We start from the raw sequence: 56,478 nt of genomic DNA on the forward strand, positions 1-56,478 counted from the left end.
GCGCAGGCCTTGAGTATTGCGCTGAACCTGTGGGAGCGGGTTTACCCGCGAAGAGGCCTGCAAGGCCAATGCAAATCTACAGGCCGTGATTGTGCACCTTGCGCCGCCGCCACACGCGCAGCCGCTGTTCCAGCTGCAGCGGGCTGTCCAGCTGCTGGCGCCGGGCCTGGCTGAACAGGATCAGCGCCAGTTCGGCGGTTACCTGGGCATCGGCGCTGGCATGATGGCGCTCTTCCACCTGCAGGCCAAAGCGCGCCACCCAGTCATCCAGCCCGGCCTCGCGCAGCACCGTGTCGGGGTTGAGCATCGGCGCCAGTTCGGCTACATCCAGGAACGGTGACTGCAAGCGATAGCCCAGGCTTTCTTTCAACGCCCGTGCCAGCATGCGCTGGTCGAATGGCGCGTGAAACGCCAACACCGGGCTGTCGCCTATGAAATCGAGCAAATCCAGCAAGGCCTCGGCCGGGTCGCAACCCGCGGCCAGGGCGCTGGGGCCCAGGCCGTGGATCAGCACGCTGGCGTTGGTTTTCAGCGTTGGCCGGTGCAGGGTGCGCTCGAACTGCTGGGCAAAGTCAATGGCGCCGTCCGCGATGGCTACCGCGCCGATCGACAGCACCTGGTCCCGGTTGGGGTTGAGCCCGCTGGTTTCCAGGTCCAGCACCACCCAGCGCTGTTCGCGCAAGCTGCACACACTCAGCGGCGCGGCCTTTGGCAGTCGGGCCAGGCGCTGACGCGTGGCGTGGTCCAGTTCGGGTGCGCTGGGGCGCAGCCAGGCGAACAGGCTCATAGCTGGTACCGCAAGGCCAGGCTGCTTTGCAGGCGCTGGGCCTGGCGCAGGGACTCACGCAGGATGCGCCGGTCCAGGTGGTTGAGGCTGTCCGGGTCGAGCCGGTTGGAGTACGGCAGGTTGTCGCGGGTCTGGCGCTGGTGCTGCTGCATGCGGGTCTGCTGGATGAAGTGGTAGGCCTCTTCATAGGCGGCGCCGTCAAGCGGCTCGATCACGCCCTTGGCCACCAGCTGACGCAGGCGTTCCAGGGTATTGCAGGCGCCGATGCCATTGGCCAGGGCCAGCAGCCGGGCACCATCGACGAAGGGTGTCAGGCCCTGGACCTTGAGGTCGAGGGTAGCGGCCTTGTCGTTGCCCTGGCGGGTCAGTACGAAGTCGCGAAGGCGGCCTATAGGTGGGCGTTGGCGCAGGGCGTTGTCGGCCATCATGCGCTGGAAGATCCGGTTGTCGGCCACTTGCTCAAGCAGGCCCTGGCGCAGCTGCTCGCAACCTTGCTCGTCGCCCCACACCACGCGCAGGTCGAAGTAGATGCTCGAACCCAGCAGGTTCTCTGGGCTGGCTTCACGGACAAAACCGGCAAAACGCCGTGCCCACTCGCTGCGCGACAGGCACAGCTCGGGGTTGCCGGCCATGACATTGCCTTTGCACAAGGTAAAGCCGCACTGGGCCAGGCAGTGGTTGATGTATTGCGCCAGCGGCAGCAGGCGAGCGCGGATGGCGTCGGCCTCGGCGCTGTCGGCGGCCTCGAAGAGGATGCCGTTGTCCTGGTCGGTGTGCAGGGTCTGCTCGCGTCGCCCTTCGCTGCCAAAGCACAGCCAGCTGAACGGCACGCCTGGGTCGCCACGTTCGGCCAGCGCCAGCTCGATCACCCGGCACACGGTGTGGTCGTTGAGCAAGGTGATGATCTGGGTGATCTGCGTGGACGACGCGCCGTGGGCCAGCATGCGTTCGACCAACTGGCTGATCTCGCCGCGCAGCGAGACCAGGGTATCCAGCCGTGGCGCATGGCGGATGGTGCGCGCCAGGTGCACCAGGTCGACCCGTTGCAGGGAGAACAGGTCGCGCTCGGAAACCACCCCGCACAGGCGGTGGTTTTCCACCAGGCACACGTGGGCGATATGCCGCTCGGTCATGGCCATGGCTGCATCGAATGCGCTGGCCTGGGGGCTGAGGTAGAACGGATTGGCGGTCATGTGCCGCTCGATCGGTGCACCCAGGTCGGCATCTTCGGCAGCCACCACCTGGCGCAGGTCACGCAGGGTGAAGATACCAGTGGGGTAGCGCTGTGGGTCGACTACCACGATGCTGCCTACCTGTTGCTCGTGCATCAGCCGCACGGCGTCACGCAGCGGGGTCTCGGGGCTGCACACCACCGGGTGGCGCATGGCCAGCTCGCCCAAGGGGGTGTTCAGCGAATACTGGGTGCCGAGGGTTTCCACCGCGCGCTGGCGAACCTGCTGGTTGACCTGGTCGAGCAGGCTGCTGACCCCGCGCAGGGCAAAATCCCGAAACACTTCAGACATCGAGAACACGCGGATGAACGCCGCCTTGTTCAACTGCAGGCAGAAGGTGTCTTCACCGGCCAGGTGCTCGGTGCGGGTGGCCCGCTCGCCCAGCAGGGCGGCCAGCGGGAAGCATTCGCCGCTGGTGATTTCGAAGGTGGTCTCAACACCGGGTTTGACCAGGTGCTGGCGCTCCCCGACCACGCGGCCTTGCTTGACGATGTAGAAATGCTCAACCGGGCCATCGGCGGGTTTGACGATGCTTTCGCCACTGGCATAGAAGCGCAGCTGGCATTGCTCGACCAGAAAGGCCAAGTGGCTGTGCTCCATCTGGTTGAACGGCGGAAAACGCTGCAGGAACTGCAGCGTGCCCTGGATGTTCTGCAGCACTGCCGTCCTGCCCGCCTGGCTGTAGGCGTCCTTTTTGCTCATGAAACTGACCGTATCGCTATGCCGAACTATATATATCTATATATAGGTGCCGGCCATGTTGTTCTCTGCCTCCATGGTCGGCTTGCGGCGGGGTGGTGCCCATTGGACGTAAGTCTATGAGCGCCCCTGTCAAAAGGCCCGACGAAAGGCGAACCGGGTTGCGCAAGTTCCACGGTCCTAATGCTGAAGCGGAATTTTCTTGACGAGATGACCATGCCTGAGCAACACGACATCCTGAGCGACGCCGAGCGTGAGGCACTGGCCGTGGTGAGCAAAAGCGCGCCTGTGGCACTTAAACCATTGGTGCTGGTGGTGGATGACAACGCGGTGAACCGTGAGGCGCTGATCCTGTACCTGAAAAGCCGGGGCATCGACTGCGTGGGTGCGGATGGCGCCGAAGAGGCCAGGTTGTACCTGCATTACCAGCAACGGATCGGTTTGATGATCACCGATTTACGCATGCAGCCCGAGGATGGCCTGGACATGATCCGCAAGATTCGCGAGTCGGAGCGGGCGGCGTTGTCGATCATCGTGGTGTCGGGTGACACCGATGTGAAAGAGGCGGTGGACGCGATGCACCTGGGGGTGGTGGATTTCCTGCTCAAGCCGGTGGACCTGGGCAAGCTCCTGGAGCTGGTGAAGAAAGAATTGAAGATCGAGTGAGGCGGACAGGGGCTGCTTTGCAGCCCATTCGCGACACAAGGCCGCTCCTACAAATTCACCGCAAGATTTGATATTTGCGATATCCCTGTAGGAGCGGCCTTGTGTCGCGATCGGGCCGCAAAGCGGCCCCCGTACGCAGGTGTAACTTACAACCCGTTACGCGCCTTGAACTCGCGGCGACGGCGGTGCAGTACCGGCTCGGTATAACCGTTCGGCTGCCTGCCACCTTCCACCACCAGCTCCACAGCCGCCTGGAACGCGACGTTGTCGTCGAAGTTCGGCGCCATCGGGCGGTACAGGGCGTCACCGGCGTTCTGCTGGTCAACCACCACAGCCATGCGCTTGAGGCTTTCCAGCACCTGCTCCTGGCTGACCACGCCGTGGCGCAGCCAGTTGGCCAGCAGCTGGGCCGAAATACGCAGGGTGGCGCGGTCTTCCATCAAGCCGACGTTGTTGATGTCCGGCACTTTCGAGCAACCCACACCCTGGTCGATCCAGCGCACCACGTAGCCGAGGATGCCCTGGGCGTTATTGTCCAGTTCGTTGCGGATCTCTTCGGCCGACCAGTTGGTGTCGGCCGCCAGCGGGATGGCGAGGATGTCGTCCACCGAGGCCGGGGTACGCGAAGCCAGTTCACGCTGGCGCGCCTGTACGTCAACCTTGTGGTAGTGCAGGGCGTGCAGGGTGGCAGCAGTTGGCGACGGCACCCAGGCGGTGTTGGCACCGGCCAGCGGGTGAGCGATCTTCTGCTCGAGCATGGCGGCCATCAGGTCCGGCATGGCCCACATGCCCTTGCCGATCTGCGCACGGCCTTGCAGGCCGGTGGCCAGGCCGACGTCGACGTTGTTGTTCTCGTACGCGCCGATCCACTTCTCGTTCTTCATGGCGCCCTTGCGCACAACGGCGCCGGCTTCCATCGAGGTGTGGATCTCGTCACCGGTACGGTCGAGGAAGCCGGTGTTGATGAACGCTACGCGCTCAGCGGCTGCCTTGATGCAGGACTTGAGGTTGACCGTGGTACGGCGCTCCTCATCCATGATGCCGACCTTGACGGTGTTGCGCGGCATGCCCAGCAGGTCTTCGACCTGGCTGAAGATCTCGGCGGCGAATGCTACCTCTTCAGGGCCGTGCATTTTCGGCTTGACGATGTACACGCTGCCGCTGCGGGTGTTCTTGCGGCTGGTATTGCCGTTGAGGTTGTGCAGGGCGATCAGGTTGGTGAACAGACCGTCCTGGATGCCTTCCGGGATTTCGTTGCCCTGGGCGTCGAGAACCGCTGGGTTGGTCATCAGGTGGCCAACGTTGCGCACGAACAGCAGCGAACGGCCGTGTAGGGTAACGCTGCCACCGTTGGGCGCGGCGTACTCGCGGTCCGGGTTCATGGTGCGGGTGAAGGTTTTGCCACCTTTGCTCACGCTTTCGGCCAGGTCGCCTTTCATCAGGCCCAGCCAGTTGCGGTAGACGATCACCTTGTCGTCGGCGTCGACAGCGGCAACCGAGTCTTCGCAGTCCATGATGGTGGTCAGTGCCGATTCCATCAGGATGTCTTTGACGCCGGCGGCGTCGGTGCTACCGACCGGGGTGCTGGCATCCACCTGGATTTCGAAGTGCAGGCCGTTGTGTTTCAGCAGCACGGCGGTCGGCGCGGCGGCGTCGCCGTGGAAGCCGATCAGTTGGGCGTCGTCACGCAGGCCGCTGTTGCTACCGCCTTTGAGGGCAACCACCAGTTTGCCGCCTTCGATGCGGTAGGCGGTGGAATCGACGTGCGAGCCGGCAGCCAGTGGTGCGGCCTCGTCAAGGAAGGCGCGGGCGAACGCGATGACCTTGTCGCCACGCAGCTTGTTGTAACCCTGGCCTTTCTCTGCGCCGCCTTCATCGCTGATGGCGTCGGTGCCATACAGCGCGTCGTACAGCGAACCCCAACGGGCATTGGCGGCGTTCAGGGCGAAACGGGCGTTCATCACCGGAACAACCAGCTGCGGGCCGGCCATGTGGGCGATTTCTTCGTCCACGTTCTGGGTGGTGGCCTGGAAATCGTCGGCTTGTGGCAGCAGGTAGCCGATTTCCTGGAGGAATGCTTTGTAGGCTACGGCGTCGTGGGCCTGGCCTTTGCGTGCCTGATGGTAGGCGTCGATCTTGGCTTGCAGCTCGTCGCGCTTGGCGAGCAGGGCTTTGTTCTTTGGAGCGAGGTCATTGATGATCTTCTCTGCACCTGCCCAGAACTGCTCGGCGACGATGCCGGTCCCGGGGATGGCTTCGTTGTTCACGAAGTCGTACAGGACCTTGGCGACCTGAAGGCCACCGACTTGAACGTATCCAGTCATTGCTTGCCTCACTCTGCTCAGCTATTTCGCTCTTCTGTATTAAGCCTGTAGCGCTTCTCTAAACACGTACCAGTGCTTGCCCCCGGGGGTGAGCCCGAGCGCGGCTGGGTGCAGCCTGTCAGACGGGCTGACGGGCAGTGTGCGTATTTTCACAGGCGCCTTGGCAGACATCCAAACGACGTTTTGTAGTCCGCGCCACGGGATACTACATGAAGCAGTAGGCGGGGCAAAATCAGACTAAAAGCGCCGTTATGCGACCCGTTGGTCGCGTATGGTCACGCTGGGAGTGAGTATGTTCGCAAAAAACAGGTGGATTGTTCCAGATAAATCTTGAAACAGTACACGATTGGTTGTGCGGAATGCCCTGCGGCAGGTTGCCGCGCCTTGCCTATACTGAGTCGATCCCCCGATTTTCTGCCGCCCGGCGCGGTCCGACACGAGGAAGGGCTTGTGGATCATCTTGTACTGACTGTTATTGCCCCTGACAAGGCTGGCCAGGTCGAACGCATTGCCCAGTGCATCGCCGACCACAGTGGCAACTGGCTGGAAAGCCGCATGTCGCGCATGGCCGGGCAGTTTGCCGGCATCCTGCGGGTGGCGGTGCCGGCAGAGAACTACGACGAACTGGTGGCGTCGCTGCAGGGGCTGGCCCGCTATGACATTCGTGTGCTGATTGCCGAGAGCGGCATCGAGCCATCGTGCACCTGGAAGCCGATTGCCATGGAGCTGGTGGGCAATGACCGGCCGGGGATCGTGCGCGACATTACCCGTTTGCTGGCGGAGTTGCAGGTGAACGTCGAGCGGTTTTCCACAGAGGTGCGGCCAGCGCCGATGAGCAGTGAGCCGTTGTTCCATGCGGATGCGCTGCTGGCGCTGCCATTGACCTTGCCGCTCGAAGAATTGCAGCAGCGGCTGGAGAGCCTGGCGGATGACTTGATGGTGGAGTTGAAGCTACGCGCGGAGGATTGATTCGGGATCGCAGGGGGCCGCGAAGCGGCCCCCTGCGGTTATCCCGATATCACGGGGAAGGCCCTGTGGATAACCTGGGGGTGTACCTCTCCAGCCCAGGCAGCGCGTGCCTTGCACGCCTTTGCTCAAAAAACACCCAAAAATCAGCACCTTGTGCACAAAGCACGGGGACGAGGGTGTGGATAACCTTTGGAGATGTCTCTGCAGCCCACGAATCACATGGCCTGCAGAGTTTTGATCGTTTTTTGATCAGCTGCGCTTGCGCAAACTTAGCCAGGCATCGACGCTGTAAATCGCCAAACCCGCCCAGATGAACATGAACGCCACCAAGGTGCTCGACGACAAATGCTCATCGAACAGCAGCACTGCCTGCAGCAACACCAGAGTCGGCGCCAGGTATTGCAGGAAGCCCAACGTGGTATACGGCAAGTGCCGCGCCGCAGCGTTGAAGCACACCAGCGGCACCAGCGTCACCGGCCCCGCCGCCATCAGCCACAGCGCCTCGCTACTGGTGTAGAACGCGCCCTGGGCGCTCATTGCCGCCGGGTGCAGCAACAGCCAGCCAAGGGCCAGCGGCACCAGCATCCAGGTTTCCACCACCAGCCCCGGCAGTGCCGCCACCGGCGCCTGTTTGCGGATCAGCCCATAAAAGCCAAAGCTCAGCGCCAGCACCAGTGACACCCAAGGCAGGCTGCCCACTTGCCACACCTGCTGGGCCACGCCCACGGCGGCCATGCCCACCGCCAGCCATTGCAGGCGGCGCAGGCGCTCGCCAAGAATCAGCATGCCCAGCAGTACGTTGATCAACGGGTTGATGTAATAACCCAGGCTGGCCTCAAGCATGCGGCCGTTGTTGACCGACCATACGTAGGTCAGCCAGTTACCGGCGATCAGCGCCCCGCTCAGGGCCAGGATGCCCAGCCGGCGCGGGTTGTCACGCAGTTCGCGCCACCAGCCGGGGTGTTTCCACACCAGTAGCAGCAGCGAGCCGAACAGTGCCGACCAGAGCACCCGGTGGACAATGATCTCCACCGCCGGGACGCTCTGGATCGCCTTGAAGTAAAGGGGGAACAGGCCCCAGATGATGTAGGCGCTCAGGCCCAGTATGTACCCGCGACGCGGGTTTGCGGCGTGCATGCAGAATCCTTGCTTAGGTAGCTAAATAAAGCGACGCCTATTGTAGACAGAGGCGGGCATGCTTCTAGAACAATTTCAGCGGGGCTTCATCCAGCGCCGCCATTTGTTCGCGCAGGGCCAGAATCTGGTCGCCCCAGTAACGTGGCTGGCCAAACCAAGGGAAGCTGGGCGGGAACGCCGGGTCGTCCCAGCGCCGAGCCAGCCAGGCGCTGTAGTGCAGTTGGCGCAGGGCGCGTAGCGGTTCGATCAGGGCCAGTTCGCGCGGGTCGAAGTCATGGAACTCGTTGTAGCCGTCGATCAGTTCGGCCAACTGCCCCAAGCGCTCTTCGCGGCTGCCGGCCAGCATCATCCACAGGTCCTGCACCGCCGGGCCCATGCGGCAATCGTCGAGGTCGACAACGTGGTACACCTCGTCGCGGTGCATCAGGTTGCCAGGGTGAAGGTCGCCGTGCAGGCGGATGAGCTGGTGCGGGGTGCGGGCGTAGATGTCCTCGACCCGTTTGAGCAGGTCACGGGCGACGGACTCGAACGCAGGCAGCAGCTCGCGGGGGACAAAATCGCCTTCCAGCAGGGTGTTCAGTGAGGCGTGGCCGAAGTTGTCCACAGCCAGGGCTTCGCGGTGTTCGAACGGTTTGCTGGCGCCCACGGCATGCAGACGGCCAAGCAACTGGCCGAGGCGATAAAGCTGGTCGAGGTTGCCCGGCTCCGGGGCATGGCCGCCACGGCGGGGGAACAGGGTGAAGCGAAAGCCCTGGTGTTCGAACAAGGTGCGGCCGTTGTGCTGCATGGGGGCAACCACTGGCACTTCGCAGTCGGCCAGTTCGGCGGTGAAGCTGTGTTCTTCGAGGATGGCCGCATCGCTCCAGCGGCCTGGGCGGTAGAATTTGGCGATCAGCGGCTGCGAATCTTCGATGCCCACCTGGTAGACGCGGTTTTCATAGCTGTTCAGTGCCAGCACCCGGGCATCGCTGAGAAAGCCCAGGCTTTCCACGGCGTCCAGGACCAGGTCGGGGGTGAGGGTGTCGAAGGGGTGGGACATGAGGGCTCCGGGGGTAATCGGCATGGATCCCATGGTACAGCGTTATACCTGTGCCGGCCTCTTCGCGGGTGAACCCGCGAACCGCGCGCAGCGCGGCCAGGCTACGCAGGAACCCCGATCAACACATAAGACGGATGAAACTGCACCCGCACCGCACTGCCATCGACCACCTGTTGCCCGACCAGCCAATCAGTCTCGGCAATGGCACACAACGTCTGCCCATTGCCCAACGCCAACCTGACCTCACTGGGCCCATCCACCTCCGCCAGCACTTCCTCCACCGTTGCCCGCAGGCAATTGCTCCCCGCTTCAGGCTCTTCCCCCTCCGCCAGCAACCGCACCCACCCTGCCTTGAGCAGCGCCACCACCATGCTGCCCAGCGTCAGCTCCAGCCGCGCAGTACTGTCGTGGGTAATCAGCGCATCGATCTCCAGCCCGCCTCCCAGCGCCAGGCTGACCCGGTCATAGCGGCCTTCACGGCGCAGGCCGCTGACCTGGCCCTGCAGCTGGTTACGCGCGCTGGTACGCAACATCAGGCGCCCGAGCAGGTCGAGGTCGCTGGACTCTTCGGCCGCTTCGAGGATTTGCGCCTGCAAGGCCTGCAGCCTTTGGTACAGCCGCAGCACCCGCTCGCCTTCCGGCGACAAGCGCGCACCGCCGCCACCACGGCCGCCGGTGCTGCGTTCGACCAAGGGTTGGCTGGCCAGGTTGTTGAGCTCGTCGATGGCGTCCCAGGCGGCCTTGTAGCTGATGCCAGCAGCCTTGGCGGCGCGGGTGATCGAGCCTTGCTCGGCAATGTGCTGCAGCAGCGCAATGCGCTGCGGGCGGCGGGCGATGTGCTGGGTGAGGAGAGTGGGTAGGGGCATGGGTAGTCAGTCGTTGTGGGGCCTGAGGGTGGATAGTGTGTAGGAGCGGCCTTGTGTCGCGAAAGGGGCGCGAAGCGGCCCCAGGGTTTCTGCCCGGGCAGAGATGGCTGGGGCTGCTGCGCAGCCCGATCGCGACACAAGGCCGCTCCTACGCAGAGCGATGCGCACGCTCATACATAGCCAGGCTTGGGCGTACGCGCCAGGCAATACACATCAACCCTTTGCGCCCCGGCCTTGCGCAGCACCTCGGCGATAGCCTGCGCGGTAGCACCGGTGGTCAGCACATCATCGACAATGGCGACATGCTTGCCCAGCAGCTCGCCCGTGACTGCAAACGCCTGGCGCAAATTGCGCCGCCTGGCCTTGGCATCCAGTTGTTGCTGCGCAGGTGTCTCGCGCGTGCGCAGCAGCAACCGCTCGTCGCAACGTATCCCCACCTGCGATGACAACCAGCGCCCAAGCATCCCTGCCTGGTTGAACCCCCGCTCACGCAGTCGACGCTTGGCCAAGGGCACAGGCAACAGCAGGTCTGGGCGCGGTAGCCCCTCGGCAAAGCGGTGCAACAGCCCGTGCCCGAGCAGCTCGGCCATCAACCGCCCCATAGGCCACTGCCGGTTGTGCTTGAAGCGGCTGATCAACGTGTCCACCGGAAACCCGAAATGCCACAGCGCAAACACTTGCTCGAAGGCCGGCAAGCGGCGGCAGCACTGGGCGCAAGTCAGCCCGGCCATGGGCAAGGGCAGGGCGCAGTGCAGGCAGTGATCGCCAAGCCAGGGCAGTTCCTGCTCGCAGGCGATGCACAATGGGTAGGCCTGCTCGGCAGGGTCATCACACAGCAAGCACTGCTGATTAATAAGTGAGCAGTTGTAAACCAGTGTTTTCCAGTGCGGTTGACAGTTCATAGGCCTTCCATGACTATGCGAGCTATCCGTGATGCGCTGGCGGGCTTTCCTGTCCCGGCGCCTGCTTAAGCCTAAACAAGGAAACGCCGATGAGCGCCAGCACAAATGCAACAACACGTCACGACTGGTCCCTGGCCGAGGTCAAGGCGCTGTTCCAGCAACCGTTCAATGACCTGCTGTTCCAGGCGCAGACCGTGCACCGCGCGCATTTCGACCCAAACCGCGTGCAGGTTTCGACCCTGCTGTCGATCAAGACCGGCGCCTGCCCGGAAGATTGCAAATATTGTCCGCAGTCCGGCCACTACAACACCGGGCTGGAAAAACAGAAGCTGATGGAAGTGCAGAAGGTGCTGGAAGAGGCCGCCCGCGCCAAAGCCATCGGTTCTACCCGCTTCTGCATGGGCGCGGCGTGGAAGCACCCGTCGGCCAAAGACATGCCCTACGTGCTGGAGATGGTCAAGGGCGTCAAGGCCATGGGCCTGGAAACCTGCATGACCCTCGGCAAGCTCGACCAGGAGCAGACCGTGGCCCTGGCCCAGGCCGGCCTGGACTACTACAACCACAACCTCGATACCTCGCCGGAGTTCTACGGCAGCATCATCACCACCCGCACCTACAGCGAGCGCCTGCAGACCCTGGCCTATGTGCGCGATGCCGGGATGAAGATCTGCTCCGGCGGCATCCTGGGCATGGGCGAGTCGCTGGACGACCGCGCCGGCCTGCTGATCCAGCTGGCCAACCTGCCCGAGCACCCGGAATCGGTGCCGATCAACATGCTGGTCAAGGTTGCCGGTACGCCGCTTGCCGAAGAAGAAGACGTCGACCCGTTCGACTTCATCCGCATGCTGGCAGTGGCCCGTATCCTCATGCCCAAGTCGCACGTGCGCCTGTCTGCCGGCCGTGAGCAGATGAACGAGCAGATGCAGGCCCTGGCCTTCATGGCCGGTGCCAACTCGATTTTCTACGGCGAAAAACTGCTGACCACTGCCAACCCGCAGGCCGACAAGGACATGCAGCTGTTTGCGCGCCTGGGCATCAAGCCAGAAGCACGCGAAGAGCACGCCGACGAAGTGCACCAGGCCGCCATCGAGCAGGCGCTGGTCGAGCAGCGCAGCAGCGAGATGTTCTACAACGCCGCGACGGCCTGAGATGGCCTTCGACCTGGCGGCGCGCCTGGCCGAACGGCGCGCCGCAGACCTGTATCGGCAGCGGCCACTGCTGGAAAGCCCGCAGGGTCCGGAAGTGGTTGTCGACGGCCAGCGCTTGCTGGCCTTCTGCAGCAATGACTACCTGGGCCTGGCCAACCACCCCGAGGTGATCGCAGCCTGGCAGGCTGGTGCCGAGCGCTGGGGTGTCGGTGGTGGTGCTTCGCATCTGGTGATTGGCCACAGCACGCCACACCACCAGGTGGAAGAGGCACTGGCCGAACTCACCAGCCGCCCGCGCGCGCTGTTGTTCTCCACCGGCTACATGGCCAACCTGGGCGCCATCACCGCGCTGGTAGGGCAGGGCGACACCGTGCTGCAAGACCGTCTGAACCACGCCTCGCTACTCGATGGCGGGCTGCTCAGTGGTGCCCGCTTCAACCGTTACCTGCACAACGACCCGGCCAGCCTGGCCAGCCGCCTGGACAAGGCGGTCGGCAATACCCTGGTGGTGACCGACGGTGTGTTCAGCATGGATGGCGACCTGGCCGACTTGCCGGCACTGGCCGATGTCGCCCGTGCCCGTGGCGCCTGGCTGATGGTCGACGACGCCCATGGCCTTGGCACTCTTGGCGCCCAGGGCGGCGGCATCGTCGAGCACTTTGGCCTGGGCGTGGATGACGTGCCGGTGCTGATCGGCACGCTGGGCAAGGCCTGCGGTACTTCCGGTGCCTTTGTTGCCGGCAGCGAAGAGCTGATCGAGGCGCTGGTGCAGTTTGCCCGCCCCTACATCTACACCACCAGCCAGCCTCCGGCGCTGGCCTGCGCCACGCTCAAGAGCCTGGAGCTGCTGCGCCGTGAAACCTGGCGCCGTGAGCACTTGGCGGCGTTGATCCGCCAGTTCCGCGAAGGCGCGCAGCAGATCGGCCTGGAACTGATGGACAGCCCGACACCGATCCAGCCCATCGTCATTGGCGACAGCGCGCAGGCCCTGCGCCTGTCGCGCATGTTGCGTGAACGTGGCTTGCTGGTCACGGCCATCCGCCCACCCACCGTGCCGGCGGGCAGTGCGCGCCTGCGGGTGACCCTGAGCGCCGCGCACAGCGAGGCGCAGGTGCAGCTATTGTTGAATGCATTGGCCGAGTGTTATCCACAGTTGGAGAACGCCGATGCGTAATCGCCTTGTACTACTGCCCGGCTGGGGCTTGGGCACTGCGGCACTGGAGCCGCTGGCGGCCAGCCTGCGTGCCCAGGATGCTCGCTTGCAGGTTGAGCTGATGCCCCTTCCTGAACTGGCCCACAGCGACGTGGAGGCCTGGCTTGAGCACCTGGACCGCAAGTTGCCCAGCGATGTCTGGCTGGGCGGCTGGTCGCTCGGCGGCATGCTGGCCAGCGCACTGGCGCACAAGCGTGGCGATCACTGCTGCGGCCTGCTGACCCTGGCCAGCAACCCCAGTTTCGTGGCCCGCCCGGGCTGGCCGCATGGCATGGCCGAGGACACCTTCGGCACCTTCCTCGACGGCTGCCGCAGCCATACCCAAGTCACCCTCAAGCGCTTCCGGACCCTGTGCAGCGATGGCGCCCAGCAACCGCGCACCCTGCTGCGCCAACTGGGTGTCGGCGTGCCGGATACCGACCCGCTGTACCTGGCCACCGGCCTTGAAGTGCTGGCCAAGCTGGATACCCGCGAAGCCTTGCAGGCCTACGGCGGCCCGCAACTGCACCTGTTCGCTGGCAGCGATGCGCTGGTACCGGCAGAGGCGGCAAAGGCGCTGAGCGAACTGCTGCCTGATGTGGAAGTAGGCCTGGTCGAAGACAGTTCCCACGCGTTCCTGCTGGAGTACCCGCAGGAGCTGGCGGCGGGCATCAAGAGTTTCCTGCATGAGAGTGGCGATGACTGACTTATCCCGTCCGACCCTGCCCGGCGCATTGCCCGACAAACGCCAGGTAGCGGCCTCATTCTCCCGTGCTGCGGCCAGCTACGACAGCGTGGCGGCCTTGCAGCGCGCGGTGGGTTTGAACCTGCTGGAGCAATTGCCGGAGGGCCTGCAGCCGCAGCGCTGGCTGGACCTGGGCAGCGGCACCGGCCATTTCAGCCGCATTTTGGCCGAGCGTTTCGCGCAGGCCAGCGGCGTGGCGGTGGATATCGCCGAAGGCATGCTGTGCCATGCTCGCAATGAACAAGGTGGGGCGCACTACCACGTGGCCGGCGATGCCGAGCGTTTGCCGCTGCGTGACGCTAGCGTCGACCTGGTGTTCACCAGCCTGGCCGTGCAATGGTGCGACCAATTCGCCAGCGTGCTGGCCGAGGCACAGCGCGTGCTGCGACCGGGCGGCGTGCTGGCCTTCAGCAGCCTGTGCGTGGGCACCCTCGACGAACTGCGCGCCAGCTGGCAAGCGGTGGATGGCCTGGTGCATGTGAACCGCTTCCGCCGTTTCGAGGATTACCAGCGCCTGTGCGCAGCCAGCGGCTTCGAACAGCTTGAGCTGCAGCGCTGCCCGCACGTGCTGCACTACCCGGATGTACGCAGCCTGACCCACGAGCTGAAGGCTTTGGGTGCGCACAACCTGAACCCTGGCCGCCCTTCCGGTCTTACCGGGCGGGCCCGCATGCAGGGCCTGTTGCAGGCTTATGAGGCATTTCGCCAGCCCGAGGGGCTGCCAGCCACCTATCAGGTGGTCTATGGTGTGTTGCGCAAGCCACAGGCGTAAGGGGAGCGAAATGAGCCAGGCCTATTTCATTGCCGGTACCGATACCGATGTCGGCAAGACCACCATCGCCGCCGGGCTGTTGCATGCGGCGCGCTCGCAGGGCATGAGCACGCTGGGAGCAAAGCCGGTGGCCTCCGGCTGCACGATGACGCCCAAGGGCCTGCGCAACAGCGATGCCCAGGCACTGATCGATGAAAGCACGATCAAGTTGCCTTATGAACAGGTCAATCCGTTTGCCTTCGAGCCTGCCATCGCACCGCATGTAGCGGCGCGTGAGGCGGGGGTGACGCTTGCCGTGCCAGAGTTGCTGGCGGCGATGCGCAACGTGCTGCAACAAAATGCCGATTTCACCTTGGTTGAAGGGGCTGGCGGCTGGCGTGTGCCGTTGTCGGGCCTGGAGAACCTGTCCGACCTTGCTGTGGCTTTGCAGTTGCCGGTGATTCTGGTGGTGGGGGTGCGGCTGGGTTGTATCAGCCATGCCTTGCTCAGTGCCGAGGCGATCGAGCGCGACGGGCTGCAGCTGGCGGGTTGGGTGGCGAACATCATCGAGCCGCGTACCTCGCGGTTGGAAGAGAACCTGGCCAGCCTGGCTGAGCGTTTGCCTGCACCATGCCTGGGGCGGGTGCCCAAGCTGAAGCAGGCCAGTGCTGATATGGTGGCTGAGCATTTGCAGCTGGATCTGCTGGACTAGGTTTTTTGCAGGCCCGGTCCTTTCGCGGGTAAACCCGCGAAAGGGCCGGTGCAGGAATACCCAGGGCCTATCAACTGGCACCGGGCCATTAGCGATTTAAACGGGCCTTTTCGCGCCTGGCCTGCTTTAATTGGGGCTGTTCGTCATCCAGCGTCAATGGAGCCCTGACATGGAAATCACCGGTAGCTCCGCCTACTACGCGGGCCTGAGCGCAATCCAGACCGGCCAGAACCGCGTCGATCAGGCCGCCGGCCAGATCGCCAACACCAGCGCCGAACGTACCGCCACTAGCCAGTCCAGCGACTTTCAGGCTGAACGCCTGCGCGCTGTCGACCGCAGCCAGCAGATGGACTTGGCCACCAGCACCGTGCAACTGGCTGTGGGCAAACATGAAGTCGAGCTTGGCACAAAGGTCGCCAAGGCATCCGACGAAATGCTCGGCCGGATCATCGATACCTACGCCTGACAGAGAGCTCATTTCGAGTAACACACAGACCCTGTGGGAGCGGGCGTGCCCGCGAAAGCGTCAGATCAGGCGACTCCAACGCCGGGTCGGGCCCGTTCGCGGGCAAGCCCGCGCCCCCACAGGTATTGTTTTTCCTGAGCTTGGCATAAACGCCGTTTTTCGTGGCGTAAATGGCACCATAGTCCATCCTTGACATAAGGCGGAGCTAAACGTAAGTTTCAAACAACTGTTTGATAAGCGACGCGCCATGCGCGGGTCACCCCACAGAACTCACCCAGAGGTTCATCGCAATGCCTGATTACAAAGCCCCCTTGCGTGATATCCGCTTCGTTCGCGACGAGCTGCTCGGCTATGAGGCGCACTATCAGAGCCTGCCGGGCTGCCAGGACGCCACGCCCGACATGGTCGACGCGATCCTTGAAGAAGGCGCGAAGTTCTGTGAGCAGGTGCTGTCGCCGCTTAACCGTGTGGGTGACCAGGAAGGCTGCACCTGGAGCGAGTCGGGCGTGAAAACCCCAACCGGCTTCAAGGCGGCCTACGAGCAGTTCGTCGAAGGTGGCTGGCCAAGCCTGGCGCATGACGTCGAGCACGGCGGCCAAGGCCTGCCGGAGTCGCTGGGCCTGGCCCTGAGCGAAATGGTCGGCGGTTCGAACTGGTCGTGGGGCATGTACCCGGGCCTGTCGCATGGCGCGATGAACACCATCTCGGCGCACGGCACCGCCGAGCAGCAGCACACCTACCTGACCAAGCTGGTGTCCGGTGAGTGGACCGGCACCATGTGCCTGACCGAGCCACACTGCGGTACCGACCTGGGCATGCTGCGCACCAAGGCCGAGCCACAGGCCGATGGCAGCTACAAAGTGTCGGGCACCAAGATCTTCATTTCGGCCGGTGAACACGACATGGCCGACAACATCGTCCATATCGTCCTGGCCCGCCTGCCGGATGCCCCGGCCGGCACCAAAGGTATCTCGCTGTTCATCGTGCCGAAGTTCCTGCCCAACGCCGAAGGCGGTGTAGGCGAGCGCAACGGCGTGAGCTGCGGCTCCATCGAACACAAGATGGGCATCCACGGCAACGCCACCTGCGTGATGAACTTCGACGCAGCTACCGGCTACCTGATCGGCCCGGCCAACAAAGGCCTGAACTGCATGTTCACCTTCATGAACACCGCTCGCCTGGGTACCGCGCTGCAAGGCCTGGCCCACGCCGAAGTGGCGTTCCAGGGTGGCCTGAAGTACGCCCGTGAGCGCCTGCAGATGCGTTCCCTGACCGGCCCGAAAGCACCGGACAAGGCCGCCGACCCGATCATCGTCCACCCGGACGTGCGTCGCATGCTGCTGACCATGAAGGCCTTCGCCGAAGGCAACCGTGCAATGGTGTACTTCACCGCCAAGCAGGTGGACATCGTCAAGTACAGCCAGGACGAAGAAGAACGCAAGAAGGCCGACGCCCTGCTGGCGTTCCTCACCCCGATTGCCAAGGCATTCATGACCGAAGTCGGCTTCGAAGCCGCCAACCATGGCGTGCAGATCTACGGCGGCCACGGCTTCATCGCCGAGTGGGGCATGGAGCAGAACGTGCGCGACAGCCGTATCTCCATGCTGTACGAAGGCACCACCGGCATCCAGGCTCTGGACCTGCTGGGCCGTAAGGTGCTGATGACCCAGGGCGAAGCACTGAAGGGCTTCACCAAGATCGTGCACAAGTTCTGCCAGGCGCAGGAGGGTAACGAAACGCTCAAGGAGTTCGTCGAGCCACTGGCCGCGATCAACAAGGAGTGGGGCGAGCTGACCATGAAAGTGGGCATGGCTGCCATGAAGGACCGTGAAGAAGTGGGGGCGGCCTCGGTCGATTACCTGATGTATTCCGGCTACGCCTGCCTGGCCTACTTCTGGGCCGACATCGCCCGCCTGGCAGCCGAGAAACTGGCCGCCGGTACCAGCGAAGAGGCGTTCTACACCGCCAAGCTGCAGACTGCGCGCTTCTACTTCCAGCGTATCCTGCCGCGTACCCGTACCCATGTGGCGACCATGCTCTCGGGTGCCAACAACCTGATGGCGATGGACGAAGAAAACTTCGGCCTGTCGTACTGATTCAGCCGCTGTACTCAAGACCCGCCTGCCCTTACCGGCAGGCGGGTTTTTGCATTCTGACGAGGCTGAACACTATCCCTTGTGGGAGCGGTCTTGTGTCGCGATTGGGCTGCGCAGCAGCCCCGACAATTTCGACTGTGGCGCAGAAACCGGGGGCCGCTTCGCGCCCCAATCGCGACGCAAGGCCGCTCCCACAGGAATCGCGTGCGGACAGTAGATGCCTGTTCTTTCCTTTCTGAATTCAACTGTTCATGTGCACTGCCGATGAAGTAAGGGCACAATGCCATTATTGATCTGCCGGGTTGGAGATTACCCTTGTTTCGTCTTAACGCTGTTCGTGCAAGCCACTTTCTGCCTTCGCTGTTCTTGTTACTGGCAGGGCTCGCCGCAGCCTATGTGAGAGACCTCAGTGTCTTTTTCACATCGCTGTTCAACGTCCTGCCTACCTTGGTGCTACTGCTGGGCGGCGCCTACTGTGCGGTGTACCGCCGCCAGCGTGAGCTGTTCCTGATGCTCACGGTGTATATCGCCTACTTCCTGCTCGACACCCAAACCGACTTCTACCGTGATAACGGCCGCGTGCGCGAGGATGCGGCAGTGACCTTCCACCTGGTTTGCCTGCTGCTGCCGGCCCTGTTCGGCCTGTACGGCGCCTGGCAGGAGCGTACCCACCTGCTGCAGGACCTGGTCGCCCGCGGTGCAGTGCTGTTCGCTGTAGGCAGCGTGGCGGTGGCCCTCGAACAAAGCTACCCCGAGGCGCTGCTGGCATGGTTGGCGGAAATCCGCTGGCCGGCCTTGCATGGCCAGTGGATGAGCCTGATCCAGATGGCCTACCCGCTATTCCTCTGTGTGTTCATCCTGCTGGTGGTGCAATACCTGCGCGCGCCGCGGCCACTGCATGCCGCGCTGATGACGGGCCTGCTGGGTATTTGCTGGATGCTGCCGCAAACCTTCATCCTGCCGTTCACCCTGAACATCATGTGCAGCCAGGTGATGCTGATGATTGCGGCGGCGGTGGCGCATGAGGCTTATCAGATGGCCTTCCGCGATGAACTGACCGGGCTGCCGGGGCGCCGTGCGCTGAACGAACGCCTGCAGCGCCTGGGGCGCAACTATGTGATCGCCATGACCGACGTCGACCATTTCAAGAAATTCAACGATACCCATGGCCACGACGTCGGCGACCAGGTGCTGCGCCTGGTTGCCAGCCGCCTGTCCAAGGTCACCGGCGGTGGCCGGGCCTACCGTTATGGCGGCGAAGAGTTCGCCTTGGTGTTTGCTGGCAAAACCGCCGAAGAATGTGTGCCGCACGTGGAGGCAGTGCGCGAAGTGATCGCCAACTACGTGATGCACCTGCGCGACCAGCACAACCGCCCGCAGGACGATACCGCCGGTCGCCAGCGCCGGGCGGGCAGCAGCGGCGGCACGGTATCGGTCACCATCAGCATCGGCGTGGCCGAGCGCCAGGCCGATCATCGCAACCCCGAAGCGGTGCTGAAATCCGCCGACCAGGCGCTGTACAGCGCCAAGGGCGCGGGGCGCAATTGTGTCATGGTGCATGGGCAACAATCGCAGCGTGGGGCGGTGCGTACGGCGTGACCAAAATAGACTTAATGGTCGAGTGATGACCCTATGTCTCGTAAAAGTTGTTCGGTTACACTGCCTGTAACCCAGTGTCGCGGTTCCCCGAGACCGCCCCGACCCGATTAGCGAGAGGTTGTCATGGCTGACTATAAAGCGCCCCTGCGCGACATGCGCTTCGTACTGAATGAAGTCTTCAACGTGGCCGAGCAATGGGCGCAGTTGCCCGGGCTGGCCGAGGTTGTCGATGCCGACACGGCCATGGCCGTGCTGGAAGAAGCCGGCAAGGTCACCGCCAAGTCCATCGCCCCGCTCAGCCGCGCCGCGGATGAAGAGGGCTGCCACTGGGACAACGGCGCGGTGCGCACACCGGCTGGTTTCATCGAGGCCTACAGCACCTACGCCGAAGGCGGTTGGGTGGGCGTGGGCGGCGACCCGCTGTTCGGCGGCATGGGCATGCCCAAGGTGATCTCGGCCCAGGTCGAGGAAATGGTCAACGCCTCCAGCCTGTCCTTCGGCTTGTACCCGATGCTGACTGCCGGCGCCTGCCTGTCGATCAATGCCCACGCCAGTGAGGCGCTGAAGGAAAAGTACCTGCCGAACATGTATGCCGGCGTGTGGGCCGGCTCCATGTGCCTGACCGAACCGCACGCCGGTACTGACCTGGGCATTATCCGCACCAAGGCCGAACCGCAAGCTGATGGCAGCTACAAGGTCAGCGGCACCAAGATCTTCATCACTGGCGGCGAGCACGACCTGACCGAGAACATCATCCACCTGGTGCTGGCCAAGCTGCCGGATGCGCCGGCGGGGCCGAAAGGCATTTCGCTGTTCCTGGTGCCGAAGTACCTGGTCAATGAGGACGGCAGTCTCGGCGCACGCAACCCGGCCACCTGCGGCTCGATCGAGCACAAGATGGGCATCCAGGCCTCCGCGACCTGTGTGATGAACTTCGACGAAGCGGTCGGCTACATCGTCGGTGAGCCGAACAAGGGCCTGGCTGCGATGTTCACCATGATGAACTACGAGCGCCTGGGCGTTGGCATCCAGGGCCTGGCGTCTGCCGAACGCTCTTACCAGAACGCCGTGGAATATGCCCGTGACCGCCTGCAGAGCCGCGCCCCGACCGGCCCACAAACCAAAGACAAGGCCGCCGACCCGATTATCGTCCACCCGGACGTGCGCCGCATGCTGCTGACCATGAAGGCGCAAATCGAGGGTGGCCGCGCCTTCTCCACCTATGTAGCCATGCAGTTGGACAGTGCCAAGTACAGCGAAGATGCCGCCGTGCGCAAGCGCAGCGAAGAGCTGGTGGCACTGCTGACGCCGGTGGCCAAGGCGTTCCTCACCGACTTGGGGCTGGAGAGCACTGTGCACGGCCAGCAGGTGTTCGGCGGGCATGGTTATATCCGTGAGTGGGGGCAGGAGCAGCTGGTACGCGATGTGCGCATCACCCAGATCTACGAAGGCACCAACGGCATTCAGGCTCTCGACCTCATGGGGCGCAAGGTAGTGGCCAGCGGTGGGGCGTACTACCGGTTGTTCTCTGACGAGATCCGCCAGTTCATTGCCAGCGCAGGTGGTGAGCTGGACGAATTTGCCAAGCCGTTGGCGGCCAGCCTCGACCAGCTCGACGGGTTGACCGAGTGGGTGCTGGAACAGGCCAAGGGCAACCCGAACGAAATTGGCGCAGCGTCGGTCGAGTACCTGCATGCCTTTGGTTACGTGGCCTATGCCTACATGTGGGCACTGATGGCGCGGGCGGCGCAGGCGGGTGAGGGGGACGCGGCGTTCTATTCGGGCAAGCTGGGTACGGCGCGGTTCTATTTTGCGCGGTTGCTGCCGCGGGTGGATTCGCTGGTGGCTTCGGTGAAGGCGGGGAGTGAGTCGCTTTACCTGCTGGATGCTGAGCAGTTCTGACGGATTTTGGGGCTGCTTTGCAGCCCATCGCGAATGCCTCGCCTTTGTAAGCTTTTTCCTACACGACGTGGTGATGTTTCGCCACTGTTCTCAGATTGGATCCACGGTTAATCTTTACCACATGGACGTTGCGCAGGAAGCGCAAAGGACAGATCACGGAAGACAACGAAGGACCACCTGCCAGGATGGCGGGGCGATACGGATGTCACAGGGAAACAGTCTGGGAAACCCCGCTTCGGCGGGGTTTTCTTTGTGCGCGTGTTTTTCAGGCCAGCACGTCCAGCGGTGATGCCCCCAGCAGGCGGGCGTCCGTCTCTTCCTCCAGCAACGTGCGCAGCAGCTCCACAGAGGCCTGCTGGCGCTGGGCATCGCGGAATACCAGGCCAACCTTCAGCGGCACCCGCGGCTCGCTCAACGGCTTCCACAACAGCCCCTGATCATCTTCGGCAGCTTCCTTGGCCCGCCCGGGCAAAATGGTAGCCAGTGCCGTGTGCGCCAGGCTGTCGAGAATCCCTGCCATGTTGTTCATCTCTGCCTGCACCTGCGGCCGCCGGCCCTGGCTGGCCAACTGCGCCTGCCAGATCTGGCGGATCTGGAACTCCTCGCCCAGCATCAGCATGGGCAACTCGGCGGCCTGGCGGATGGAAACCTTCTTGAAGTCTTTCAGCGGGTGAGTATCGGGGATCACCAACTGCAGTTCATCCTCGTACAACAGCAGGCCATGCAGCCCAGGCTGGCGTGGCGGCAGATAACTGATGCCGATGTCCAGGCTGCCATTGAGCAAGCGCCGTTCTATCTCCAGCCCCGACAACTCATAGATCTGCACCACAAGATGCGGCTGTGCCTTGCGCAGCCGTTCGAGCAGTTGCGGTACCAGGCTTGGCCGCACGGTCTGCAGCACGCCAATGGCCAAGGTGCGCAGCGACTGGCCCTTGAAGTTGCGCATGGCCTCGTGGGCGCGCTGCAGGCCGTCGAGCAGCGGCAAGGCATGGTTGTACAAGGTGTGGGCGGCCAGGGTTGGCAGCAGGCGCTTGTTGCTGCGCTCGAACAGGCTCAGGTCGAGGCTGTGTTCCAGTTGGCGGATCTGTTGGGACAGCGCTGGCTGGGACAGCGACAGGCGTTCGGCGGCGCGGCCCACATGGCCTTCTTCGTACACCGCGACGAAATAACGCAGTTGGCGGAAATCCATAAGTAACACTTATCGAAAATGCTGGAAAAACGAAATGGTCGAAAACCCTCACGAGGCCTAGTCTATCGCCGTATTCCAAAGGGTTACAGCGATGAATAAGTCGATTGTTACCCCGGATGAAAAACACTTTTGATAGGCAAGGCAAAATATCGAGTGCTGGCATCAAGACCGCACCGTGGCCGCCCTTTACCGTGATTGGTTGGAGCCCTGATGAACCTGTTCAACCTGCGCCGCCCGGCCCCTGCCGCCGTCGCCGAGCCCAAGCGTGCGCCGGTGATCGTGCCGCAAGCTTCTGAGCTGTCGCGCGATCGCCTGATGCCCAGTGCAGAGCGAGCCGCGCAGGTGTTCGTGCGTGGGCAGGGCTCCTGGTTGTGGGACAACGAAGGGCATGCCTACCTGGACTTCACCCAGGGCGGCGCGGTCAACAGCCTGGGCCACAGCCCCAGCGTGCTGGTGAAAGCGTTGGGTAACCAGGCCCAGGCACTGATCAACCCCGGCGCGGGTTTCCACAGCCGTGGCCTGCTGCGGTTGGTCGACCGCCTGTGCCAGAGCACCGGCAGTGACCAGGCTTACCTGCTCAACAGTGGTGCCGAGGCCTGCGAAGGCGCGATCAAGCTGGCGCGTAAGTGGGGCCAGCTGCACCGCAATGGCGCCTATCACATCATCACCGCCAGCCAGGCCTGCCATGGCCGCAGCCTGGGCGCGCTGTCGGCGTCCGACCCGCTGCCGTGCAACCGCTGCGAACCTGGCCTGCCCGGTTTCAGCAAGGTGCCGTTCAATGACCTGGCGGCCCTGCACGCCGAGGTGGACTCGCGCACCGTGGCGATCATGCTCGAACCGATCCAGGGCGAGGCAGGGGTGATTCCGGCCACGCAGGAATACCTCAAGGGCGTGGAAACGCTCTGCCGTGAGCTGGGTATCCTGCTGGTCCTGGATGAGGTGCAGACCGGTGTTGGCCGCTGTGGTGCGCTGTTGGCAGAAGAGACCTATGGCGTGCGTGCCGACATCATCACCCTGGGCAAGGGCCTGGGGGGTGGCGTGCCGCTGGCGGCCTTGCTGGCCCGGGGCACGGCATGCTGCGCCGAGCCTGGCGAACTGGAAGGCAGCCACCACGGCAACGCGCTGATGTGCGCCGCTGGCCTGGCCGTGCTGGACACCGTGCTGGAGCCTGGCTTTTTCGCCCAGGTGCAGGACAACGGCCGCCACCTGCGCGAAGGCCTGAGCCGCCTGGCCGGGCGCTATGGCCAGGGTGAAGTGCGCGGTCAAGGCCTGTTGTGGGCCCTGCAACTGAAGGAAAACCTGGCCCGCGAGCTGGTGGCGGCGGCCTTGCACGAAGGCTTGCTGCTCAATGCACCGCAAGCGGATGTGGTGCGTTTTTCGCCGGCGCTGACCGTGAGCAAGGGCAACATCGACGAAATGCTGCTGCGCCTGGCCCGCGCCTTCGCTCGCCTGCATGCACAGCAGCAGGCTCGCCGCGAAATGCCGGCTTGATGGCCTGTTAAAGAATTCTACGAACCGTCTGGCGTTCCTGCGCATCGCCCCTGGCCTGTTTCATTCGGCCCGGGGCGTTTTTTTTTGCCTGTGGAACCTCTGCGGCGGGCGGCAAGTCTCTGATGTAACCCTTTCAGGAGAGACTCGCATGGACTTTATCCGCATCATCATCGCCATCATCCTGCCGCCGCTGGGTGTGTTCCTGCAGGTGGGGTTTGGCGGGGCGTTCTGGCTGAATATCCTGCTGACCTTGCTGGGGTACATTCCGGGGATCGTGCATGCGGTGTATATCATCGCCAAGCGCTGAGATTTTTGGGGCCGCAAAGCGGCCCCAGGATCTCAGCCTCCCAACACCCGGCAATAAAACTTCCACTCTTCTTCCAGCGCATGCGCCAGGTTCTCCGCCTTGCGGAAGCCATGCCGCTCCCCCGCATAGAAGTGCCCTTCAGCCTCGATCCCGTTAGCCTGCAGCGCCGCCAGCATCACCCGTGTCTGCTCCGGCACCACCACCGCATCCAGCTCACCCTGGAAGAAAATCACCGGCACCTTGATCTGCCCTGCATGCAGCAGCGGTGTGCGCTGCTGGTAGCGCTCGGCATCCTGCTGCGGGTCGCCGATCAGCCAGTCCAGGTAATCGCCCTCGAACTTGTGCGTGGCACGCCCCAGCGCAACCGGGTCGCTGACCCCGTACAGGCTGGCGCCAGCGCGGAACACATCATGGAAGGCCAAGGCGCAAAGGGTGGTGTAGCCGCCAGCGCTGCCGCCGCGGATGAACGCCTTGTGCTTGTCGACCAGGCCCTGTGCCGCCAGGTATTCAACTGCCGCGCAGGCATCGGCCACATCGCTCTCACCCCAACGCAGGTGCAGTGCCTGGCGGTATGCCCGGCCATAGCCGGTGCTGCCCCGGTAGTTCAGGTCGGCCACGGCGAAGCCGCGCTGGGCCCAATACTGGATACGCGGGTCCAGCACCGGATAACAGGCCGAGGTCGGCCCGCCGTGGATGAACACTACCAGCGGCGCGGCGCCCTGTGAGTGCGCAGCAGGGTAGAAGAAACCATGAGCCTGCTCGCCTTCACTGCCATAGTGGATCGACTGCGGCAGGCTGATTTGCCCTGCTGGCAGCATCTCGGTACCACCGGCCAGCACGCGTACCTCGTGGTTGCTGCGGTCAATGGCAATCACCGCCGGCGGGCTGATGGGCGAGGCGGCAATGGCATACAGGTGCTCGCTATCCATGGCCAGGTTGCGAAAGCGCGTATAGGCACTGGCGAACCGCTCCATGCGGCCATCGGCAGTACGCAGCCCTAGTTGCCCGAAGCCGTCCTCGAACCAACTGGCCAGGTAGCTTTGCGGCCCTAGCGCCAGCCAGGTACAGGTGCCCAATTGCCAAGGCGCAGCGGCGTGGTCCGCAGGCTCGGCAGGCAGGGCCTGCCAGTGGCCATCGACCTCGCCCCAGGGCTGCCAGAAGCCATCGCGGTCGGACAGGCAGTAGAGCTGGCCTGAAGCATCGAAACGTGGCTGTTGTAGCGATTCATCAGAGGCGGCCACACACTGCACCGGCCCCCAGTGGCCGCTGCTGTCACGTGTGCGGCACATCAATCGGGTGATGGTCCAGGGCTGTGCCGGGCGATCCCATTCGATCCACGCCAGCCGCTGGCCATCGGCACTCAAAGTGGGTGAGGCATAGAAGTCGGCACCCTCGGCAAGTACCTCGCGGCTGCCATCGCACAACCCGACCAGGCGATGCTTGACCTGCTCGGCATGGCGCTCCTCGACAGCCAGCACCAGGCCGTTGTGCCATTGCACATCGCCGTAGCGGCAGCTGGCATCGCTGGTCAGGGCGTGCGGTAGCGCATCGTCCAACGCCTGGGTGTAGACCTGCTGGTCCATTTCGTTGACGAACAGCAGCCCGTCGCCCCCCAGGCAAAAACTGCCACCGCCGTATTCGTAGACCCGGCTGCGCACGCTGAAGCCATCGGGCGTGAGGCAGCGGGCCTGATGGTGCTGCCAATGCCAGATGCGGCAGGCGCCATCGGCCGGGCGGAATTCGTTCCAGAACAGCCCGTCAGCACTGACCTTGAGTTCGGCGAAGTCGGTGCCGGCGGCAACCGCCTGGGCCGCGCTGAATTCAGCCGCGGGCGATGACACGGGAGTTTCGTTCATTGCGGAAAGTCATCTGTTCAATGGCGAGCTGGGCGCTTTCTGCCTCCTCGCGGGCCTTGAGGATGATGCCGTGGTCGGCCGACTTGGCGCATACCGGGTCGGCGTTGCTGGCATCGCCGGTCAGCATGAAGGCCTGGCAGCGGCAGCCGCCGAAGTCCTTTTCCTTCTCGTCGCAGGAGCGGCACGGTTCGCGCATCCACTCGTAGCCACGGAAGCGGTTGAAGCCAAACGACTCATACCAGATATGGTGCAGGTCGTGGTCGCGTACGTTGGGGAACTGCACCGGCAGCTGACGCGCACCATGGCAGGGCAGCGCGGTGCCGTCGGGGGTGATGGTGAGGAACAGGTTGCCCCAACCATTCATGCAGGCCTTGGGGCGCTCTTCGTAGTAGTCCGGGGTGACGAAGATCAGCTTGCACGGGTTGCCCTCGGCCTTGAGCTTGTCGCGGTACTCGTTGGTGATCCGTTCAGCCCGCTCCAGCTGTGCGCGAGTCGGCAGCAGGCCCAGGCGGTTGAGGTGCGCCCAGCCATAGAACTGGCAGGTGGCAAGCTCGACGAAGTCGGCTTCCAGAGCAATGCACAGCTCGATGATGCGGTCGATCTTGTCGATATTGTGCCGATGGGTGACGAAGTTGAGCACCATCGGGTAGCCATGGGCCTTCACCGCACGGGCCATCTCCAGCTTTTGCGCAAAAGCCTTCTTCGAACCGGCCAGCAGGTTGTTTACCTGCTCGTCGCTGGCCTGGAAGCTGATCTGGATATGGTCCAGGCCAGCCTTCTTGAAGTCGGCGATGCGCGCCTCGGTCAGGCCGATGCCCGAGGTGATCAGGTTGGTGTAGTAACCCAGCCGGCGGGCCTCGCCGATCAGCTCGGCAAGGTCCTGGCGCACCAGCGGCTCACCGCCGGAAAAGCCGATTTGCGCGGCACCCATTTCCCGTGCCTCGGCCATTACCTTGAACCACTGTTCGGTGCTCAGCTCCTGGCCCTGGGCGGCGAAGTCCAGCGGGTTGGAGCAGTACGGGCACTGCAGCGGGCAGCGGTAGGTCAGCTCGGCCAGCAGCCACAGCGGCAGGCCGACCTCGGGCGTGGGCGGCAACTCAGGCGAGGACGATCCAGTGTTCGGCACGGGCCACCTCCATGAACTGCTCGATGTCATCGGCTACTTCCGGGACACCGGGGAATTGCTGTTCGAGTTCGCTGATGATTGCTGCCACGTCACGCTGGCCGTCGATCAGGCCACCGATCAGGCTTGCGCTGTCGTTGAGCTTGATCATGCCTTCGGGGTATAGCAGCACATGGCCCTTCTGTGCCGGCTCGTACTGGAAGCGGTAGCCGGGGCGCCAGTTCGGCACCTGGTTACGGTCGAAACTCATAGGGTGATCCCCTTGTGCCACACCCGTTCCTGGGTGACGGAGTGATAGGGCGGGCGGTTCAGCTCGTAGGCCATGCTCATGGCGTCGAGCATGCTCCAGAGGATATCCAGCTTGAACTGCAGTATCTCCAGCATACGCTCCTGGCCCGCGCGGGTGGTGTAGTGCTGCAGGGTAATCGCTAGGCCATGCTCCACATCACGCCGGGCCTGGCCCAGGCGGGTGCGGAAGTACTCGTAGCCGGCCGGGTCGATCCACGGGTAGTGCTGCGGCCAGCTGTCCAGGCGCGACTGGTGGATTTGCGGGGCGAACAGCTCGGTCAGCGAGCTGCTGGCGGCTTCCTGCCAGCTGGCGCGGCGAGCGAAGTTGACGTAAGCATCCACGGCAAAGCGCACGCCGGGCAGTACCAGCTCTTGCGAGCGCAGTTGGTCCGGGTCCAGGCCCACGGCCTGGCCCAGGCGCAGCCAGGCTTCGATGCCGCCGTCTTCGCCGGGAGCGCCGTCGTGGTCAAGCAGGCGCTGGATCCACTCGCGGCGCACTTCGCGGTCCGGGCAGTTGGCCAGGATCGCGGCATCCTTCATCGGGATGTTGACCTGGTAGTAGAAGCGGTTGGCCACCCAGCCCTGGATCTGCTCGCGGCTGGCGCGGCCCTGGTACATCGCCACGTGGTACGGGTGATGGATGTGGTAATAGGCGCCCTTGGCGCGCAGGGCCTGCTCGAATTCGGCAGGGGACATTGGCAGTGCGTCGCTCATTCGGCTGGCTCCTGTAAACCGCTTATCTGGCCTGGCACACCACTCCCCTGTGGGAGCGGGCATGCCCGCGAACACCGGCGAAGCCGGTGCCATAAACTGTGTTGGGTTCTTCGCGGGCATGCCCGCTCCCACAGGGTTATGTGTCGCCTCATAGACTGTTTTTACAACTCGATACTCATGCCATCGAAGGCCACTTCCACGCCCCGGCGCAGCACTTCGGCGCGCTCGGGCGAGTCTTCATCGAGAATCGGGTTGGTGTTGTTGATGTGGATAAGTACCTTGCGCTGGCGCGGGAAGCCATCGAGCACTTCCAGCATGCCGCCGGGGCCGTTCTGCGCCAGATGGCCCATTTCGCGGCCGGTGCGGGTGCCCACGCCACGGCGCTGCATTTCATCGTCTTCCCACAAGGTGCCGTCGACCAGCAGGCAGTCGGCGCCGTGCATCATCGCCAGCAGCTTTTCATCGACCTGGCCCAGGCCTGGGGCATAGAACAGCTTGCCGCCGGTACGGGTGTCCTCGACCAGCAGGCCAAGGTTGTCGCCCGGGTGCGGGTCGAAGCGGTGCGGCGAGTAGGGCGGCGCGGCGCTGCGCAGGGGGAACGGGGTGAACTTGAGGTTGGGGCAGGCGTCGATCACGAAGCTGCCTTGCAGCTCGATGCGGTTCCACTGCAGGCCGCCGTTCCAGTGGCTGAGCATGTTGAACAGCGGGAAGCCGGTGGTGAGGTCCTGATGGACCATGTCGGTGCACCACACCTGGTGCGGGCAGCCTTCGCGCAGGCTCAGCAGGCCGGTGGTGTGGTCGATCTGGCTGTCCAGCAGGACGATGGCGTTGATGCCGGTGTCGCGCAGGGCCCGGGCCGGCTGCATCGGCGCAAAGGCCTGCAGTTGGGCGCGGATGTCGGGCGAGGCGTTGCACAGCACCCAGTGCACGCCGTCGTCGGACAGGGCGATGGACGACTGGGTGCGCGCCGTGGCCCGCAGGGTACCGTCACGGTAGCCCTTGCAGTTGACGCAGTTGCAGTTCCACTGTGGGAACCCGCCACCGGCGGCGGAGCCGAGAACCTGGATGTACATGGCCACTCTCTATGCTGAAAACCGGATCGGAAAAACGAAAACGCCCCGGCAGGCCGAGGCGTGAAACCCTAAGCCGGGCTTAGCGGTTAGCGAAGTACATGGTGACTTCGAAGCCGATACGCAGATCAGTGTATGCAGGTTTGGTCCACATGGAATTACTCCTTCCGGATGGGGTTGGGGTTGTTCAGCTACTACTTGGGTACCACCATTCGCTGGCAGTTCCATAAGCTGGGATTGCGCTATCTTACAAGAAAAATTTGTACCGAAAGGTTAATTATTCGAAAAGTGCCGTTGCAGTTCGCGTAACAATCGTGGATTCGGTCATTGCCAAGAGGCATCTGGCGCGGCAGCGTTGGCCAAGCACAGCCAAGTGGCACCTTGGTCGAGCAGATGGCTTAGCAGCTGGTCCAGATCTGCCTGCCGCGTGTTCAGGATAGAACCGCGCAGCTCATCCAGCTCGCCGGGTTGTGTCGCCAGGTGTGTCTGCCACGCCCATTCGGCTACCTCGGCGTTGGCCATGGCGGGTTCGTCGAACTGCCCGGCCAAGGCTTGGCGGGCGGCTGGGGTTAGGGTGACACCCTGGCGCAACAGGGTAAGCAGGTGGTCGAAGATGTGTGCCTGGCTGGCATGCGGCGATTGCACGCCGAACAGCAGGCCGCCGACGCCCTCGACCTGACGAAAGGTACTGAATACCGCGTAGCCGAGTTGCAGTTCTACCCGCAGGCGCTGGTAAACCGGCCCTTGCAGCAGCTGGGCGAGCAGGCGGCCTGCGGCTTCCTTGGCCGCCGGCAGTGGGCAGAACAGCAGCAGGGCATGTTCACTGCCTGGTACGTCGGCATGCTGCCAGCGGCGCTTGGCCCAGGCGGGCGGAAGTGCAGGTGCCGCGCCTTGGCCAGGGCAGTGCTGCAACGCGCTTGCCAAGGCGTTTAGCGCGGCACCGTCGAAGCCAGCGGCCAGGCCGTGCCAGCTTGAGTGCTGCCACAGGCCGTCGAGCTGTGTCTGTTGCAGCGTGCAAGCCGGATCAGGCGCAGGCGTAGCGCCCAACACCGCGTCAGGCAGTTGTTTGAGCAGGGCCCTGATGGGTATCAGTACCGCAGGTTGCAGCGAGGATGCCAGCCAGCTGGCGGCCGGGGGCTTGAGCAGCAGCGCCAGGGCCTGTTCCACAGTGCGCAGCACCGCTGCCGGCAGGCCGGCGCAGCGCAATTGCCAGTATTCGCCAGCGCTACTGAACTGCAGCTGCACCGCTACACGCTCGCAGCGCTCTTGCAGGGGGTGCAAGGCACGCTCAAGCACCGCGTACAGGCGCTGGCGCAACGGTGAAGGGACGTGCCAGCGCAAGTACAGCGCCGCGTACTGACGAGCGCCAGGCAGCTGGTTGCTGACGTTCAGTGCTGCAGGTAGAGGCTGCGGGCTGGCATTGGGCAGGTCGGCCATCAGCAAGGGGTCGACTACGGGCAGTTGCCATTGCCCATGCTCGCGGCCTGGTAGGCCTTCCAGCAGGGCAAGCAGGGCCCGCAAACCTTGCGCATCCAGTTTGGCGAATGGCTGGCCGGTGCTGTCCCGGCGGGCCAGCTCCAGCGCGCTGGCACTGCGTTCGCGGCTGTGCTGCAGCAGGCCGAATGCGCTGTTCAACTGCTCAGGGGCGGCCTGGCGGATGAAACTGAACCAACCTTGCAGCAGGGCATTGGCTTCGTCTGGACAAGCGTCTGCGCTGAGCTTCAGGTCGATGTGCCACAGCAGCTGCCCGGCAAAGGCATACAGCATTTCGGCCTTGAAGCTTTGCAGCCAGCCACGCTGGCGAAGCTCACACAGCCAGGTACCCGGGCGACTGTCACTGAGGCAGGCGATCAGCAGCTCCAGGGCCTGGTCGGCACCGGTCGGGAGGTGCTCGTGGGTGAAGACCAGTGGCGCAGTGGTCGTCGACAGTGGCGGCGGCACAACCTGTGGCACGTGCTCACCTGTTGCGAACAGTGCGGCATGCTGGCGGCCAAGTTGCTCCAGTACATCCAGCGGCTGCGGGCCGCACAGGCTCAAGACGATCTGGCCGCCTTGGTAAAAGCGCTGGTGAAAGCCTCCAAGCGCTTGCTGGAAGGCCGCATCCTGCAAGGCCAGGGTGTGCCGGTTACCGGCATGGAAAGCGCCCAGTGGATGGCCGGGTGCCACGGCCTGCAGCAAGGCGAACTGCTGCTGCGCCTGGGGGTTGCGCGACCAGGCGATGAACTCGGCATGGATCACTTCACGTTCGCGGCGTTGACGTTCGATGGCCAGGTCCGGCTCGGCCAGCATCTGGCACAGGCGCTCGAGGCCGCCGGCCAAGGCGCTGGGCGGGACTTCGAAGAAGAAATCGGTGGTGCGCTCGCGGGTGCTGGCGTTGACCAGGCCGCCAAGCGCCTGCACGTAGCGCATCAGGCCGTCGTCCAGGGGAAAGCGCGGGGTGCCGAGGAAGAACAGGTGTTCAAGGAAATGGGCCAGGCCGGGCCATTTGCCCGGAGCGTCGTGGCTGCCCGCGTGCACCCGCAGAGCGGCAGCCGAGCGCTTCAGGCGCGGGGCGTGGCGCAGGGTCAGCTGCAGGCCATTGGCGAGGGTGAGGTGGCGGGTGGCGTCAGGCATGGAGGCTCCGGTAACTGCTGACCATGCTAACCCATTTGTTGGCAGGGCCGGCCTCTTCGCGGGTGAACCCGCTCCCGCAGGGGTGGTGTTGACCTTCAGATCACGCTGTACCTGTGGGAGCGGGTTAACCCGCGAAAGGGCCGTCAGCCTTTACGCAGGTGCAGCTCCTGGCGCAAATCGGTGAGGTAAGGGAACGCCACCCGTCCCTGCACCACCCGCTCATGCTCCAGCTCTGCCAGCAACTGGCATTCGTCCCGCCCAGCCATGGCCAGAAGGCTGCCATCCGGGCCAATGATGCTGCTCTGCCCGCAATACTGGATCTCGTCTTCCGAGCCGCAATAGTTGGCATACACCAGGTAGCACTGGTTCTCTTGCGCCCGGGCCCTCACGGTCACCTGGCAGATGAAATCGTAAGGGGTCATGTTCGCCGTCGGCACCAGGATCAGCTCGGCACCGTCCAGCGCCAGGCGCCGGGCATTTTCCGGGAACTCGATGTCGTAGCAGATCAGCAGGCCGACCTTCCAGCCGTCCAGTTCCACCACTGGGAAGTGGTCTGGGCCTTCGCTGAACATCGAACGGTCAAGCTCACCGAACAGATGAGTCTTGCGGTAGTTGCTCAGGCTACGGCCATGCGCATCGATCAACTGCACACTGTTGTAGAGCGCGCCATCATCGCCGCGCTCCGGGTAGCCATAGACGATGGCGATGCGGTGCGCCTGGGCGATTTCCACCACTTCCATGGCCGCCGGCCCATCGTCGGCCTCGGCCAGGCGCTCGACCTGGGCCAGGCCGATGTTGTAGCCGGTCAGGAACATCTCCGGGCACACCAGCAACTGGGCGCCGCGTTCGGCCGCCAATTGTGCCTGGTGACGTAGCCGTTGCAGGTTGCCGGGTACGTCCAGTGGCTTGGGCGTGCCCTGGAACAGAGCGATGCGCATGGCGCCTCCTTGTCTCAGTCAGCCAGGGCGATCGGGCCGATCTCGTCGAATACGTCGCCTGGGCCTGGGTTGTCCGGGTGGGTACGGCCACCGAAGTGGTTCATGATACCCCACACCGCATTCAGCGACGTCTGTACCGCGCCTTCCACCCAGGCCGGGGTCCACGACACATCGTCACCGGCAATGAACATGCCGCGCTGCTCGGCAGGCATGTCCTGCTGCATGAAGTGTGCGTACATGCGCTGGTTATAGCGGTAGTGGCCCGGCAGCGCGCCCTTGAAGGCGCCGAGGAAGTGCGGGTCGGCCTCCCAGGAAATAGTGATCGGGTCGCCGATGATGTGCCCGGCGATATCGGTCTTCGGGTAGATCTTCTTCAGTGCATCCAGCGCCAGCTGAACGCGCTTTTCCACCGGGTGCGGCAGCATCTTCAGCGCATCGCTCATCCACGCGTAGGACAGGCAGATCACCCCTGGCTTGTCGTCGCCGTTGTCGAACAGGTAGGTGCCGCGGGTGAGGCGGTCGGTGAGGGTCATGCTCATCAGGTCGCGGCCGGTTTGCGGGTCCTTGTCCTTCCAGAATGGCCGGTCGACCATGACGAAAGTCTTCGACGACTGCATGTAGCGGGTGCGGTCCAGGGCCATCCACATCTTTTGCGAGAACAGCGATTCCTCGCAGTCGATCTGGGTGGTCAGCAGCCAGGTCTGGCAGGTGGCGAGCACCGCGCTGTAGTAACGGGTGTCGCCCCAGTTGTCGGTGACTGCCAGGCGGCCATCGGCGGCACGGGCAATGCGCTTTACCCCAGTACGCGGTGCGCCGCCGTGCAGCGCGCTGAGGCTGGTGCCCTCCGGCCAATGCACGCAGCGCTCCGGTACATGGCGCCAGATGCCTTGCGGCACCTGCTCCACACCGCCGACCACCAGGTGCTGGTGGTCGTCGCAGTTGGTCATCACCACGCGGAAGATTTCCAGCATCGAGTTGGGGAAGTCCGAGTCCCAGCCGCCGGTGCCGAAGCCGACTTGGCCGAACACTTCACGGTGCTGGAAGCTCAGCTTGGCGAACGAGCGCGAGGTGGCGACGAAGTCATAGAAAGTGCGGTCGTCCCACAGCGGGACCAGCTTGTTCCACAGTTCTTTCAGGCGTGGCACATCACGGTCGCGGATGGCTTGCTGAATGTCGGCGAACTGGGCGCCGCTTTCCAGCGCGTCGGCCCAGGCGTCGGCCACTTCGTGGAACAGTTGCGGCAAGTCGGTAGCTTTTTCGGCGTAGTAGGTCTGGCCTTCCAGGTCGATCACCGTGCTGCCCGAAGCCGGGGTCAGCGGGTTGGGGAAGGGTTTGGTCTCCAGGCCCAGCTTGTCCACGTAGTGGTAGAAGGCGGTGGACGACACCGGGAAGCGCATGCCACCCAGTTCGGCGATGATCCCGTCGGTGCCGTTGAAGGCTTGCGAACGCAGCCGGCCACCCAGCTTGGAGGCCTCGTACACCACTGGTTTGAGGCCCAGCTTCATCAACTCGTAGGCCGCCACCAGGCCAGCGATACCGGCGCCGACGATGGCCACTTCCTCACCATGGCGCTCAGCCGGAATGCTACCCAGGCCTGCAGGGTGTTCCAGCCAGTCGTCGAAGGCGAAGGGGAAGTCCGGGCCAAAGATGGTGATTGGCTTTTTACCGTCGGCGGGGTGGCGGTTTTTTTTGTTCATGAAGTGACCTTGCCAGAGAGGCTGCGCGGGGAGCGGAGCCTGAGTATAGGAGATGCCTGGGGGTCATTTTAGGGAGTGGGGTGTTCGTTATTAAGGTGCAGAGTGTTGTCTGAATGTAGCTTTGTTCGTCGTATTTGACCTTCTATGAGTGCTTTTGACGACTCACGCCAAAGACGCCAAATGGTCCACTGTCTCAGGGTATTTCTGCACCAGACGAATTAGTGCGACTGCTTGCGCATTAGGCCTGGAACGGCCCTGTTCCCAGTTCTCCAGCGTTCTGGTATTGGTTCGCAGATGGTTCGCGAACACTGCCCTGGACATGTTGAGACGCTGGCGCAGTTCCAGCAGTTCGTCGGGCGCCAAAGGGGCCAGCTCGGTGAAGCTGGCTTTGTGCGAGCGCAGGGTTTTCTTGCCTTGGCGTTCTTCAGCCAGGGCGTCGAAGCCTTCCGTGAGCTCAGTGAACAGGTTGCGGGGCATGGGTAAGCCTCTTGTGGAGACCTCCATACTGCATATGTGTACGTGATTTACGTATGGTTAATTAGTGACAAAAAGCATCACTGCGTCTTGATAGGCTTGTAGCTGCAAAGCTGAGATCGATAGTGCACTGCATACCCTGTGGGAGCGGGTTTACCCGCGAATGCTGCTGTGAATCTACCGACGCATTCGCGGGTGAACCCGCTCCCACGGGGGACCGTGCTGCCCTTGTGATACGGGTGATCAGACAGTTCCTACACCCGTGCCGTGAGATAAGGAATTACCCTACGCCCGCTATAGCCTCGGTCTGGCTGCGCTGGAAAAGTCTCAGGGTTAACTTCACTGGGTCGCCGCTGTTAGGGCGACTGGGCGTGAGAACCCATCCTCCAACTTCGCACCAAGGCTTGAGTCATGGCAGCCGTGCGCGGGCAGGCTTTGGCCTGGCCGGATTTCCAAGTTGGCCGGTTCTCACCCCGTGCATGGCTGCCACCTATTTCCCGTGAGAAGGAGTTGGTAGGCGGTTTCCTCAAGGCTCAATTTGGGAATTGCATCATGAAGAAGACGGATTCTGACCAACCCGAAAAACTGAAACCCACCGCCGAAAAGCCCTTCTGCAACTGCGAATCCAGCCACCCGCCGCTATTCGCCATCCGCCCCGGCATCGACGCCGCCGACGCCCTGGTCCACGCCTGCCTGCTGGCCCGTGGCCTCAATCAGATCGCAACTGACTACGCCCAACACCACGCCCCCGACAGGAGCCGTGACATCGTCTGGTCGATGCAGCATTCCGCCGAAAGCCTTTCGGCAATTCTGGAGGGCCTGCTCGACGGCCAGGAGGCCTGACCGCCAGCCCGCTCAGAGCGGCTGCCCGCGGTCCACCTTGCTGCTGAGAATGATCGACGTGGTGGTCTTCTCCACCCCGTCGACACTGCCAATCTGGTCGAGCAGTTGGTCAAGTTGCTCGGGCGAATCCGTACGCAGCCAGGCCACATAGTCGAACTCGCCGCTCACCGCGCACAGTTGCTGCACCTGGCCCATTGCACTGAGGCGCCGCACCACCTCCTTGCCGGAGCGCGGTTGCACCTTGATCCCCACATACGCCTGCAGCCCGCCGCCTATCACACTCTGGCCCAGACGCACGCCATAGCCGGAGATGACCTTGTTCTTCTCCAGCCGCTCCAGACGCGAGTTGACCGTGGTGCGGGCGATGCCCAGCTGGCGGGCGAGGGTGGCGACGCTTTCGCGGGCGTTGATCTGCAGCAGGGCGATCAGCTGGCGATCGATTTCATCCAGCGTGATGGAGCGGGAATCCGACATGGCGAGTCTCTACGGTTGGCCGGCTAGCCTAGCTAGCCAGTGCCAATCAGGGCAAGGCCAGGTACAGCCCAGCACCGTTGACCGCGCAGGGCTGGCATTTTTGTGGGAGCGGCCTTGTGTCGCGAAAGGGCCGTAAAGCGGCCCCAAAATTTCTGCGCTGATGCAAATATCGCCGGGGCTGCTGCGCAGCCCTTTCGCGACACAAGGCCGCTCCCACAAAGGGATCGCGTATGCTCCGAGGGCTGCGTCTTCGGCAGTAATTCGGCATGATGAAGCGCTAGCCCAACGGAAACCTAAGCGTGAACCTCGATCACCTGCTCGAATGCTGGCGACTGGAAGTCTCCAACAAGAAAAAGCCCGGACGCCGCATCAGCCTGCTATTCAACGTGCTGCGCCGCGCACGCAAGGACAACAAGTTGCGCTTTCTCTTCGCCTACCGCCTGGCTCAGTACTTCGACGCCCGCGGCGGCCTGGCCCGGCGCCACGCCCGGCGCATGCAGCAACGGCTCAACCGCAAGTACGCGGTGGACATCGACATCGGTGCGCAAATCGCACCCGGCCTGCGCATCGCGCACCTGCCGGGTGTAGTGATTACCCGGCACGTGAGCATCGGGCGCAACTTCTTCATCCGGCAGAACTGCTCGATCGGTATCAAGACCCTCGGTCTGGAAGTCTACGCGCTGCGCATTGGCGACAACGTGAGCATTGGCGCCAACAGTTGCATCGTTGCCGACCGTATCGACATTGGTGACGACGTGGTGATTGGCGCGATGTCGCTGGTTACTCGGGATATTCCGGCTGGGATGACCTTCTACAACCCACGGCAGGTCGAGATGCGGCCGAGAGGGGAGTAACCAGAAGAGTTACATGCCGCAAGTTCGCAAGCAAAGCGGCTGGGCATGCCACGAAGAAACGAGCGTGATTCCCCCAACTGAACGACAGGCACAAAAAAGCCGCGCAATCGCGCGGCTTTGTCGTATCTGGTGGGCCCACACGGACTCGAACCGTGGACCAAAGGATTATGAGTCCTCTGCTCTAACCGACTGAGCTATAGGCCCTCAGTAAGTGGCCGGATTATAACGAGGGTTTCGCACCTGTGCCATCTGAAAGATCCGATAGTGCTATGCGAAGAAACGTTGCGGCGAACTCTTCTGGGGGCAGGGGCAGGCTGACGATATAGCCCTGGATCTGCTCGCAGCCTTCGGCGGCGAGGAAGCGTTGCTGGGCCTGGTTCTCCACGCCTTCGGCAATGATGGTCAGCTGCATGCTGCGGCCCAGGGCGATGATGGCGCGGGCGATGGCGGCGTCGTGGGGGTCGTCGGGCAGGCCGCGGATGAACGACTTGTCGATCTTGAGAATATCCAGCGGCAGGCGCTTGAGGTAGCTCAGCGATGAGTAACCGGTGCCGAAGTCGTCGATGGCCAGTTGCACACCCAGTTTCTTCAGCTGGTACAGCACGGCCAGGGCTTCTTCTGCCTGGCTCATGATGAAGTTTTCGGTGATTTCCAGCTGCAGGTCGCCGGCCTTCAACTGGTGGTGCTTGAGCAACTGCTCGATACGCCGGGCCAGGTGCGGGTGGCGCAACTGGGCGCCGGCGAGGTTGATCGACAGCGGGCCGAAAGGTTCGTAATGCAGCTTCCAGGTTTGCATCTGCAGGCAGGCTTGCTCCAGCACCCAGTCGCCGAGCTGAAGGATGGTGCCATTCTCTTCGGCCAGGTGGATAAAGTGCTCCGGCGGCACTTCACCAAAAGTCGGGTGGCTCCAGCGGATCAGCGCTTCGGCACCGACCAGGCTCTGGGTCTTGAGGCTGAGCTTGGGCTGGAAGTACAGGCTCAACTCGTTACGTTCGATGGCCCGGCGCAGCTCGTGTTCCAGGGCGATGCGCTCGCTGGCCTGGGCGGTGAGGTCGCGGGTATAGGCTTCGACGCGGTTGCGGCCCTTGGCCTTGGAGCGGTACATGGCGGCGTCGGCGTTGCGGATCAGCGAGGAAACATCGGTACCGTCCTGTGGGTAAAGGCTGATGCCGATGCTGGCGCTGGTGAAAAACTCGTGTTCGCCGGCCTGGAATGGCGCATTGAAGCAGGCCAGCAGCTTGTTGGCGATGGTGCTGGCGTCGCTGGGCTTGTGCAGGCCGGGCAGGAGGATGATGAATTCGTCGCCGCCCAGGCGGGCCACAGTGTCAACGTCGCGGACCTGCTCTTTCAGGCGCTGGGCGATACCCTTCAGCAGCAGGTCGCCGACTGGGTGGCCGAGGCTGTCGTTGATGTGCTTGAAACGGTCGAGGTCGAGGAACAGCACAGCGCCCTGGCGGTTGGACACCTGCGCGCAGGTGAGTACGGCCTGCAGGCGGTTCTCGAAGAGAGCGCGGTTGGGTAGGCCGGTCAACGGATCGTGGTGGGCTTGGTAGTCGAGTTTGGCCTGCGCGTGCTTGATGCTGGAGATATCTGCGAAAACTGCCACGAAGTGGGTGACTTCGCGTTCGCTGTTGCGCACGGCGCTGATCGTCAGCCAGCTTGGGTAGAGTTCGCCATTCTTGCGTTTGTTGTAGATCTCGCCTTGCCAGTGGCCTTCGGCGGTCAGCTGGTGCCACATGGCCACATAGAAGGCGCTGTCGTGCTGGCCAGAGGCGAGCAGGCGCGGGGTTTGGCCGAGGGCTTCGATCTCGCTGTAGCCGGTAATTTCGCTGAAGGCACGGTTGACGGCGCTGATGCGCTGGTCGATATCGGTTATCAGTACGCCTTCGGCGGTGTTCTCGAACACAGTGGCGGCCAACTGCAGTTTTTCCTGCATCAGGTGGCGTTCGGTAATGTCGCGGGCGATGGTCAGCATGCAGTCGACGCCGGCAATCGGCAGCGGCCGTGCGGACAGCTCGCAGAGGCGGATCTGCCCATCGCTGCGGCGTATGTGGCAGGTGAAATCGCGCACGAAACCATCGCGGCTAAGCTGGTCTATCAGGCGCTTGCGTTCATTGAGGTCGACCCAGATACCCAGGTCCAGCGAGGTCTGGTCGATGGTCAGGTTGAGGTCATAGCCGGTGAGGCGGCAGAAGCCCTCGTTCACTTCAAGCAGCAAGCCGTCACTCTGGCGCGACAGCAATAGGCCGTCGGGTGAGGCGTGGAAGGCTTTGGCGAATTTTTCTTCCGAGGTTTGCAGCTGCTCCTGGGTTTCCTTGAGCTGGCTGATATCGCGTACCGCCACCACCAGCGCGGGGGTGCCGTCGAGTTCGAAGGTTTCGGCCGAGGTCAGGCCGGTGAACAGCTGGCCGTTGCTGCGCCGGAAGCTCATCTCCAGGTTGCGGATACCGCCCTGGTGCAGGCGCTCTAGCAGCCTTGGCCCGCTGCCTTCAACGCCCCACAGGTTCAGCTCGGCGGCGTTGCGGCCGATCACCTGGCCCGGGGTCAGGCCGATCTGCTCTTCGAAGGCTTCGTTAACCTCCAGCAGGCAGCCGTCGCTGTGGCGGGCAATCAGCAAGATGTCAGGGCACTGCTGGAATACCGAGGCAAACTTCTGCTCCGACAGGCGCAGGGCGTCCTCGGTGCGTTTGGTGTCGCTGATATCGATCATCAGCCCGCGCATCACTGGTTGGTGGCCGTGCTCGATCATGCTGACGATATTGCGTACCCACAGCGGCTGGCCATCGGCGCGGATGACCCGGTAGTCCAGACTGTGGTCACGGCCGCCCGCCGTTTCGCTGTCACAGTAGGCCTGGGCCCACAGGGCATCTTCCGGGTGCAGGATGCTGCGCCAGAAGCCGGGCTTGAGCCATTCGCTCAGCGGGTATCCCAGCAGGTCTTCGGCATGAGGCGAGACGTAGCTGTAGGTGAAATCATTGGCATCGGCTTCCCAGGCAATGGCGGACAGGCTCTCGACCAGGCCACGGTAGTGGTACTCGCTGCTTCGCAGCTCCTGTTCCAGGGCGATGCGCCGGGAAATCTCCGAGCTGAGCCGGCGGTTGATGCGGATGACCACGGCCAGAACGGCCATCAGCAGCAGCACGGTTGGCAGGCCATAGACCAGCAGGTCGGACCAGAACATCCGCTGGTCGACCACATTGCCCACCCAGTGCTGCTGGATCTGGCTGACTTCGCCGCTGCTCATGTCGGCCATCACTTTATCCAGAATGCCGACCAAGACTTTGTTGTTGCGGGGGGCGGCCATGGCCAGTTGGTAACGGTAGGGTGTTTCGCCGCTGACGTAGAGGCCGTCGAGCTTGAGCTGGCGCAGGCTCCAGATGCTGGAAGCCAGGTCGCCGACCACGGCGTCCACCTGGTCGGTGGCCAGGGCCTGCAGCGTGGAGCTGACGTTGGGCAGCGCCACCAGGTTGAGGTCGGGGTGGTGACTGCGCAGCAGCTCGTGTGGAGCGTAATTTTCGACCACGGCGATTTTCAGGCCGTACAGGTCATCCAGGTTGCGCGGTTGGGCGCCGCCTTTGTGGGCGAGGATGACGATGGGGAAATCGAGGTACGGGCGGGTGAAGGCCAGGTAGCCCTGGCGTTCGGGGGTGGACATGATGCCGGGCAGCAGGTCGATGCGGTTTTCCCGCGCCTGCGCCAGTACCTCGGTCCAGCTGCTGGGTTCGACCGGTTTGAGCGTCACGCCCAGGCGTTGCTGGATCGTGGCGATGTAATCGGCGGCCAATCCCTGGTACCGGCCCTCCTGGTCGCGAAACTCGAACGGTGGCCAAGAGGCATCTATGCCCAGGCTTAGCTGCGGGTGGGCAGCCAACCAGGCTTTCTCCTCGTCTGTCAGGGTCAGGGCGCCGGCCGTTGTATTCCACAGAATCAGGAGCAGCAACAGGATGGCCGGCTTCAAGGGCATGGCGGCCTCGCATTCAGATGGTCTGAAATCGAGTGTAGACGGGCATTGCTGCAGGTGTGCGGTGGAAGGTGGGGTCTTTTGTCAGATACAACAGGGCCTTGCAGGTGTGGGGCGGCTATATCTGACTAGAGGCATGTGCCATCCCTGTGGGAGCGGGCATGCCCGCGAAGCTGCCACCGCGATGGATGGCACCGGCTGCGCCGGTGTTCGCGGGCACGTCGGACCGCCGCACCGCCGCTCCCACAGGGACCGTGCATGTGCAGGGCAGCAAGCAGAAAAGAAAAACCCCGGCCTGGGCCGGGGTTTTGTCATCACTCGTCGAGGAAGCTTCGCAGGTGCTCGCTGCGAGTCGGGTGGCGCAGTTTGCGCAACGCCTTCGCTTCGATCTGACGGATACGCTCACGCGTTACGTCAAACTGCTTGCCCACCTCTTCGAGGGTGTGGTCGGTGTTCATGTCGATACCGAAACGCATGCGCAGCACCTTGGCTTCGCGTGCGGTCAGGCCCGAGAGCACGTCGCGGGTGGCTTCCTTGAGGCTTTCGACCGTGGCTACGTCGATCGGGGACTGCATGGTCGAGTCCTCGATGAAGTCGCCCAGGTGCGAATCTTCGTCGTCACCGATCGGGGTTTCCATGGAGATCGGCTCTTTGGCGATCTTCAGTACCTTGCGGATCTTGTCCTCAGGCATTTCCATGCGCTCGCCCAGCTCTTCCGGGGTCGGTTCGCGACCCATTTCCTGCAGCATCTGGCGGGAAATGCGGTTGAGCTTGTTGATCGTTTCGATCATGTGCACCGGAATACGGATGGTGCGTGCCTGGTCGGCGATCGAACGGGTAATCGCCTGACGAATCCACCAGGTGGCGTAGGTCGAGAACTTGTAGCCGCGACGGTATTCGAACTTGTCCACCGCTTTCATCAAACCGATGTTGCCTTCCTGGATCAGGTCGAGGAACTGCAGGCCACGGTTGGTGTACTTCTTGGCGATGGAGATCACCAGACGCAGGTTCGCCTCGACCATTTCTTTCTTGGCGCGGCGGGCCTTGGCTTCACCGATCGACATGCGACGGTTGATTTCCTTGATCTCGGCAACGGTCAGGCCGGTTTCGGTCTCAAGGTCGATCAGTTTTTGCTGGCAAGCGACGATGGCAGCGTCCTTTTCACCCAGGGCGGCAGCCCACTTGGTGTTGCGCTTGGCCAGGTCACCGCTCCAGGTCTGGTCGGTTTCGTTGCTCGGGAACATGCGCAGGAAGTCGGCACGCGGCATGCGGGCGTCACGCACGCACAGCTGCATGATGGCACGTTCTTGCTGGCGCAGACGGTTCAGGGCGTCACGTACACGCTCGACCAGTACCTCGAACTGCTTCGGTACCAGCTTGATCGGCATGAACAGGTCGGCCAGGGCCTGCAAGGCCTCGATGCTTTCCTTGTGGGCACGACCGTGTTTCTTCAGCACCTTGCTGGTGGCCTGAAGCTGGTCATTGACCGCACCGAAACGCTGGGCTGCAACTACAGGGTCGGGACCGCTTTCGGCCTCTTCCTCGTCGTCACTGCCTTCGCTTTCTTCGTCTTCGTCGTCCGACTCTTCCTTGACCGCAGGGGCCTTGGCACCAGGGACCGGTACTTCTTCGGTTGGTGCGGCGATGTTGTCATCAGGGTCGATGTAACCGCTGAGAACATCGGACAGACGGCCACCTTCGGCGGTGACGCGGTCATATTCGCCGAGAATGTAGTCGACAGTACCCGGGAAGTGGGCGATGGCGCCCATCACTTCACGGATGCCTTCCTCGATTCGCTTGGCGATTTCGATCTCGCCTTCGCGGGTCAGCAGCTCGACAGTACCCATTTCGCGCATGTACATGCGCACCGGGTCGGTCGTGCGGCCGATATCGGTTTCAACTGCCGCCAACGCAGCAGCGGCTTCTTCGGCCGCGGCTTCGTCGGTGTCGGCTTCCGCCAACAGAAGGGCATCCGCATCCGGAGCACTCTCGAATACGTTGATCCCCATGTCGTTGATCATGCGGATGATGTCTTCCACCTGTTCCGGATCTGAAATATCCTCAGGCAGGTGGTCGTTGACCTCCGCGTAAGTCAGGTAGCCCTGCTCACGACCGCGGGTGATCAACTCTTTGATACGAGACTGCTGTTGCGCTTTTCCGGACATAACACCCTATCCACTGAAGGTCTTGGCGGGCAAAAAACAAGCCGAGGATTATACCCGAGCATGGGCCTCACGCGCCAGATGAGGTCGGCGTTTGTGCGGGAACATTCCGGCTCAGCAGGGCGAGGAGCTGGGTTTTTTCCTCGCTGGTCAATTCGCTTTGACGTGATTTCCTGAGCAGTTGTTCCAGGCTGCGCTCGCGTTGGCGGGCGGACAAGCTAGTTATAGTGTCGAAAAACTGTTGTTCAAGGTTGTCGGCCACGATCAGCCATTCCTTTTCTGCCAGGGCCCGCAGCAGGCGGCCCTGTTCGGTACCATGCCAACGTGCGATCAACTGCATTGAGCTTAGCCCAGGATTTTTCTGTGCGGCTTCGATCAATGCCACCAACAGCTGGCTGTACAGGTGTTCTTCATCGGCGAAGTGGCTGGCGTCTTCCACCTTGCCGGCCAGCAGCGGGTGGTGTAGCAGGGTACGCAGGGCCGCCAGGGTAGGCGGTTCGACCGGTGCCGGCACGCGTGGCGGTGCTTCGTCACGTTGCTGCCAGGGTTTGCCGCCCTTGCGGTTCTTGTCCCAGGGCTTTTCGCTCCACTGTTTCTTGCCACCGCCTTTGTTCGGCTTCCACTCCGGCTCCTGGTGCACGGGGGCGTAGTCGTGCTGCGGCATGTCGCCGTAGTCGGGTGTGTAGCTGGCCATGGCGTCGTAATCGTAGCCAGGGTCGTAATCGGGCACGCTGCTGGCAGCCGGGGCCTGTTGCGCCAGTTGTTCGACCTGTTGCGGGTCGAGGCCGGTAATTTCCTTCAGGCGGTTGCGCATCAGCTGGCGCAGGTTGGCGCCGGGGATCTTTTCGATCAACGGTGCGGCCAGGGTCGCCATGTGCGCCTTGCCTTCCAGCGAGCGCGGGTCGGCTTCGACGCCCAGTTGCTCAAAGAAGTAGTCGGCCAGCGGTTGGGCGTGCTGGTTGATGCGGGCCCTGAAGGCATCGGTGCCTTCGGCGCGCACCAGGCTGTCCGGGTCTTCACCTTCGGGCAGGAACAGGAAGCGCGCCCGGCGGCCGTCCTGCAGGTTTGACAGGGTCGACTCCAGTGCACGCCAGGCGGCCTTGCGCCCGGCCTGGTCGCCGTCGAAGCAGAACAGCACGCTGGGTACCACGCGGAACAGGCGCTTGAGGTGCTCCTCGCTGGTGGCGGTGCCGAGGGTGGCCACGGCATTGCGCAGGCCCTGCTGGGCCAGGGCGATAACGTCCATGTAGCCCTCGACGACGATGATCTCGTCGAGGTTGCGGTTGTGCTTGCGCGCCTCGTACAGCCCGTACAGCTCCTGGCCCTTGTGGAACACCGGGGTTTCCGGGGAGTTCAGGTACTTGGGCTTGTCGTCGCCGAGCACCCGGCCACCAAAGGCGATGATGCGCCCACGGCTGTCGCGGATCGGGAACATCACCCGGTCGCGGAAGCGGTCGTAGCGCTTGCCGCTTTCGGCGTTCTCGATCAACAGGCCGGCATCGATCATCACCTTTTGCTGCAGGGTGTCGGCACCCAGGTGCTTGAGCAGGTTGTCCCAGCCAGGCGGGGCAAAGCCCAGGCCAAAGTCGCGGGCGATTTCCCCGGACAGGCCGCGGCCCTTGAGGTAGTCCACCGCCGCCTTGCGGGTCGGGTGGCTGCGCAGGGCCTGGCGGTAGAATTCCGAGGCGGCATCCAGCAGCGGGTACAGCGGCGAGTCGGTAGGCTGGCGAGGCTTGTTGTCACGGCGGCCCTGCTCGCGGGGCACTTCCATGCCGGCGGCGCGGGCCAGTTCCTCGACGGCCTGGGGGAAGTCCAGGTTGTCGTGGTCCATGACAAAGCCCAGGGCGTTGCCACCGGCGCCGCAGCCGAAGCAGTAGTAGAACTGCTTGTCGGGGCTGACCGTGAAGGAAGGGGTCTTTTCCTTGTGGAACGGGCAGCAGGCGGAGTAATTCTTGCCGGTTTTTTTCAGCTGAACGCGCGAACTCACCACGTCGACGATATCGAGGCGGTTGATCAGGTCGTCAATGAAACTCTGGGGAATCAGCCCGGCCATGGCAGTCTCGTCATCTGGCAACTGGCAAGTCTAATCGCTCACGCGCCGAATGGGGCGAGTGCCGCTTGGGGAAGTGCGAGGGAATGTGTGCTCGTCGCCAGCCCCTGAGGGCCCGTCAGTCGGACGTGCACGTCTGGTCATACAACAAGAAGGACCAGCTCTGACGTTTCAGGCAGGTTGCCCCTATGCAGTTCGCATGAAGCTTGTGCAGGGCCTTGAGCTAGCTGCTCAAGTTTGAAGCGACCACTGCCATCGCCCGGCGGTTAGCCGGGCAGGGCAGAAGCTTTGCGTAGAACGCCTGTATTAGTACAGGCGAACGGCGCGGCGCTGTTCGCGCTGAACTTTCTTGGCGTGACGCTTAACAGCAGCAGCTGCCTTGCGCTTACGCTCTGCGGTCGGCTTCTCGTAAAACTCGCGGCTACGAACTTCAGCCAGTACACCGGCTTTTTCGCAGGAGCGCTTGAAACGACGCAGAGCTACGTCGAAGGGTTCGTTCTCTTTAACTTTGACGGCTGGCATCCAGGGCTACCTTAATTCATTACCGGGGTAGACGTGCTCCTGGCAAAACAAAGGTGTGCTGGAGAACGTCGGTTTTCAAGGGTTGCGGATGTTAACCCTTAGCAAGCCGGAATGCAAAGCCTCTGATCGAAAACCGCTGGTCGGCATCCGACACGGGGACTATCATGCGCGGCTTCGAATTCAGCCCCCACAAGGGACGAACCCATGCTAGTACTGGGATTGGAAACATCCTGCGACGAAACTGGCGTCGCATTATACGACAGTGAACGCGGTTTGTTGGCCGACGCACTGTTCAGCCAGATCGACCTGCACCGCGTGTTCGGCGGCGTGGTGCCCGAGCTTGCCTCGCGTGACCACGTAAAGCGCATGCTGCCGCTCATCCGCCAGGTGCTGGACGAGGCTGGCTGCGTCGCCACCGAGATCGACGCCATCGCCTATACCGCGGGCCCTGGCCTGGTCGGCGCCTTGCTGGTGGGTGCTTCCTGCGCCCAGGCGCTGGCCTTTGCCTGGGACATCCCGGCCATCGGCGTGCACCACATGGAAGGCCACTTGCTGGCGCCCATGCTGGAAGAAAACCCACCGGAGTTTCCGTTCGTCGCTTTGTTGGTTTCCGGTGGCCATACCCAGCTGGTTCGGGTTGATGGCATCGGCCAGTACGAGCTGCTGGGCGAGAGCCTGGACGACGCCGCCGGCGAAGCGTTCGACAAGACTGCCAAGCTGATAGGCCTGAATTACCCCGGCGGCCCGGAAATCGCGCGCCTGGCGGAGCAGGGCGTGCCTGGCCGCTTCGTGTTCCCGCGGCCGATGACCGATCGTCCGGGCCTTGAGTTCAGCTTCAGTGGTCTCAAGACTTTCGCCCTCAACACCTGGCAGCAATGCAAGGAAGCTGGCGACGACGGTGAGCAAACCCGTTGCGACGTGTCCCTGGCATTCCAGCAGGCGGTGGTGGAAACTTTGACCATCAAGTGCAAGCGTGCCCTCAAGCAGACGGGGCTCAAGCGCCTGGTCATTGCTGGCGGCGTGAGTGCCAACAAGGCGCTGCGTGCCTCGCTGGAGGATATGCTGGCCGGTATGAAGGGCAATGTTTACTACGCGCGTCCACAGTTCTGCACCGACAACGGCGCGATGATCGCCTACGCCGGCTGCCAGCGGCTGTTGGCCGGGCAGCAGCAGGACCTGGCGATCAGCGTGCAGGCACGTTGGCCAATGGAGCAGTTGCCGCCGGTGTGAAGGCCTGCTGGCTTGTCAGAAGTGCCTTTCGCGCCCGGCAAACAAGTCGCGCAGATTATTGCGGTGTCGCCACACGATCATCACCGTCAGCACGCTGATCGGCAGGAGTGCCTCGGGCTCGCGCCAGGCCAGCAATGGCAAGGTCAGCGGGGTGGCGATCAGCGCCGCCAGCGAGCTGGTGCGGGTGAGGTAGAAGGTCAGCAGCCAGGCGCCGATGGCCAGTAGCGCGGCCGGGAAGTACAGGCCCATGAGCATGCCGGCAGCAGTCGCCACGCCCTTGCCGCCGCGGAAGCAGAAGTACAGCGGGAACAGGTGGCCCAGCACCGCGCACACGCCAACCCAGGCCTGCGCCTGCAGGTCCAGCCCGGCAAGGCGGGCTAGCAATATCGGCAACAGGCCCTTGCACAGGTCGCCAAGCAGGGTCAGGATCGCCAGTTTGCGGCCTGCCAGGCGTAGCATGTTGGTGGCGCCGGCATTGCCTGAGCCGCTGGAACGCGGGTCCGGGCTGCCCGAAAGGCGGCTGAGGACAATGGCGAAGGACAGCGAGCCGAGCAGGTAGGCGAGTAACGCCAGTAACCAAAACATGCTAACTATTCCGGGCGAGGACGCCCTGATTCTAACGGCGCCAGTCGCCCTTGTCGTGCTGTGGAGAGAAGTGCTTGGACAGAGTGTTCATCGAAGGCCTGGAAGTCGATACCGTCATCGGTGCCTATGACTGGGAGCGGGATATTCGCCAGTGCTTGCGCCTGGACTTGAGCTTCGCCTGGGACAACCGCCCGGCCGCGGCCGGCGACGACCTGAACCTGGCGCTGGACTACGCCAGTGTGTCGGCGCGCATCCAGGCGTTTGCCGAGCAGGCCCGTTTCGAGCTGGTGGAAACCTTCGCCGAGCGTCTGGTGGCTGCTTTGATGGAAGAGTTCCACATCCCATGGGTGCGGCTGAAGCTGACCAAGCCGGGTGCGGTGCCGGCGGCCCGTGGTGGTGTTGGCGTGGAGATCGAGCGCGGATGTCTCTGAGCACGGTTTACCTTGGCCTTGGCAGCAATATCGACCGTGAGGCGCATTTGTGCGCCGGGCTCGATGCGTTGGCCGACATCCTGACCGGCATGCGTTGTTCGCCGGCTTTCGAAAGCCAGGCGGTGGGGATCAAGAGCGGGCCGTTCATCAATTTCGTGGTGACCGGGCAAACCGCGCTGCCGCTGATCGAACTGGACCGCCGGCTGAAGTTCATCGAGGCTGACAACGGCCGCTATGCGCCAGACCGCAAGGGGCTGCCGCTGGATATCGACGTGCTGATGTATGACGATTTGCACGGCACCTTCGATGGGCTGGTACTGCCCCGGGCCGAGATCCTGAAGAATGCCTTTGTGCTGTGGCCGCTGTCGCTGCTGGCACCCGAGCTGGTGCATCCGGGGGCGGGCAGGAGCATGGCGCAGTTGTGGCAAGAAGCACAGATCGACCAGGTGCTTGCCCCGGTTGCGTTTGAGTGGCGTGGGTTGCAGCTGACTCCAGCATAAGCCTGTACCGGCCCTTTCGCGGCTCAAGCCGCTCCCACAGGGATTGCACAGCACTTGGCATTGGCGCAGTGCCTGTGGGAGCGGCTTTAGCCGCGAAGAGGCCGGAATGTCTAACCTTGCTGGTAAGCCTCAAGCGCTTTCAGCCGCTCAGCTTTGAGCGCTTCGCCCAGCGCCTGGCCAGTCAGCCCGGCCTGCACCAGCGGCTTCACATCCACCGCCCGCGCCGCCGTCGCTGCGCATCGCAAATACTCGGCCTGTGGATAACCCGACTTGTCATCACCCAGCGCCGCCATCTCGCAGGCAACAATGAAATCCTCGAAGCGCTGCGGCCGCCGGTACACATCGAACTTCTGCAGCAGGCCCAGCAGCGCCGTGGCAGGCAGCTCCAGCGACTGACTGGCCTGCACCAGGCACTCCCCTGTCAGCAGCGCCAGTTCCTGGCATTCCCGCGGCGCCTTGAGGCGCTGGTTGACGGCTTTGATCGAGGCAGGGGCCAGCGGGTGCAGCAGGCAGGCCCAGCGTACGTGCAGGGGCTGTTCGTGCGCCGCCGCTTGCTCCAGCGCAGCCAGGGCCTGGGAATCGTCTTCAAGCTCAGGCAGCAGCTCCTGCAGGGCACCGCAAGCACGCAGCACCTCGAAGAATACCTGTGGTCGCGCTTCCATCAGTGCCCGCTCGATTTCCTTCCAGCTGCGCTCGGCGGTCAGTGCCTGCAACTCGCCCGAGGCACTGATCTGGCGCATCAGTGCCAGGGTCTCGTCGGCAACCCGGAAACCCAGTGGTGCATACCGGGCAGCAAAGCGCGCAACGCGCAGTACGCGCAGGGGATCTTCGGCGAATGCCGGGGAAACATGGCGTAACAGGCGCTTATCCAGATCGTCTTTGCCATGGTAAGGGTCGTACACCGTGCCCGCTTCGTCCTCGGCCATCGCATTGATGGTGAGGTCACGGCGGATCAGGTCTTCTTCCAGGGTTACGTCCGGGCTGGCGTGAAAGGTGAAGCCGCCGTAGCCGCGCCCGCTCTTGCGCTCGGTGCGTGCCAGGGCGTATTCCTCGCCTGTTTTCGGGTGCAGGAAGACCGGGAAATCGGCACCGACCGGCCGATAGCCCTTGGCGTGCATTTCTTCGACTGTGGCGCCAACCACCAGCCAGTCGATATCGCTGACGGGGCGGCCGAGCAGGCGGTCGCGCACGGCGCCGCCGACTTTGTAGATGTGCATGTGCAGCTCTCCATAACTGCCGACAGGATAACCCGTCGGCAGCCACAGGGTTGCACTAGAGGTGGTGGATGACAGCCAGGTCCATGCGCCCGTAATCAGCGCTTTCGCCATGCTCACCGCGTGGTGGCATGTGGTGGGTCTTCATCACTTGCTCGCCTTGAACGGTCTCCAGGTGGATATCGAAGCCCCACAGGCGGTGCAGGTGCTTGAGCACTTCATCGGTCGAGTCGCCCAGCGGTTTACGGTTGTGTTGTTGGTGGCGCAGGGTCAGCGAGCGGTCGCCGCGGCGGTCGACGCTCCAGATCTGCACGTTAGGTTCACGGTTGCCCAGGTTGTACTGTGCCGCCAGCTGTTCGCGGATGATCCGGTAACCGGCTTCGTCATGGATGGCGGGTACCAGCAGGTCGTCACGCTGGTCATCATCGAGGATGCTGAACAGCTTGAGGTCGCGCATCACCTTGGGCGACAGATACTGCAGGATGAAACTCTCGTCCTTGAAGCTGCTCATGGCGAACTTGATGGTAGAAAGCCAGTCGCTGCCGGCAATTTCGGGGAACCAGTGGCGATCTTCCTCGGTCGGGTTTTCGCACATGCGCCGGATGTCGGTGTACATTGCAAAGCCCAGCGCGTAGGGGTTGATGCCGCTGTAGTACGGGCTGTCGTAGCCGGGTTGGAACACCACGCTGGTGTGTGACTGCAAAAACTCCATCATGAAGCCTTCGGTGATCAGCCCTTCGTCGTACAGGTCGTTCATCAGCGTGTAGTGCCAGAACGTTGCCCAGCCTTCGTTCATCACCTGGGTCTGGCGTTGCGGGTAGAAGTACTGGGCGATCTTGCGCACGATGCGCACCACTTCGCGCTGCCAGGGTTCAAGCAGCGGGGCATTCTTCTCGATGAAATACAGGATGTTTTCCTGCGGTTCGGCGGGGTAGCGCCCATCATCGCGGTCGTTACCCTTTTCTGCACTTTTCGGAATGGTCCGCCAAAGGTCGTTGATCTGCCGCTGCAGGTGCTCTTCGCGTTCCTGTTGCCGGCGCCGCTCCTCTTCGGCAGAGATTGGGTAAGGGCGCTTGTAGCGGTCGACACCGTAGTTCATCAGGGCATGGCAGGAGTCGATCAGGTCTTCCACGGCATCGATGCCATGGCGCTCTTCGCAGCGTGCGATGTACTGCTTGGCGAACACCAGGTAGTCGATGATCGAGCTGGCGTCGGTCCAGGTGCGGAACAGGTAGTTGCCCTTGAAGAAACTGTTGTGGCCGTAGCAGGCGTGGGCGATCACCAGTGCCTGCATGCACATGGTGTTTTCTTCCATCAGGTAGGCGATGCACGGGTCGGAGTTGATCACGATCTCGTAGGCCAGGCCCATCTGGCCGCGGCTGTACGACTTTTCGGTGCTGAGGAACTGTTTGCCGTAGGACCAGTGGTGGTAGCCCAGCGGCATGCCGACGGAGGCGTAGGCGTCCATCATCTGCTCGGCAGTGATCACCTCGATCTGGTTGGGGTAGGTGTCCAGGGCGTAACGCTCGGCCAGCCGACTGATTTCCCGGTCGTAGGCCTGGATCAGTTCGAACGTCCACTCGGACCCGGTGGAAATAGGTTGGCGTCTCTGTGCTCTGGCGGTCATGTGGCTAACCTGCGCTGGAAGAGTTCACGGAAGACCGGGTAGATGTCGCCGGCCGATACCAACTGCTGCTGGGCGAACGTGTCGGGGAAGCCTTCGCCGATGCGCTCGTATTCATACCACAGCGCCTGATGCTCACGGGGGGTGATTTCCACGTAAGTGTAGTACTGCACATGCGGCATGATCTGCTTGGACAGGATTTCGCGGCAGATCGGTGAGTCGTCGTTCCAGTTGTCGCCGTCGGAGGCCTGGGCGGCGTAGATGTTCCAGTCGCTGGCCGGGTAGCGCTCGGCCATGATCTCCTGCATCAGCTTGAGCGCACTGGAGACGATAGTGCCGCCGGTTTCCCGCGAGTAGAAGAATTCTTCCTCGTCGACTTCACGGGCGCTGGTGTGGTGGCGGATGAACACCACCTCGATGCGGTCATAGTTACGCTTGAGGAACAGGTACAGCAGGATGAAGAAGCGCTTGGCGATGTCCTTGGTAGCCTGGGTCATCGAGCCAGACACGTCCATCAGGCAGAACATCACCGCCTTGGAGCTGGGGTTGGGCTGCTTGACCAGCAAGTTGTACTTGAGGTCGAAAGTGTCGAGGAAGGGCAGGCGGTTGATGCGTGCCTTCAGGCGTTCGATTTCCTGCTCGACTTCCTGGATATCGGTGAAGTTGTCCGGCTCTTCGACCCGCAGGCGGTCGAGTTCCTTTTGTGCTTCGCGCAGCAGCGCGCGGCTGCTGCCGGTCAGGGCGATACGCCGGGCGTGGGCCGAGCGCAGGGTGCGCACGATGTTGATGCGTGACGGGTTGCCTTCGTTGGCGATACCGGCGCGCACGGTCTTGAAGGTGTCGGCCCCGGTCAGGTGACGTTTGACCAGGTTGGGCAGTTCGAGGTCTTCGAACATGAATTCAAGGAACTCTTCCTGGGTGATCTGGAAGACGAACTCGTCCATGCCCTCGCCGGAATTGCCGGCCTTGCCACGGCCGCCGCCGCCCCCTCCGCCTTGCGGCCTGGGGATGTGTTCGCCAGCTGTGAATTCCTTGTTGCCAGGGTGCACGATGGTCTGTTTGCCCCCACGACCATGGTGCAGCACCGGCTCGTCGATGTCGCGCCCCGGAATACTGATCTGTTCGCCATGTTCCATGTCCATGATGGAACGGCGACTCACCGCCTCTTCGACGGCTTTCTTGATGTGCTCACGGTAGCGCCGCAGAAAACGCTGGCGGTTGACCGTGCTCTTGTTCTTGCCGTTCAGGCGTCGGTCTATAACGTAGCTCATGGTCCCTCCGGTAGCTGGGAGCAGCTGCAAGCCACAAGCTTCAAGCTGCAAGAAAGAGCAGCCACCGCTGCTGCAAGCTGCAGCGCCGGGCTTGCGCTCGGCGCTGGGCGGCTTGGAGCTTGCGGCTTGTAGCTTGCCGCTTTATTGCGATTTCCTGACCCGCAGGTACCATTCCGACAGCAGGCGCACCTGTTTGTCGGTATAACCACGCTCCACCATCCGGGTGACGAAGTCGTTGTGTTTCTTCTGATCCTCTTTGCTGGCCTTGGCGTTGAAGCTGATGACTGGCAGCAGGTCTTCGGTGTTGGAGAACATTTTCTTCTCGATCACTACCCGCAGCTTTTCATAGCTCAGCCAGCTTGGATTCTTGCCGTTGTTGTTGGCGCGTGCACGCAGTACGAAGTTGACGATCTCGTTGCGGAAGTCTTTCGGGTTGCTGATGCCCGCCGGTTTCTCGATCTTCTCCAGCTCTTCGTTGAGGGCGATGCGGTTGAGGATCTCGCCGGTTTCCGGATCGCGGTATTCCTGGTCCTGGATCCAGAAGTCGGCATACAGCACATAGCGGTCGAAGATGTTTTGCCCGTATTCGCTGTAGGACTCCAGGTAGGCGGTCTGGATTTCCTTGCCGATGAACTCGATGTAGCGCGGTGCCAGGTATTCCTTCAGGTAGCGCAGGTAGCGCTCGCGTACTTCGGCCGGGAACTGTTCCTGTTCGATTTGTTGCTCCAGTACATACAGCAGGTGCACCGGGTTCGCCGCAATTTCATGTGGGTCGAAGTTGAAGACCTTGGACAGGATCTTGAAGGCGAAGCGCGTTGAAAGGCCGTTCATGCCCTCGTCGACACCGGCGGAGTCGCGGTATTCCTGGATCGACTTGGCCTTTGGATCGGTATCCTTGAGGTTTTCCCCGTCGTAAACGCGCATCTTCGAGTAGATGTTGGAGTTTTCTGGCTCCTTGAGGCGTGAAAGCACAGTGAACTGCGCCAGCATCTTGAGTGTGTCTGGCGCGCAATGGGCCTTGGACAGCGAACTGTTGACCAGCAACTTGTCGTAGATCTTGATCTCGTCGCTGACGCGCAGGCAATACGGCACCTTGACGATGTAGATCCGGTCGATGAACGCTTCGTTGTTCTTATTGTTACGGAAGGTATGCCACTCCGATTCGTTGGAGTGGGCCAGCAGGATACCGGTATAGGGAATCGCCCCAAGGCCCTCGGTACTGTTGTAGTTGCCTTCCTGGGTGGCGGTGAGCAAGGGGTGCAGGACCTTGATCGGCGCCTTGAACATTTCGACGAATTCCATCAGGCCCTGGTTGGCCCGGCACAGCGCGCCCGAGTAGCTGTAAGCGTCGGCGTCGTTCTGTGGGTATTCTTCGAGTTTGCGGATATCGACCTTGCCGACCAGGGCAGAGATGTCCTGGTTGTTCTCATCGCCGGGTTCGGTCTTGGCAATGGCGACCTGGTTAAGGATCGAAGGGTAGAGTTTCACCACCTTGAACTTGGAGATATCCCCGCCAAACTCTTGCAGGCGCTTGGTGGCCCAGGGCGACATGATGGTGTTCAGGTAGCGCCGTGGGATACCGAACTCTTCCTCGAGAATAGCCCCATCTTCGGTGGCGTTGAACAAGCCCAAGGGCGACTCGAATACCGGTGAGCCTTTGATGGCGTAGAACGGTACCTTTTCCATCAGCTGCTTGAGTTTTTCGGCCAGCGACGACTTGCCGCCGCCCACCGGGCCCAGCAGATAGAGGATCTGTTTCTTCTCTTCCAGGCCTTGGGCGGCGTGGCGGAAGTACGACACGATCTGGTCGATGCACTCTTCCATGCCATGGAAGTCGGCAAAGGCCGGATAGCGGCGGATAACCTTGTTGGAGAAGATGCGCGACAGCCTGGAGTTGGTAGAGGTGTCGATCAGCTCTGGCTCACCGATGGCCAGCAACAGCCGTTCGGCCGCCGATGCGTAGGCACTGCGATCCTCTTTGCACAGCTCGAGGTACTCCTGCAGCGAGAGTTCTTCCTGGCGCGTAGACTCGAAACGTTGTTGGAAGTGGCTAAAAATACTCATGACGTCACCTCGCTCGATACGTGGAGACGACGCCGGATCAGTCAGCTGATGCTGGCATGCAACCGGGTTCGCCGATTGCTGTATACCCCCCAGAACACCCTGTAACGCTACCGATGACCCGCACGCCGGTGTACCGGCTCTCCCCTTTTTTGGATGGCCTGAGCTTAAGCGTAGTTGGTTATCTGCAAGGTCAAGGGGCGAGGTAGGCAGAAGTTACGAACGACCGTTCGTCTGATAAGCCGCAAGCCCGCATGGGGCGCGGGCTGCAGGAAAAATGAAAAAATTATTCGGCAGTGCCTTGGGCGGTCTCGGCCGGGTAGGTGGCGCGCCACAGCTCAAAGCCGCCGTCGACGCTGTATACGTCCGAGAAGCCCTGGCCGACCAGGTAGGCGGCAGCGCTCTGGCTGGAGTTGCCGTGGTAGCACACCACCAGGGTCGGGGCATCGAGGTCGGCATTGCGGATGAACTCGGCAACCGAATGGTTATCCAGATGTTTGGCACCGGTGATGTGGCCGGCGGCAAAGGCCTGCGGGTCGCGAATGTCGACGACTACCGCACCTTGCGCGCGCAGGGCCAGGGCCTGTTCGGGAGGGATGCGCTTGAATTCGCTCATGGGTACGGCTCTCTTCAGGGTTGATCGTTCAGTGTAGTGGGTTGTGCCGGTGCGCGGATGGTGCCGTCGTCGGCGCAGTCACAGCGGTGGTACTCGCCGCTGTCGACGTTGTACAGGGTCATGGCGCCGCCCCATACGCAGCCGGTGTCCAGGGCGATTACGCCAGGTTCGTCGACCTCACCTTGCAGCGCGGCCCAGTGGCCGAAGATGATTTTCACGTGGCGCGAGCGGCGGTCCTTGTGCGCGTACCAGGCCTTGTAGCCTTTGGGCGCGCTACCCAGGCCTTCCTTGCTCTTGAGGTCGAGCTTGCCCTCGGCGGTGCAGAAGCGCATGCGGGTGAAGTAGTTGGTGATGACCCGCAGGCGTTCGATGCCGGCGAGGTTCTTGCTCCACTTGTTCGGCTCATTGCCGTACATGCCGTCGAGGTAAAGCTGCAGGCGGCCATCGTCACGCAGTACTTCCTCGACTTCGGCGGCCAGCTCCAGGGCTTTGCCCAGGGTCCATTGTGGTGGAATGCCGGCGTGAACCAGGGCGATGCCACGGGGCTCATCGTAATGCAGCAGCTTTTGCTGGCGCAGCCAGTCGAACAGTTGGTCGGCGTCCGGCGCTTCGATGATCTCGCGCAGGGTGTCGCTTTTCTTCAGGCGCTCGACGTTGTGCCAGGCAGCCAGCAGGTGCAGGTCATGGTTGCCCAGCACGCAGACCAGCGACTGGCGCATGGCGTAGAGGAAACGCAGGGTTTCCAGCGACTCGGGGCCGCGGTTGACCAGGTCGCCAACCAGCCACAGGCGGTCGACGGCCGGGTTGAAGCTGACGCGATCGAGCAGGCACTTGAGTGGCTGCAGGCAGCCCTGCAGGTCACCGATGGCGTAGGTAGCCATCAGTGCAGCGCCCCTGGCACCGCCAGGCGGAACGGGGCGATCTCGGCGTCGAAGCGTTTACCGTCTTCGGCGAACATCTGGTAGCTGCCCTGCATGGTGCCCACGCGGGTGCTGATGACCGCGCCGCTGCTGTAGGTGTGGCTTTGGCCAGGGTCGATGTTGGGTTGCTGGCCAACCACGCCAGCGCCGCGCACTTCCTCCACCTCG

General features: G+C 62.9%; 49 protein-coding genes and 1 tRNA gene (1 of these 50 only partly in view). 18 read left to right on the forward strand and 32 right to left on the reverse strand.

Features of this window, described 5'->3' with window-relative positions:
* Positions 1 to 76 precede the first annotated feature (76 nt).
* Both ABE456_RS09515 and ABE456_RS09520 read right to left on the reverse strand, forming a co-directional pair.
* The gene (locus tag ABE456_RS09515) at positions 77 to 787 is read right to left on the reverse strand and encodes a 3'-5' exonuclease (RefSeq protein ID WP_346643678.1); all 711 of its coding nucleotides are present in this window, start codon (positions 785 to 787) and stop codon (positions 77 to 79) included.
* A complete protein-coding gene (locus ABE456_RS09520; RefSeq protein WP_346643679.1) occupies positions 784 to 2,721 on the reverse strand; it encodes a DUF294 nucleotidyltransferase-like domain-containing protein in 1,938 nt (645 codons plus the stop codon). The genes ABE456_RS09515 and ABE456_RS09520 overlap by 4 nt, the downstream gene beginning before the upstream one ends.
* A 180-nt stretch (positions 2,722 to 2,901) precedes the next feature.
* Here ABE456_RS09520 and ABE456_RS09525 point away from each other — a divergent pair, with 180 nt between their 5' ends.
* Complete coding sequence (locus ABE456_RS09525; protein WP_346643680.1) at positions 2,902 to 3,384, forward strand: response regulator; 483 nt, start codon at positions 2,902 to 2,904, stop codon at positions 3,382 to 3,384.
* A 146-nt stretch (positions 3,385 to 3,530) separates the two neighbouring features.
* On the opposite strand, the gene ABE456_RS09530 is transcribed toward ABE456_RS09525, so the two are convergent.
* Positions 3,531 to 5,708: a malate synthase G gene (locus tag ABE456_RS09530; protein ID WP_346643681.1), complete on the reverse strand. Its 2,178-nt coding sequence runs from the start codon at positions 5,706 to 5,708 to the stop codon at positions 3,531 to 3,533.
* 450 nt (positions 5,709 to 6,158) lie between these two features.
* On the opposite strand from ABE456_RS09530, the gene ABE456_RS09535 reads away from it, so the two are divergent.
* Positions 6,159 to 6,677: an ACT domain-containing protein gene (locus ABE456_RS09535; RefSeq protein WP_346643682.1), complete on the forward strand. Its 519-nt coding sequence runs from the start codon at positions 6,159 to 6,161 to the stop codon at positions 6,675 to 6,677.
* A 249-nt stretch (positions 6,678 to 6,926) separates the two neighbouring features.
* On the opposite strand, the gene rarD is transcribed toward ABE456_RS09535, so the two are convergent.
* From rarD to ABE456_RS09555, 4 genes are all read right to left on the reverse strand, one after another.
* Positions 6,927 to 7,814: an EamA family transporter RarD gene (gene rarD, locus ABE456_RS09540; RefSeq protein ID WP_346643683.1), complete on the reverse strand. Its 888-nt coding sequence runs from the start codon at positions 7,812 to 7,814 to the stop codon at positions 6,927 to 6,929.
* 64 nt (positions 7,815 to 7,878) lie between these two features.
* Entirely contained in the window at positions 7,879 to 8,853 is a 975-nt protein-coding gene (locus ABE456_RS09545; protein WP_346643684.1) for a serine/threonine protein kinase, read from the reverse strand.
* 101 nt (positions 8,854 to 8,954) lie between these two features.
* Positions 8,955 to 9,719, reverse strand: a complete 765-nt coding sequence (locus ABE456_RS09550; RefSeq protein WP_346643685.1) for a TOBE domain-containing protein — start codon at positions 9,717 to 9,719, stop codon at positions 8,955 to 8,957.
* A 170-nt stretch (positions 9,720 to 9,889) separates the two neighbouring features.
* A complete protein-coding gene (locus tag ABE456_RS09555) occupies positions 9,890 to 10,621 on the reverse strand; it encodes a ComF family protein (protein ID WP_346643686.1) in 732 nt (243 codons plus the stop codon).
* Between the two features lie 89 nt (positions 10,622 to 10,710).
* Here ABE456_RS09555 and bioB point away from each other — a divergent pair, with 89 nt between their 5' ends.
* The 9 genes from bioB (at position 10,711) to ABE456_RS09600 (ending at position 21,232) form a co-directional block, all read left to right on the forward strand.
* Positions 10,711 to 11,769, forward strand: coding sequence for a biotin synthase BioB (gene bioB, locus ABE456_RS09560; protein ID WP_346643687.1), 1,059 nt, complete (start codon positions 10,711 to 10,713; stop codon positions 11,767 to 11,769).
* 1 nt (position 11,770) lies between these two features.
* Complete coding sequence (bioF, locus tag ABE456_RS09565; protein WP_346643688.1) at positions 11,771 to 12,943, forward strand: 8-amino-7-oxononanoate synthase; 1,173 nt, start codon at positions 11,771 to 11,773, stop codon at positions 12,941 to 12,943.
* Positions 12,936 to 13,667 carry an alpha/beta fold hydrolase gene (locus tag ABE456_RS09570; protein ID WP_346643689.1) on the forward strand — a complete coding sequence of 244 codons (732 nt, stop codon included), beginning with the start codon at positions 12,936 to 12,938 and terminating at the stop codon, positions 13,665 to 13,667. The genes bioF and ABE456_RS09570 overlap by 8 nt, the downstream gene beginning before the upstream one ends.
* On the forward strand, positions 13,660 to 14,478 hold the full coding sequence (gene bioC, locus ABE456_RS09575) for a malonyl-ACP O-methyltransferase BioC (protein WP_346643690.1): 819 nt from the start codon (positions 13,660 to 13,662) through the stop codon (positions 14,476 to 14,478). The genes ABE456_RS09570 and bioC overlap by 8 nt, the downstream gene beginning before the upstream one ends.
* Before the next feature lie 10 nt (positions 14,479 to 14,488).
* A complete protein-coding gene (gene bioD, locus ABE456_RS09580; protein WP_110741694.1) occupies positions 14,489 to 15,169 on the forward strand; it encodes a dethiobiotin synthase in 681 nt (226 codons plus the stop codon).
* A 169-nt stretch (positions 15,170 to 15,338) separates the two neighbouring features.
* On the forward strand, positions 15,339 to 15,635 hold the full coding sequence (locus ABE456_RS09585; RefSeq protein ID WP_346643691.1) for a pyrroloquinoline quinone biosynthesis protein PqqE: 297 nt from the start codon (positions 15,339 to 15,341) through the stop codon (positions 15,633 to 15,635).
* A gap of 290 nt (positions 15,636 to 15,925) precedes the next feature.
* The gene (locus ABE456_RS09590) at positions 15,926 to 17,731 is read left to right on the forward strand and encodes a phenylacyl-CoA dehydrogenase (protein ID WP_201206360.1); all 1,806 of its coding nucleotides are present in this window, start codon (positions 15,926 to 15,928) and stop codon (positions 17,729 to 17,731) included.
* 315 nt (positions 17,732 to 18,046) lie between these two features.
* Positions 18,047 to 19,330, forward strand: a complete 1,284-nt coding sequence (locus ABE456_RS09595; protein ID WP_346643692.1) for a GGDEF domain-containing protein — start codon at positions 18,047 to 18,049, stop codon at positions 19,328 to 19,330.
* Between the two features lie 123 nt (positions 19,331 to 19,453).
* A complete protein-coding gene (locus ABE456_RS09600) occupies positions 19,454 to 21,232 on the forward strand; it encodes an acyl-CoA dehydrogenase C-terminal domain-containing protein (protein ID WP_346643693.1) in 1,779 nt (592 codons plus the stop codon).
* 265 nt (positions 21,233 to 21,497) lie between these two features.
* Here ABE456_RS09600 and ABE456_RS09605 read toward each other — a convergent pair whose 3' ends face one another.
* Complete coding sequence (locus ABE456_RS09605; protein WP_012270171.1) at positions 21,498 to 22,421, reverse strand: LysR family transcriptional regulator; 924 nt, start codon at positions 22,419 to 22,421, stop codon at positions 21,498 to 21,500.
* Positions 22,422 to 22,631: 210 nt separating this feature from the next.
* Between ABE456_RS09605 and ABE456_RS09610 the strand changes: the two genes are divergently transcribed.
* Both ABE456_RS09610 and ABE456_RS09615 read left to right on the forward strand, forming a co-directional pair.
* Positions 22,632 to 23,912 carry an aminotransferase class III-fold pyridoxal phosphate-dependent enzyme gene (locus ABE456_RS09610; RefSeq protein ID WP_346643694.1) on the forward strand — a complete coding sequence of 427 codons (1,281 nt, stop codon included), beginning with the start codon at positions 22,632 to 22,634 and terminating at the stop codon, positions 23,910 to 23,912.
* 148 nt (positions 23,913 to 24,060) lie between these two features.
* On the forward strand, positions 24,061 to 24,219 hold the full coding sequence (locus ABE456_RS09615) for a YqaE/Pmp3 family membrane protein (protein ID WP_009681539.1): 159 nt from the start codon (positions 24,061 to 24,063) through the stop codon (positions 24,217 to 24,219).
* 32 nt (positions 24,220 to 24,251) lie between these two features.
* Here ABE456_RS09615 and ABE456_RS09620 read toward each other — a convergent pair whose 3' ends face one another.
* The 10 genes from ABE456_RS09620 to ABE456_RS09665 all read right to left on the reverse strand — a co-directional run bounded on the left by ABE456_RS09620 (position 24,252) and on the right by ABE456_RS09665 (position 34,995).
* Complete coding sequence (locus ABE456_RS09620) at positions 24,252 to 26,075, reverse strand: S9 family peptidase (protein ID WP_346643695.1); 1,824 nt, start codon at positions 26,073 to 26,075, stop codon at positions 24,252 to 24,254.
* Positions 26,041 to 27,171: a pyrroloquinoline quinone biosynthesis protein PqqE gene (gene pqqE, locus ABE456_RS09625; protein ID WP_346643736.1), complete on the reverse strand. Its 1,131-nt coding sequence runs from the start codon at positions 27,169 to 27,171 to the stop codon at positions 26,041 to 26,043. The genes ABE456_RS09620 and pqqE overlap by 35 nt, the downstream gene beginning before the upstream one ends.
* A gap of 1 nt (position 27,172) precedes the next feature.
* The gene (gene pqqD / locus ABE456_RS09630; RefSeq protein ID WP_010951728.1) at positions 27,173 to 27,448 is read right to left on the reverse strand and encodes a pyrroloquinoline quinone biosynthesis peptide chaperone PqqD; all 276 of its coding nucleotides are present in this window, start codon (positions 27,446 to 27,448) and stop codon (positions 27,173 to 27,175) included.
* Complete coding sequence (gene pqqC, locus ABE456_RS09635) at positions 27,445 to 28,200, reverse strand: pyrroloquinoline-quinone synthase PqqC (RefSeq protein WP_061550893.1); 756 nt, start codon at positions 28,198 to 28,200, stop codon at positions 27,445 to 27,447. Before pqqC ends, pqqD begins: the two co-directional genes overlap by 4 nt.
* Positions 28,201 to 28,361: 161 nt before the next feature.
* A complete protein-coding gene (pqqB, locus tag ABE456_RS09640; protein WP_346643696.1) occupies positions 28,362 to 29,273 on the reverse strand; it encodes a pyrroloquinoline quinone biosynthesis protein PqqB in 912 nt (303 codons plus the stop codon).
* Between the two features lie 79 nt (positions 29,274 to 29,352).
* Complete coding sequence (pqqA, locus tag ABE456_RS09645) at positions 29,353 to 29,424, reverse strand: pyrroloquinoline quinone precursor peptide PqqA (protein ID WP_003243383.1); 72 nt, start codon at positions 29,422 to 29,424, stop codon at positions 29,353 to 29,355.
* Between the two features lie 170 nt (positions 29,425 to 29,594).
* On the reverse strand, positions 29,595 to 31,883 hold the full coding sequence (pqqF, locus tag ABE456_RS09650) for a pyrroloquinoline quinone biosynthesis protein PqqF (protein WP_346643697.1): 2,289 nt from the start codon (positions 31,881 to 31,883) through the stop codon (positions 29,595 to 29,597).
* 143 nt (positions 31,884 to 32,026) lie between these two features.
* Positions 32,027 to 32,821: a carbon-nitrogen hydrolase family protein gene (locus ABE456_RS09655; protein WP_346643698.1), complete on the reverse strand. Its 795-nt coding sequence runs from the start codon at positions 32,819 to 32,821 to the stop codon at positions 32,027 to 32,029.
* 14 nt (positions 32,822 to 32,835) lie between these two features.
* The gene (locus ABE456_RS09660; protein WP_346643699.1) at positions 32,836 to 34,518 is read right to left on the reverse strand and encodes an NAD(P)/FAD-dependent oxidoreductase; all 1,683 of its coding nucleotides are present in this window, start codon (positions 34,516 to 34,518) and stop codon (positions 32,836 to 32,838) included.
* A gap of 162 nt (positions 34,519 to 34,680) precedes the next feature.
* The gene (locus tag ABE456_RS09665; protein ID WP_346643700.1) at positions 34,681 to 34,995 is read right to left on the reverse strand and encodes a transcriptional regulator; all 315 of its coding nucleotides are present in this window, start codon (positions 34,993 to 34,995) and stop codon (positions 34,681 to 34,683) included.
* Positions 34,996 to 35,403: 408 nt separating this feature from the next.
* On the opposite strand from ABE456_RS09665, the gene ABE456_RS09670 reads away from it, so the two are divergent.
* Entirely contained in the window at positions 35,404 to 35,835 is a 432-nt protein-coding gene (locus ABE456_RS09670) for a hypothetical protein (protein ID WP_346643701.1), read from the forward strand.
* Between the two features lie 12 nt (positions 35,836 to 35,847).
* Here the strand turns inward: ABE456_RS09670 and ABE456_RS09675 are convergent, their stop codons facing one another.
* Positions 35,848 to 36,309 carry an Lrp/AsnC family transcriptional regulator gene (locus ABE456_RS09675; protein ID WP_012270181.1) on the reverse strand — a complete coding sequence of 154 codons (462 nt, stop codon included), beginning with the start codon at positions 36,307 to 36,309 and terminating at the stop codon, positions 35,848 to 35,850.
* A gap of 299 nt (positions 36,310 to 36,608) precedes the next feature.
* On the opposite strand from ABE456_RS09675, the gene ABE456_RS09680 reads away from it, so the two are divergent.
* Positions 36,609 to 37,163: a serine acetyltransferase gene (locus ABE456_RS09680; protein ID WP_346643702.1), complete on the forward strand. Its 555-nt coding sequence runs from the start codon at positions 36,609 to 36,611 to the stop codon at positions 37,161 to 37,163.
* Positions 37,164 to 37,290: 127 nt separating this feature from the next.
* Here the strand turns inward: ABE456_RS09680 and ABE456_RS09685 are convergent.
* The 5 genes from ABE456_RS09685 to rpsU all read right to left on the reverse strand — a co-directional run bounded on the left by ABE456_RS09685 (position 37,291) and on the right by rpsU (position 45,858).
* Positions 37,291 to 37,367, reverse strand: a tRNA-Ile gene (locus ABE456_RS09685).
* 16 nt (positions 37,368 to 37,383) lie between these two features.
* Complete coding sequence (locus tag ABE456_RS09690; RefSeq protein ID WP_346643703.1) at positions 37,384 to 41,127, reverse strand: EAL domain-containing protein; 3,744 nt, start codon at positions 41,125 to 41,127, stop codon at positions 37,384 to 37,386.
* 311 nt (positions 41,128 to 41,438) lie between these two features.
* Positions 41,439 to 43,289 (reverse strand): RNA polymerase sigma factor RpoD, encoded by a 1,851-nt coding sequence (rpoD, locus tag ABE456_RS09695; RefSeq protein ID WP_346643704.1) that lies wholly within the window; start codon positions 43,287 to 43,289, stop codon positions 41,439 to 41,441.
* Positions 43,290 to 43,356: 67 nt separating this feature from the next.
* Positions 43,357 to 45,339, reverse strand: coding sequence for a DNA primase (dnaG, locus tag ABE456_RS09700; protein WP_346643705.1), 1,983 nt, complete (start codon positions 45,337 to 45,339; stop codon positions 43,357 to 43,359).
* 303 nt (positions 45,340 to 45,642) lie between these two features.
* The gene (gene rpsU, locus ABE456_RS09705) at positions 45,643 to 45,858 is read right to left on the reverse strand and encodes a 30S ribosomal protein S21 (RefSeq protein WP_003255575.1); all 216 of its coding nucleotides are present in this window, start codon (positions 45,856 to 45,858) and stop codon (positions 45,643 to 45,645) included.
* 204 nt (positions 45,859 to 46,062) lie between these two features.
* On the opposite strand from rpsU, the gene tsaD reads away from it, so the two are divergent.
* On the forward strand, positions 46,063 to 47,088 hold the full coding sequence (gene tsaD / locus ABE456_RS09710) for a tRNA (adenosine(37)-N6)-threonylcarbamoyltransferase complex transferase subunit TsaD (protein ID WP_346643706.1): 1,026 nt from the start codon (positions 46,063 to 46,065) through the stop codon (positions 47,086 to 47,088).
* A gap of 15 nt (positions 47,089 to 47,103) precedes the next feature.
* Here tsaD and plsY read toward each other — a convergent pair whose 3' ends face one another.
* Positions 47,104 to 47,673 (reverse strand): glycerol-3-phosphate 1-O-acyltransferase PlsY, encoded by a 570-nt coding sequence (gene plsY, locus ABE456_RS09715; RefSeq protein ID WP_346643707.1) that lies wholly within the window; start codon positions 47,671 to 47,673, stop codon positions 47,104 to 47,106.
* A 74-nt stretch (positions 47,674 to 47,747) separates the two neighbouring features.
* On the opposite strand from plsY, the gene folB reads away from it, so the two are divergent.
* Together folB and folK are read left to right on the forward strand one after the other, a co-directional pair.
* Positions 47,748 to 48,104 carry a dihydroneopterin aldolase gene (gene folB / locus ABE456_RS09720; RefSeq protein ID WP_009682799.1) on the forward strand — a complete coding sequence of 119 codons (357 nt, stop codon included), beginning with the start codon at positions 47,748 to 47,750 and terminating at the stop codon, positions 48,102 to 48,104.
* Positions 48,095 to 48,604 carry a 2-amino-4-hydroxy-6-hydroxymethyldihydropteridine diphosphokinase gene (gene folK / locus ABE456_RS09725; protein WP_346643708.1) on the forward strand — a complete coding sequence of 170 codons (510 nt, stop codon included), beginning with the start codon at positions 48,095 to 48,097 and terminating at the stop codon, positions 48,602 to 48,604. Before folB ends, folK begins: the two co-directional genes overlap by 10 nt.
* 110 nt (positions 48,605 to 48,714) lie before the next feature.
* On the opposite strand, the gene ABE456_RS09730 is transcribed toward folK, so the two are convergent.
* From ABE456_RS09730 to apaG, 7 genes are all read right to left on the reverse strand, one after another.
* Positions 48,715 to 49,821: a multifunctional CCA tRNA nucleotidyl transferase/2'3'-cyclic phosphodiesterase/2'nucleotidase/phosphatase gene (locus ABE456_RS09730; protein ID WP_346643709.1), complete on the reverse strand. Its 1,107-nt coding sequence runs from the start codon at positions 49,819 to 49,821 to the stop codon at positions 48,715 to 48,717.
* 55 nt (positions 49,822 to 49,876) lie between these two features.
* Entirely contained in the window at positions 49,877 to 51,445 is a 1,569-nt protein-coding gene (locus ABE456_RS09735) for a SpoVR family protein (protein WP_346643710.1), read from the reverse strand.
* Positions 51,442 to 52,713 carry a YeaH/YhbH family protein gene (locus tag ABE456_RS09740; protein WP_056805533.1) on the reverse strand — a complete coding sequence of 424 codons (1,272 nt, stop codon included), beginning with the start codon at positions 52,711 to 52,713 and terminating at the stop codon, positions 51,442 to 51,444. The genes ABE456_RS09735 and ABE456_RS09740 overlap by 4 nt, the downstream gene beginning before the upstream one ends.
* A 141-nt stretch (positions 52,714 to 52,854) precedes the next feature.
* A complete protein-coding gene (locus ABE456_RS09745; RefSeq protein ID WP_060499069.1) occupies positions 52,855 to 54,777 on the reverse strand; it encodes a PrkA family serine protein kinase in 1,923 nt (640 codons plus the stop codon).
* Positions 54,778 to 55,060: 283 nt separating this feature from the next.
* Positions 55,061 to 55,390: a thiosulfate sulfurtransferase GlpE gene (glpE, locus tag ABE456_RS09750; RefSeq protein WP_025337456.1), complete on the reverse strand. Its 330-nt coding sequence runs from the start codon at positions 55,388 to 55,390 to the stop codon at positions 55,061 to 55,063.
* Between the two features lie 14 nt (positions 55,391 to 55,404).
* The gene (locus ABE456_RS09755) at positions 55,405 to 56,271 is read right to left on the reverse strand and encodes a symmetrical bis(5'-nucleosyl)-tetraphosphatase (RefSeq protein WP_346643711.1); all 867 of its coding nucleotides are present in this window, start codon (positions 56,269 to 56,271) and stop codon (positions 55,405 to 55,407) included.
* A protein-coding gene (gene apaG, locus ABE456_RS09760; RefSeq protein ID WP_346643712.1) for a Co2+/Mg2+ efflux protein ApaG crosses the window boundary here: on the reverse strand, positions 56,271 to 56,478 show its 3' portion. 173 nt of this gene lie beyond the right edge of the window; 208 of the gene's 381 nt are visible here — the last part of the coding sequence; the start codon falls outside the window, past its right edge; the stop codon is at positions 56,271 to 56,273. Before apaG ends, ABE456_RS09755 begins: the two co-directional genes overlap by 1 nt.

It is taken from the genome of Pseudomonas sp. TWI929, assembly GCF_039673335.1.
In the GTDB taxonomy this organism is placed as follows: Bacteria; Pseudomonadota; Gammaproteobacteria; order Pseudomonadales; family Pseudomonadaceae; genus Aquipseudomonas.

Coding starts and splice junctions, on each gene's coding strand:
- bioD (WP_110741694.1), top strand. CDS start 14,489: ATGAGCCAGGCCTATTTCATTGCCGGTACCGATACCGATGTCGGCAAG.
- ABE456_RS09740 (WP_056805533.1), bottom strand. CDS start 52,713: ATGAGCTACGTTATAGACCGACGCCTGAACGGCAAGAACAAGAGCACG.
- pqqC (WP_061550893.1), bottom strand. CDS start 28,200: ATGAGCGACGCACTGCCAATGTCCCCTGCCGAATTCGAGCAGGCCCTG.
- ABE456_RS09605 (WP_012270171.1), bottom strand. CDS start 22,421: ATGGATTTCCGCCAACTGCGTTATTTCGTCGCGGTGTACGAAGAAGGC.
- ABE456_RS09600 (WP_346643693.1), top strand. CDS start 19,454: ATGGCTGACTATAAAGCGCCCCTGCGCGACATGCGCTTCGTACTGAAT.
- glpE (WP_025337456.1), bottom strand. CDS start 55,390: ATGAGCGAATTCAAGCGCATCCCTCCCGAACAGGCCCTGGCCCTGCGC.
- pqqF (WP_346643697.1), bottom strand. CDS start 31,883: ATGCCTGACGCCACCCGCCACCTCACCCTCGCCAATGGCCTGCAGCTG.
- pqqD (WP_010951728.1), bottom strand. CDS start 27,448: ATGAGTTTCGACCGTAACCAGGTGCCGAACTGGCGCCCCGGCTACCGC.
- pqqB (WP_346643696.1), bottom strand. CDS start 29,273: ATGTACATCCAGGTTCTCGGCTCCGCCGCCGGTGGCGGGTTCCCACAG.
- plsY (WP_346643707.1), bottom strand. CDS start 47,673: ATGTTTTGGTTACTGGCGTTACTCGCCTACCTGCTCGGCTCGCTGTCC.
- ABE456_RS09570 (WP_346643689.1), top strand. CDS start 12,936: ATGCGTAATCGCCTTGTACTACTGCCCGGCTGGGGCTTGGGCACTGCG.
- ABE456_RS09660 (WP_346643699.1), bottom strand. CDS start 34,518: ATGAACAAAAAAAACCGCCACCCCGCCGACGGTAAAAAGCCAATCACC.
- bioB (WP_346643687.1), top strand. CDS start 10,711: ATGAGCGCCAGCACAAATGCAACAACACGTCACGACTGGTCCCTGGCC.
- rpsU (WP_003255575.1), bottom strand. CDS start 45,858: ATGCCAGCCGTCAAAGTTAAAGAGAACGAACCCTTCGACGTAGCTCTG.
- ABE456_RS09755 (WP_346643711.1), bottom strand. CDS start 56,271: ATGGCTACCTACGCCATCGGTGACCTGCAGGGCTGCCTGCAGCCACTC.
- ABE456_RS09585 (WP_346643691.1), top strand. CDS start 15,339: ATGGAAATCACCGGTAGCTCCGCCTACTACGCGGGCCTGAGCGCAATC.
- dnaG (WP_346643705.1), bottom strand. CDS start 45,339: ATGGCCGGGCTGATTCCCCAGAGTTTCATTGACGACCTGATCAACCGC.
- ABE456_RS09610 (WP_346643694.1), top strand. CDS start 22,632: ATGAACCTGTTCAACCTGCGCCGCCCGGCCCCTGCCGCCGTCGCCGAG.
- ABE456_RS09525 (WP_346643680.1), top strand. CDS start 2,902: ATGCTGAAGCGGAATTTTCTTGACGAGATGACCATGCCTGAGCAACAC.
- ABE456_RS09590 (WP_201206360.1), top strand. CDS start 15,926: ATGCCTGATTACAAAGCCCCCTTGCGTGATATCCGCTTCGTTCGCGAC.
- ABE456_RS09615 (WP_009681539.1), top strand. CDS start 24,061: ATGGACTTTATCCGCATCATCATCGCCATCATCCTGCCGCCGCTGGGT.
- ABE456_RS09655 (WP_346643698.1), bottom strand. CDS start 32,821: ATGCGCATCGCTCTGTTCCAGGGCACGCCCAAGCCACTGGACGTACCC.
- ABE456_RS09530 (WP_346643681.1), bottom strand. CDS start 5,708: ATGACTGGATACGTTCAAGTCGGTGGCCTTCAGGTCGCCAAGGTCCTG.
- ABE456_RS09670 (WP_346643701.1), top strand. CDS start 35,404: ATGGCAGCCGTGCGCGGGCAGGCTTTGGCCTGGCCGGATTTCCAAGTT.
- rpoD (WP_346643704.1), bottom strand. CDS start 43,289: ATGTCCGGAAAAGCGCAACAGCAGTCTCGTATCAAAGAGTTGATCACC.
- ABE456_RS09620 (WP_346643695.1), bottom strand. CDS start 26,075: ATGAACGAAACTCCCGTGTCATCGCCCGCGGCTGAATTCAGCGCGGCC.
- ABE456_RS09665 (WP_346643700.1), bottom strand. CDS start 34,995: ATGCCCCGCAACCTGTTCACTGAGCTCACGGAAGGCTTCGACGCCCTG.
- ABE456_RS09520 (WP_346643679.1), bottom strand. CDS start 2,721: ATGAGCAAAAAGGACGCCTACAGCCAGGCGGGCAGGACGGCAGTGCTG.
- tsaD (WP_346643706.1), top strand. CDS start 46,063: ATGCTAGTACTGGGATTGGAAACATCCTGCGACGAAACTGGCGTCGCA.
- ABE456_RS09555 (WP_346643686.1), bottom strand. CDS start 10,621: ATGAACTGTCAACCGCACTGGAAAACACTGGTTTACAACTGCTCACTT.
- ABE456_RS09515 (WP_346643678.1), bottom strand. CDS start 787: ATGAGCCTGTTCGCCTGGCTGCGCCCCAGCGCACCCGAACTGGACCAC.
- ABE456_RS09745 (WP_060499069.1), bottom strand. CDS start 54,777: ATGAGTATTTTTAGCCACTTCCAACAACGTTTCGAGTCTACGCGCCAG.
- ABE456_RS09550 (WP_346643685.1), bottom strand. CDS start 9,719: ATGCCCCTACCCACTCTCCTCACCCAGCACATCGCCCGCCGCCCGCAG.
- bioF (WP_346643688.1), top strand. CDS start 11,771: ATGGCCTTCGACCTGGCGGCGCGCCTGGCCGAACGGCGCGCCGCAGAC.
- ABE456_RS09730 (WP_346643709.1), bottom strand. CDS start 49,821: ATGCACATCTACAAAGTCGGCGGCGCCGTGCGCGACCGCCTGCTCGGC.
- rarD (WP_346643683.1), bottom strand. CDS start 7,814: ATGCACGCCGCAAACCCGCGTCGCGGGTACATACTGGGCCTGAGCGCC.
- ABE456_RS09690 (WP_346643703.1), bottom strand. CDS start 41,127: ATGCCCTTGAAGCCGGCCATCCTGTTGCTGCTCCTGATTCTGTGGAAT.
- folK (WP_346643708.1), top strand. CDS start 48,095: ATGTCTCTGAGCACGGTTTACCTTGGCCTTGGCAGCAATATCGACCGT.
- ABE456_RS09735 (WP_346643710.1), bottom strand. CDS start 51,445: ATGACCGCCAGAGCACAGAGACGCCAACCTATTTCCACCGGGTCCGAG.
- bioC (WP_346643690.1), top strand. CDS start 13,660: ATGACTGACTTATCCCGTCCGACCCTGCCCGGCGCATTGCCCGACAAA.
- ABE456_RS09675 (WP_012270181.1), bottom strand. CDS start 36,309: ATGTCGGATTCCCGCTCCATCACGCTGGATGAAATCGATCGCCAGCTG.
- ABE456_RS09545 (WP_346643684.1), bottom strand. CDS start 8,853: ATGTCCCACCCCTTCGACACCCTCACCCCCGACCTGGTCCTGGACGCC.